Here is a 54328-nt window from a genome sequence, read left to right on the forward strand (position 1 = left end):
CGGACTGCCAGAAGCTGAAGTTCAGCGACTACCGCATCCCGCCGTCGGTGCCGCAGCAGAAGGAGACGTCGTTCACCGGCCCCGGTTTCGAGCCGCCGCTGCGGACGTTCTTCACCGTGCCGGGCGACCACGATTTCGACGGTGGATGCGGCCACCTGTGCTGGCCGACGATCGCCCCGTCGAGCGTCGACTACTACGCCTCGGAGGCGATCCCGCAGTGGCGCGGATCGATTCTCATCCCGTCGCTGAAGAACGGCGCGGTCTACCGGGTGGACGGCGCCGGCGGGACGCAGACCCTGTGGCGCACCGTGAACCGCTACCGCGACCTGGCCATCGGCGCCGACGGGCGGACGTTCTTCGTCGCCACCGACTCGGCCGGCGCCACCAACGACCTGGGCGGGAAGCCGACCGAGAAGCTGGCCGACCCGGGGGCCATCCTGGAGTTCCGCGCCGGCTGACCTCTTCCTTCCGCGAGCTGGCGGGTCTACGCCACACTTGGCCCCATGATTAGCGAGGATGTGGTGTCGGTCGCGGTCGTCACGAGCCGGTCGGAGGCGGAGATCATCGCGGGCCTGTTGCGCAGCTACGGGCTGCAGGTCGGCGTCTCGGCGGACGATGCGGGCCAGCAGGAACCGCAGTTACAGCTCAACGGCGTGCATGTGTACGTCGCCCCCGGGGACGAGGCCGAGGCGCGCGAGATCCTCTCGGCGTCGGGTCAGTAGGTCTCAGTAGCTCCAGCGGTCCACGAGCGCCTCGTGAGCTTCGAGGCGCTCCTGGGTCCGCCCCGGGTCGGTGGCGGCGATCGCGTCGAGCAGGCTGATCGCCAGCACCACCACCGCGGCGTGCGAGTCGAAGACCAGACCGGTGCCGACCGGGGCCACCAGGAGCACGTCGGCGTCGTCGGCGAACGGGGCCAGCGCCGTGTCGGCCACGACGACCGTGGTCATCCCCAGGCTGCGCGCGAGCCGCAGGGCCGAGACCGTGCCGGCCGGGTAGCGCGGCATGGCGAAGAAGAGCGCGGCCGACGCGCCTTCCTGACGCAGCTGCAGCACGAAGTCGTCGACCCGGCCGGCGTCGGTGCACACGCTCACGGCCGGCAGCGCGCGCTGGGCGAAGTAGCCGAAGTAGTCGGCGAGGGCGGCCGAGGCGCGCAGGCCGACGACACCGAGCGGGGTGGTGGCGGCCAGGGCGCGTACGGCCGGTGGCATCTTGGTGGTGGCCCGTTTGAGGCCGGCCACGTTCGAGATCTCCTGGTCGATGGCGCCTAGTGGAGAAGACGGGCGGGGCGCGGTGGGGGAGAGCACCGCCTCACGCAGCGCGGCCCGGAACTCCGGATAGCCGGCGAAGCCGAGCGCGGTCGCGAGCCGGGTGACGGTCGGCTGGCTCACCCCGGCCCGCTTGGAGATCTCGACGGTCGACAGGAACGCCACGTCCGGGAACATCCCCAGCATGCGCTGCACGATCTGCCGCTGGGAGGGCGAGAGCCGGTGCCGCCGGGCGAGGTCGAGCAGCCAATCCTCAGCCTGTCCGATGTCCATCCCGCCCCCGATCTACGCTGAATAGCCTAAAACACGATCGGACAAGGGTGCATTCGATGATTCAGCTGCGGTTCCTCTCCGGCCCCGACATCGACGAGCTGGCGATCGGGCCCGAGGACGCGATCGCCGCCGTCGAGCAGGTCGTCGCCGCCCACGGCCGGGGCGAGACCGTCTTCGAGCCGCGCACCCACCTCGTGCCCGACAACGGCGGCGCAGGCCACTTCAACGTCCTGCGCGGCCACGTCAAGCCGCTGGGCGTGGCCGGCGTGAAGGTGGTCGGCGACTTCGTGCCCAACTACGAGCGTGGCCTGCCCAGCGAGCTGGCCATGCTGACGCTGTTCGACCCGCAGACCGGCGTGCCGCTGTCCATCATGGACGCCACCTGGATCACCGAGATGCGCACCGGCGCGATGACCGCGGTCGGCGCAAAACACCTGGCCCGCCCCGACTCGCGGATCCTCGGCCACGTCGGCGCCCGCGGCACCGCCTTCGCCAACATCACCCTGCTCGACCGGATGTTCCCCCTCGACGAGATCCGGGTCACCAGCCGCCGCGCCGAGTCGAGAGAGGCCTTCGCCGTACGCCTGCGCGAGGTCACCGACACCCCCGTCCGCGTGGTCGCGACCGCCGACGAGGTCTTCGACGGCGCCGACATCCTCGTCGAGGCGTCCCGCCTGACCGAGCCGTCCCCACTGCTCCGCACCTCCCTGGTCAAACCAGGGGCCTTCGTGGTGCCGTACGGAACGGTGAGCGCCGTCGAGCTCGACCTGCTCGACGTCATGGACAAGGTGGTCGTCGACGACTGGCGCGAGTCCCGATCCGGCCGCTTCGGCGCGCTGCGCGCCCACGTGGACACCGGCCGGCTGAGCGAACAGACCCTGTACGCCCAGCTCGGCGAGATCGTCAGCGGCCGGAAGCCGGGCCGCGAGTCACCGGACGAGCGGATCCTGCTCTGGCACCGCGGCCTGTCGATCCTCGACGTCGCCCTCGGCCACCTGATCCTGACCCGCGCCGAAGCCGCCGGCGCCGGCACGATGCTGCGCTACCGATGAAAATCACCCACCCGGCCGACCTGGACCGCTCCGCCATCGCCGACATCGCCCGTGGCGCCACCCCCGAGCTCTCCAGCGAGCTGCTGGACCAGCTCGCCGCCTCCCGCGCCGCCACCCTGGCCGACCTGGCCGGCGACGCCCCCGTCTACGGCGTCAACACCGGCATGGGCGCCCTCTCCGGCGTACGCCTGGACGCGGCCGCGCAGAGACAGCACCAGAACACCCTGATGGCCGGCCGCGCGGCCGGCTCCGCCCCTTGGCTGCGCCCCACCGAGGCGCGAGCCGTGATCGCCACCCGCCTGAGAACGCTGCTGGACCCGGCCGCGGGGATCTCCCCGGAGCTTTGCTCGCACCTCGCCGAACTGCTCATCCCTGCTGCTGCGGCGCAGCCTGCCTCCGTCGCCGCCGGGCGGCTCGCTTCCCGCGTCGAGGTGCGGATTCCTCTCCGGGGAGGTGCGGCCGGGGAGATCATTCCGCTTGCGCATCTCGGTCTGACGCTGCTCGACGGGGGCTATTCGTTCGGGCCCAAGGAGGGCATCGCGTTCCTGGAGGGCGTGCCGGGGCTGACCGGGTTGAGCGTGTTGGCGTGCGAGTCGGCGCGAACGCTCATCGAGCAGGTCCTGGCCGTCGCGGGTGACGAGATGGCGCTGATCGGGGCCAACCGCGACCCGCTGCACCCCGCGACCGCGCGGGGCGACGAAACGCTCGCGAACATCCTCGAGGCGCTGAGCGATCGGCGTGGCGACACGCCGGACCGGGCGCTCCAGGCGCCGGTGTCGTTCCGGGTGACCGCCCAGGCCCTGGCCGTGGCGACGAGAGCGGTCGCCGGCCTCGAAGCCGCCGTCGACCGCGCGCTCACCGCGGTGACCGACTCGCCGGCCCACCTGGAGGGGCGTTTCGTCGGCACAGCCGGTTTCGCCGGGACCGACCTGGCCGCCGCCGTGAGTACTCTGACCACCGCGCTCGTCCACCTGGCCGAGCTCGGCGCGGCCCGCCTCCACCGGCTGCTCGACCCGCAGGTCACCGGCCTGCCCCGGCAGCTCTCGGACTCGCCGGGCTTGCATGCGGGCATGGTGTCCGTGCACAAACGCGCAGTCGGCACTGTTCACCGGCTGCGGCGCTTCGCCCTGCCCGCCCTGATCGGCCCGATCGAGACGTCGACCGGCCAGGAGGATGTGCAGAGCTTCGGCTTCGAGGCCTACGAGTGCTTCCGCGAAGCGGCCGAGGGCCTGCGCGAGGTCGTCGCCTGCGAGCTCCTCGCCGTCCAACAGGGCCGCCGACTCCAAGCCGGCGACGCCGGCACCGCCGACCGTCCCTACGGGCCCGAGATCGACCGGTTCGTCGCGCGGCTCGAGGCCGGCTGGTCGGACCCGACGTGACCGGCCCCGGGCGGGGCGTTCTGCTGCTGGCGGGTGGCTGCTCGTGCCAAGGAGGGCCGGCGTCTGGCCCGGTGGTCGCGCTGTCGGAAGCGCCGCCGGGTGGACTCGCCCGGCTGGGAGGCGGCCGGCCGGGGCTCAGGCAGAACCGGCGGGCCGGTTCGTCGTGCTGAAGGCGGGGGCTGGCGCGCATCAGGGCGTCAGGCTGCTGGGGGGCGGCTGGTCGAGCCCCGCAGCACCAGCGTCGGGCGGAACGGGGGCGGGGCGGGGGACCGGTCGATGAGCTGGGAGACGGCTGAGTCGACGATGGCGTCCTCGTCCCAGGCCATGGTGGTCAGGCCGGGGCTGACCAGGGCGGCCAGCTGGTGATCGTCGTAGCCGATCACCGAGATGTCGGTGGGGACGCGCAGGCCGGCCGTGCGGGCCGCGTGATAGGCGGCGAAGGCCAGCGAGTCGCTCAGGCAGAACAGCGCCGTCGGGCGGCCCGGGTCGGCCAGCAGGGCCGACACCACGGTCACGGCCTCGGTGGTAGCGGCCGGGGCGAACACGACGTCCAGCGAAAGGCTCAGCGAGGCGGCCACGCGCGGGGCGAGCACCTCGGACGGGCGGCCGGGGGTGGACGGCAGGGACGGCGCGAGCATGCCGACCCGGCGGTGGCCCAGCTCTTGCAGATGACTCAGGGCGAGCGTCACCCCGTGCTCGTTGTCGAAGAGCACGCACCCGGACGCCGGCCGCGAGGTCAGGGCGTCGCCGATGGAGACGACCGCGACCTCCGGTTCGAGCAGGCGCCAGTAGGAGGCCGACGGGTCGACCGGGGAGACGATCGCGCCGTCCACCCGCTGGGCCGCGAACTGCTCGACGATCAGCCGTTCCTGGGCGGGGTCGGCGTCGGCGTCGGCGATCGTCGCGTACCGGCCGCGGCTGCGCAGGGCCCGGGTCAGCAGCACCGAGAGATCCTGCTGCCAGAGGTCCCGCAGGGACCCGGCGACCCCGACCGAGCCGGTACGCCCGCTGGCCAGCGCCCGCGCGATCGGGTCGGGCGTGTAGCCGAGCTCGTCGGCCAGCTCCCGCACCCGGCGGATGGTCTCGGGGGAGCCGCGCACGCCGCGCAGCGCGTACGACGTAGCGGCCAGGGACAGCCCGGCGGCGGTCGCCAGATCCTGGAGGGTCCGTCGCGGTTGCTGCCGTGACACCGACTGAGGGTAACACCCGTTCCGGAGGGTGAGATCACGTTGCGGATCAGGGAGGGAAGCGCTTCACTTCATGGAACGAGTGAAGCGCTTCCCTGCTGCGGAGAGTGAGGCCCGGCCATGCTGATCGACTGCCACCAGCATCTGTGGCCGGAGCAGCTGGTGGAGGCCCTGAGGCGTCGCAGCACCTACCCTTACCTGCGCGAGTGGACCCTGTACCTGGCGGGCGAGCCGCCCTACGAGGTCGACCCGCACGCCCACGACGTGGAGCGACGTCGCCAACGGGAGATCGCGGAGGGTAAGGAGTTGGTGATCCTCTCCATCTCCAGTCCGCTCGGTATGGAATATCTGGATTCGGCGGAGCTGCTCGACGTCTGGCACGAGAGCGGGCTCGCCCTTGACGACCCGTACCGCATCTGGGCCTCCGCCCATGTCGCCCAGCCCGACCCCTCGGCCCTGGCCAAGATCCTCAGCGAGGATCGCGTCGTCGGCGTGCAGTTGCCCGCGACGGCGCTGGGTGACCCGGCCGGCATCGAGCGGATGGGCCCGCTGCTGGAGGAGGCGGAGCGGGCGAACAAGCCGGTGCTCGTGCACCCCGGCCCGGCCCCCGCGTGCGACCCCGGCGTGCCGTCCTGGTGGCCGGCCATGGTGCCCTACGTGGCGCAGATGCACGGCGCCTGGCTCGCCTGGCACGTGGCCGGCCGCCGGCAGCACCCGCGCCTGCGGATCGCGTTCGCCGCCCTGGCCGGGCTGGCCCCGCTGCACCACGAGCGGCTGGCGGCCCGCGGCGGCGCCCTCGGCCCGCTCGACCCGTACGTCTACTACGAGACCAGCTCGTACGGCACCCGCGCGATCGACGCCCTCACCCGGGTGGTCGGCGTCGACCCGCTCGTGCACGGCTCCGACCGCCCGTACGCCGAGCCCGTCGACCCCGGCCTGGGCGACGCGTTCCGGCACGCGCTCTTCACCGCCAACCCGCGTCACCTGCTAACTGGGCAACCGAGATGACGCTGACAGGAGGACCGAGATGACGACCGACACGGTCGCGGTCACCGACCCGGCCGAGCTGCCCGCCCTGCCCGGCCGCACGCTGAGCCCGAAGGAGCTGCAGCTCTGGGTGACCGAGCTGGCGGCGCGGACCGAGCTGTGGGAGCCGCTCGTGCGGCACGACACGGGCAAGCGGCACTACGCCTCGCTCTACCGCGACAGCGACATCGACGTCTGGGTGCTGTGCTGGAACACCGAGGACGACACCGGCTGGCACGACCACGACATCTCCTCGGGCGCGGTCGTGGTCACCAAGGGCGCGGTCAACGAGGCCAACCCGCGGATGGGCGGCGACCCGGTGACCCGCGTGGTGGGGGAGGGCCGCGCGTTCGCGTTCGGGCCCGACCACATTCACCGCATGTCGGGCGCGGTCGACGGCTCGGTGTCGATCCACGCGTACTCGCCGCCGCTCTGGCGCATGGGCCAGTACTCGATCAGCGCCAGCGGCGTCATGCGCCGCAAGGCCGTCAGTTACGCCGACGAGCTGCGCCCATTGGGCGAGGCGTAAGGCGCCAGCAGCGGCAACACCTCGGCCGCAGCCGTCAGGTCGATGCCGATCGGCCGGTCACCGGCTTCCGGGTCCAGGACCTTGGAGACCATGTCGTACGCGTCGTGAGCCGGCCCGTCCGGCAACCGGCCGGGCGCCATCCGCAGCGCCCGCACGGCGGCGACCAATTCGGCCGCGAGCAGAGTCGGGGCCAGGTCGGCCATCGCCCGCAACGCCCGCGCGCCCTGGGTGGCGAAACTGGCGTGCTCCTCCAGGCCGAGCGAGATGGTCAGCGTGCCGGCCGAGATCGGCTGCATGCCCACGCGGATCTCGGTCAGCACGTCCTGCACCACGTACTCGCTGATCATCAGGCCGGAGCTGCCGGCCGGGCCCTCGGCCAGGAACGCCCGCAGCCCGGTCATGTCCGGCCGCATCAGCAGGCCGAGCCGGGCCGACGAGAGCGCCAGCACCGGCAGGAACGAGCCGCGCAGCGTGTCCAGGCTGGTGGCGATCGTGGCGGTGTGGAACTGGCCGTGGTGCAGCACGTCGTCCGCGGTGACCAGCGGGTTCTCCACCGCGGCGTTGATCTCCTCGGTCAGGGCGCGGCGCAGTTGCCGGGCGGCGTGCGCGGCCGGGGCGGTCACCTGCGGCAGCACCCGCAGGCCGAACGGGTCCTGGATGCGTACGGGCTCGCCGGCGCCGGCCACCAGCCGGCTCAGCGTCCGGGCCACCTCGGCCTGGCACGGGTGGGCCCGGGCCGCGTGGACGGCCGGGTGGTACGCCTCGGGGTTGCCCCGTAACGCCAGGAACGACAACGCGGCGACCACGGTGGACGCCTCGATCAGGTGCTCCACGCGGCTCAGCGCCAGGGCCGCGGTGGCCACGGTCAGCGCGCTCGAGCTGATCATCGGCAGCGCGTCGGTGGCGTTGATCACGGTCGGCTCGACCCGGCCCGACCGCCACGGGCGCTCGCCGGCCAGGGTCAGCGCGAGCTCGGCCAGCGAGGCCAGGTCGCCGGTCCCGATGGCGCCCCACGAGTGCAGGACCGGCACGGCGCCCACGCTCAGCGCCTCGGCCAGCGACTCGGCCACCCGGCGGGAGATGCCGCTGCCGCCGGCCAGGATCTGATTCAGGCGTACGGCCATGGTTGCCCGGGCCGTGACGTCGTCGACCTCCGGGCCCACCGCGGCGCAATGGCTGCGCAGCAGCCGAAGGCCATGACCCTCCGAGGTCCGCTCGTGCCGGTTGGCGCCCACGCCCGTGTTGGCGCCGTAGACCGCGCCGTGCTCGCGCGCGAGTTGCAGCAGCTCGTGCCGCTCGTCGATCAGCCGCAGGGCCGCCTCGTCCACGGTGACACCGGCCGTGCCGGAGGCGATGGCGACCAGGCCGTCGATCGTCAAGGTGCGGCCGTTGACTGACACCTCCATGATGATCTCCAGCTCGAAGGTTTCCGGACCGTAACGGGGCCGGGCCTTCCGTTGACAGCCTATTCACTACACGGCAAGTATGAATAGCGCCATTCAGACGACCGCCCAGGAGAACCATGATCACTTTCGAGGACGTCGTCAAGATCTATCCCGGCGGCGGTACCGCGGTCGACCACCTCTCGATGGAGTTGCCGACCGGAAAGATGACGGTTCTGGTCGGTCCGTCCGGCTGCGGCAAGACCACCTCGCTGCGCATGATCAACCGAATGGTCGAGCCGACCTCGGGCCGGGTCCTGATCGACGGGCAGGACGTCTCCGGCCAGGACGAGGCGCTGCTGCGCCGCGGCATCGGCTACGTCATCCAGCACGCCGGGCTGTTCCCGCACCGCACGGTGCTCGACAACGTCGCGACCGTGCCCATGCTGCTCGGCAAGACCCGGCGCGAGGCGCGTACGGCCTCCCTGGAACTGCTGGAGCGGGTCGGGCTCCCGGCCGAGTTCGCCCAACGCTACCCGGCCCAGCTCTCCGGCGGGCAGCAGCAGCGCGTGGGCGTGGCCCGGGCCCTGGCCGCCGACCCGCCGGTGATGCTGATGGACGAGCCGTTCAGCGCCGTCGACCCGGTCGTGCGGGCCCAGCTGCACACCGAGTTCCTGCGCCTGCAGCAGGACCTCGGCAAGACGATCGCGATGGTCACGCACGACATCGACGAGGCCATCAAGCTCGGTGACTACGTCGCCGTGCTGCGCCAGGGCGGCATCCTGGCCCAGTTCGGCACGCCGCAGGAGCTGCTCGACAAGCCGGCCGACGACTTCGTCGCGTCCTTCGTCGGGCGCGACCGGGGCCTGCGCAGCCTCTCGTTCGACTCCGCGGCCGACGTGCCGGTCTCGCCGCCCGCCACGGCCGAGCAACTCGTGCTCGACAACGGCCGCCCGGTCGTGTGGCGCACCCTGTCCGGCGACCGCGCGATCGCCGGCACCTTCACCAAGGACGACTCGCTGCGCATCGTCACCGACCTGGCGATCAGCTCGCCGGTCGGGATCGCCGTCCGGGTCGACGCCGACGGTGTCTGCGACGGCGTGGTCAAGCACCACGACCTGGTCGACTACCTGCTCACCCGGCGGTCCGCGTGATCCAGTACCTGCAGAACAACTCGGACACGGTGCTGGCCGCGCTGCGCCAGCACCTCTACCTCGCGCTCGTGCCGGTGCTGCTCGGCTTCGTCATCGCGCTGCCGATCGGCTACCTCGGCGTCCGCTTCGAGTGGCTCTACCACCCGCTGGTCAACGTGTGCGGCGTGCTCTACTCGATCCCGTCGCTGGCGCTGTTCGTCTTCCTGCCGGTCGTGCTCGGCACGAAGATCCTGTCGCCGCTCAACATCGTGGTGGCGCTGACCATCTACACGGTGGCGCTGCTGGCCCGTACGGTCGCGGACGGTCTCCGGTCGGTCGACAAACTGGTCAACGAGGCCGCGACCGCGATGGGCTACCGCCGTACCCGCCGGCTGATCGACGTCGAGCTGCCGGTGGCGCTGCCCGTCATCCTGGCCGGCCTGCGGGTGGCCACGGTGGCCAACATCAGCCTGGTCAGCGTCGGCGCCCTGATCGGCATCGGCGGGCTCGGCCAGCTGTTCACCCGCGGCTTCCAGCTGTTCTACGTCGAGCCGATCATCGTCGGCATCGTGCTGTCGGTGCTGCTGGCCGCCGTCGCCGACCTCGTCATCGTGCTGATCCAGCGCGCCGTCACCCCCTGGGCCCGGGCATGAACCTCTCCTACCTCTTCGACCCGGCCAACTGGGCTCTCACGGCCGACGGCGGCTTCCCGCAACTGCTGCTGTCCCACCTGTGGTACGTACTGCTGGCCCTGGCCATCGGCACGGTCATCGCCCTGCCGATCGGCCTCTACATCGGCCACACCGGCCGGGGCTCGTTCATCGCCATCAACGCCGGCAACGCCGGGCGCTCGCTGCCCACCCTCGGCCTGCTCATGCTGATGGTCACGCTGCTCGGCCTGGGCCTGCTGCCCGTGCTGATCGCCCTGACCGTGCTGGTCGTTCCCCCGATCCTCACGTCGGCGTACGCGGGCATGCGCACCCTCGACCGTCGCGTCGTCGACGCCGCCAAGGGCATGGGCATGCGCCCCTGGCAGGTGCTCACCCGCGTCGAGCTGCCGATGGCCCTGCCCGTCCTGATGGGCGGCTTCCGCAGCGCCGCCCTGCAGGTGGTGGCGACCGCGACGGTGGCCGCCGCGGTCGGCCTGGGCGGCCTGGGCCGGCTCCTGATCGACGGCCTGGCCGTCAACGACTACTCCCGTGTGCTGGCCGGCGCCATCGTCGTCGCGGTGCTGGCGGTCGTGCTCGACCTTTTCCTGGCGCTCGTGCAGCGCTGGGTCGTGTCGCCCGGGGTCTCCGGGCGTTTCTGAAGGGGATTTGATGTTCCGTATGCGCACGATCGGCGCTGTTGCCGCCGCCTTCTCTCTTGCTTTCTCGGTGGCCGCCTGCGGCGCCGACGAGGACCCGCTGGCCAACGACAAGGGCTCCAACGCCTCCGGCGGCACCTCGGCCGTCACGGTCGGCTCGGCCAACTTCGCCGAGAGCGAGCTGCTCGCCGAGATCTACTCGCAGGCCCTCGAGGCCAAGGGCGTGCAGGTCAAGCGGCAGTTCAACATCGGCGCCCGCGAGCTCTACCTGAAGGCCCTGCAGGACGGCTCGATCGACCTGCTGCCCGAGTACAACGGCGCGCTGCTCTCGGCGCTGCACACCGGCGGCGCCCCGCAGGGCGTGTCCAAGCCGGACGACGTGCTGGCCGAGCTGAAAAAGGTCCTCCCGGCCGGCACCGAGGTGCTGGAGCAGTCGGCCGCCGAGGACAAGGACACCCTGACCGTCACCCAGGAGACGGCGACCAAGCACAACCTGAAGACCATCGACGACCTCAAGCCGGTCGCCGGCCAGCTCACCATCGGCGCCGGTCCGGAATGGCAGGAGCGCTACCAGGGCCTCAAGGGCCTCGACGAGCTGTACGGGGTCAAGTTCAAGAAGTTCCAGCCCCTCGACGCCGGCGGCCCGCTCACCCTGAACGCCCTGCTCGACGGCAAAATCGACGTCGCCAACATCTTCTCCACCGACTCCGCCATCGCCACCAAGAAACTGGTCGTCCTGGAGGACCCGAAGAACCTCTACCTGGCCGAGAACATCATCCCCCTGATCCGCACGTCGGCCAACAACCCCACGGTCTCCGGCGCCCTCAACGCCGTCTCGGCCAAGCTCACCACCGAGAACCTGACCACCTACTTGGCCCAGGTCCAGGTCGACAAGAAGGACACGGCCACCGTGGCCAAGGCCTTCATCAGCGAGAACGGCCTCGCCTGAGGTAGTCGCGCGCTTTGCCGGGCCGCCCACCGTGTGATCGCCGATCAGCGGTGGGCGGCCCAGGGTGCCGTGGCACCGGACCTTCCCCGGCGGGCCCGGCCGTCTATCGTGCTGACCATGGTGGATGCACGGGGGCTGATCGAGCGCTTCAACGCCGCTTGGGAACTCGGCGACCTGGCGGCGGTGTCGGCGCTGCTCGCCGACGACGTGATGTACTGCCCGAACGCCTGGGACGGGCCGGCCCGTGCCATTCGCGGCAGAGACGAAGTCAGTAAGGTGCTCGCCGAGCAGCTCGGTCCCGGCGCGGGCCCGGTCCTCGGGCCGGTCTGGGCGGCCGGAGACCGTGTGCTTTGCGAGTGGCGGTGGCCTCCGGCCGACGACGGCACGGTTCTGCGCGGGCTGGACGTCTATCGAGTACGTGATGGCCGGATCGCCGCGAAGGACGTGTACGGCAAGATCACCGTGGGTCAGGACGAAGCCGGCTGACTTCGGTCCTGCGCCGACTGTGATGTCCAGCCAGGTTGGTCAACCGGGTGATGGGCGGTCATCCGCCCGAAGCGGGATGGAGATGATGACGCAGGAAGGTCAGGATCTCGCGTCGCGCCGGCCGGGCCGCCGGCACCAGACCCGGGATGCTCAGGAAGGTGTGAGTGGCCCTCGGATAGCAGATCAAGTGAGCGTCGGTGCCGTCCTCACGCAGCCGTTCGGCGTAGCGGCGCCCATGGTCAGCGAGCGGATCCAGGCCTGCCGTGACGACCAGTGCCGGTGGCAAGCCGGCGAGGCTGTCGAATTTGACGGGCGACACTCCGCGATCGTCCAGGCCCGGGGGGACGCTCAGCTTGCGGGCTGTCCGCAACCGGGACATCGATAGGGTGGGATTGTCGGCGTTCGCCTCGATCGATGCGTACTCGGTCATGGTGCCGGTCCAGTCGGTGGCGGGGTAGTTCAGCACCTGGGCACGGATCAGCGGGCCGTCCTTGCGGGCCCGCAAGGCGAGGAGTGCGGCGATCGTGCCACCGGCGCTTTCGCCCATGACGGTGACGGCATCAGGATCGACGCCCCAACCGGCGGCGTCCTCGACGAGCCGGGCGACCGTGTCGTAGCCGTCCTCGATCGGCTGAGGCAGCGGGTGCTCCGGGGCGAGGCGGTACTCCACCGATACGACCACCGCCGGGCACCAGGCCGCGAGGTGGCTGTTGAGCCAATCGTTCTGCGCCGCGGTCCCCGCGAAGAATCCTCCACCGTGGAACGACACGATCAGCGGCAGTTTCCGCCTTGCGTCCTTGGGGCGGTGTACGCGCAGCAGCAGGCGGCGGCCCGCAAGATCGATGGTGGTTTCCTCGATGTAGGCGCGGCGGTCGGGCCGACCGGTGACAAGCCGGGCGGCACGCGATGATGCTGCCCGGTTGGCCCTGTCCCGCGCGGTGATCACCTGAGCGTCGGTCAGGGTCTCCCAATTCAGGGTGTCCCGGACGATGCGGGTACCGAGGGGAGCCTTGCTTCGCATGTTTCCTCCGGGGTGCAGCGGCGTCATGACCCGACTGTCACAGCCGGCACCCGCCGGTGGATTGGACGAATGTTCCCGGGGCCGTCAGCCACCGACCACGGTCGAGTGCTGCTTCACGGACGGACAGGCCAGGCGACATCGTCGACGGCGAGGAACGGCGCGCCCGCCACCGTCGCAGGCGTCACCCCGGTGAAGGTCCTGACATCGCGATGCAGGTGGGACTGGTCGGTGTAGCCGGTGTCCGCCGCCACTACGGCGGCGGTGTGACCAGCGGCGAGGCGATGGGCTGCGTGATCGAACCGAATGAGCTGGGCGGCACGCTTGGGGGTGATGCCGATCTGCGACCGGAACCGGGACCACAACCGTTTGCGGCTCCATCCGACTTCCGCCGCCAACCACTCGACACGTGCCTGCCCCCGGCCGGCCATCATCCGCTCCCAGCAGAACGCCACTTCCGGATCGACCGCACGGCCTGCCTCGTGATGCCGGGCCAGCGCGAGCTCCATGATCTCGAACCGATCGTCCCACGATTCGGCGGCGCGCAAACGCTCCTGGGTTCGCACCGCGTCGCCACCCCAGAGGTCATCGAGGTCCAGTACCGTCCCGCTCAGCTCCGGCGCAGCGCCTAGGACCACGTGCGCGGCCACCGGCGACAGCCGTACCTGGAGGCAGGTGAAGCTGCCGGCCCGACCCTGCCCTCGAGCGCGGTCCGGCGCGAGTCCGGCAACGACGCGCCCTCGCTGGTGGCGTCCCTTGCCGTCATCGACCACCAGAGCCTGGTCGCCGAGGTCGAAGACCATCATGACAGCCGGATGCGGCACCACCTCGACATCTACGAGGCTGTTGGCCCGGTCGCTGAACCCCGCCATGGTGACGCCCGCCAGCCGATTCGGCCGCGGGGGCACCGTGATGGCCCAGGCAGGTACGCCGACGCGGACCGGCTTGCTCGAGGCGGTGCGCGGCTTGAAGCAGCCGATGAGCTCGTCGTCCTGCGGCCGCGGCGCGGACGCGGCGATGATCGCCGCGTCCCCGCCGCATTGCTGTGCCGCTGCCGACATGGGAGCCATTCTGGAACACGTACAACAGCTTTCGGGGCCCGACCGCGGCAGTGGAGATCGATATCCACCATGTGCACAGCGGCACCCGAAGCGGAGGTGATGGAGAGCTAGGCGCGCGACCACCAGTCGTACGGGCGGGGGCCCGGCCTGAAGCCGTACGCGTCGGCCATCGCCACCGCGTCGGTGAAGCCGCGGGCGAGCTCGTCAGGGTTGTGAGCGTCGCTGCCGAAGGTGACCGCCTGGCCGCCCTCGTCGCGCCACCAGCCGAGGATGACGGGGCTCAGGGGGACGGTCGTGTTGATTTCGAGGGCGCGGCCGCTGGCGGAGAGGGAGCGCAGCGCGAGGCGGAACTCGTCCTCGAAGGCGTACGGGTCGAAGGGGCCCTCGGAGGCCGGCCATTTGCGGGCGGTGTAGTCGATGTGGGTCAGGACCTCGAAGGCGTCGGAGCCGGCGACGAGGTTCGGGATCTCGAGGAGGTAGTCGCGGACGACCTCGGCGGCGGGGCGGCGGGCGAAGGCCGGGCCGGTCTCGGCCAGACCGCCGGGGACGGGGACGGTGTGCAGGGAGCCGACGACGCGTTCGAAGTCGCCGCCGGCCAGGAGCTTGGCCACGGCGTCGGTGTGCCAGTGGGGCTCGCCGAGCTCGAGGCCGGTGAGGATGCGCAGGGTGGGGAAGCGGGTGCGGCAACGGTCGACGGCGGCCAGGTAGCCGTCGACGTCGAGGGGCGGGGCGGTGAAGTCGACCCAGGCGGTGAGGTCGAGGTGTTCGGTGAAGGCGAGCGCGGGCAGGCCGATCTCGACGGCCCGGGCGCAGGTCTGCACCATGTCGGCGCCTCGCCGGCCCGCGTCCCAGGACCATTCGCTGTGGACGTGGTTGTCGGCGGGGAGTTGCAGGGTCATTGCTGTCCTCTCAAGCGACGGCGAGCACGACCACCCCCAGGATGATCAACGCCGCGGACGTGATGCGCTGCAGCTGATCTTGCCGCAGGCGCAGGGCGAGCCGCGCGCCGACCACGACCCCGGCCGCGGCGATCACACCGATGAGCGTTCCCTGGAGGAGAACGACCAACCCCTGGGAGGCGTACGCCGCTGTGGCGAACCCGACGAGCGGCAGCTGGATCACCTGCCCGGCCGCCACGGCCGTCACCGCCGGAACGCGCAGGGCCAGCAGCACCGGGATCAGGAACACCGGCCCGCCGGTGCCGGCCGCGGTGTGCGGGTCGAAGCCGGCGAACCAGGTCAGGGCCGGCGGCAACCCGACCCCGCCGACTCCGACCGCCCCGATGAGCAGGCTGACCAGCAGGGCGATCGGCGCTATGACCGACATCTCGCCACCTTGGCGGCGGGGCTACCTGGCCGGCCCCAGCAGGCCGCTGATCAGATCGGAGAGCGGCGCGAGCAGCTCCTCCTCGGTGGCGGTGGCGAGCGGCTGGACCCGCAGCGACGAGCGCATCATCGTGATGCCGAGCATCGCCGACAGCACGATCTCGGCCCGGAGCAGGGCCGTCGGGTCACCGGTGGCCCGGGCCAGGCGCTCGCTGACCGCCCGCAGGACATCGCGGCGCATCTCGTCGACGCGTTCGTCGCCCGAGGTGCGCAGCAGCAGGAGCAGCCCCTCCTGGCGGCGGGGCGAGTCCTCGGCGCCGATCAGCTTGCGGGCCATCACGGCCGCGATGTTGCCCGGCGTGACCTGGTCGGCGTCCTTGCGGATCTCGGTGAAGGCGGTGTCGAGGCAGGCCTTGAACAGCCCCTCCTTCGACTCGAAGTAGCGGCTGATCAGCGCCACGTTCACCCCGGCGTCGTCGGCGATGTCGCGGACGGTCGTCGTCGCGTACCCCTGGCGGGCGAAGCGGCAGCGAGCCACCTCGAGCAACTGCAGCCGGGTCTTCGCCGCGTCCCGCCGCCGCGGTGCCGTCTCTTGCCCAGCCGTCACGGACCTGCTCCTTCGCTCGTCATAGGAGCGTAACGCGCCCGCCGGGGCAGGGTAAACGAGCGATGACAAAGCCGATCTCTGTGATCCATGGCTCACTGACTGTTTCGTCGCGCCGCGGGAGGTCTAGGTTCAAGTCAATGCACGTTTACTACTGCTTTTAGCTCGGAGGATGCCATGGCTCACGCGTTCGAGGAGTGGGCCAACCTTCCCTCTCCGGACACCGACCTCGCCGTCCCGCCGCTGTCCGTTCTGTACGCGGCGACCGTGGCCCTGGCGGCGTCGGTGGCGATGGCCGCGGCGGCGACCCACTACTGGCGCGCCCGCCGCGCGGCCCGCCCACCGGCCTCGCCGGTCCGCTTCCGATGAAGGTGCGCGTCCGGCCGACGAGGCAACGCCGCCGGCCGAGCGCGCGGGCCTGCGTCGCCTCAGCGCGCCATCACCGCCGGTCCCCACGCGCTCGCCGGCGCACCGCGGAGCCGGCGCCCCGCAGCGCCGCCCGATGGTGGCCGCTGTTTCGCGTTCTGCTGTGGGTGGTCGCCGCGGCGGCGGTGGTGATCGCGCTCCGCGGCCGGATCCCCGACCCGGCTTCGGTGGTCACCGTGCTGGCCCACGCCGACCCGCGCTGGCTCGCGGCTGCCGTCGGCGCCCAGCTCCTGTCGCAGGCCGCATTCGGTCTGCAGCAGCGGACCCTGCTGTCCGCGCTCGGGACTCGGCTCACCCTGGGCGACACGCTTGCGGTCACCTTCAGCCGTACGGCGATGGGGTCGGTGCTTCCGGCGGGGTCGGCGATGTCCGCGGCCTTCGCCCTTCAGCAGTTCCGCCGGCGCGGGGCTTCGGCCAGTGCGGCCGCCACCGCCGTGGTCCTTTCCGGCGTGGCCTCCGTGGCCGGCCTTGTACTGCTGTATCTGGGCACCACAGGCGTTCCGGCGCTGCTGAGTCTCGCTCCCGCGTATACGGCCGAGCTCGGCGGCGGATTGGTCGCCCTTGCGGCCGTCGTTGCTCTGGTCGTCCGCGTACGTCAGCCCGCCGCCTCGGCGCAGGTCATTGTGGCGCCCGGTCCCGGCATCCGGTTGCGTGGCGTTCCGGCGACCGGCGCTCTCGTGATCGGTGAGGTGGGTTCGCGATCGCCCCTTGCCGGCTCGGGGGTCCGGTCGCATCGCCTCTCGTACCTGCGCCGCCTCGGCCGCAATACGATTGACACGGCTCGCCGCATGCTGCGCGAGGCGCGCGCCGTGCAAGCAAGGCACTGGGCCGCCGCCCTCGGCTTCGCCGTGCTCAACTGGTCGCTCGACCTCGCCTGCCTCATCGCCGTCGCGCAGGCGTGCGGTTTCCTGCTGAGCGCGCTGCAGCTGACCGCCGTCTACATGGCGGTGCAGATCGTCCGCCAGATCCCGATCACCCCGGGCGGCATCGGTCTCATCGAGGCGAGCCTGCTGGCCGGCTTCCTGGCCGCCGGCGCTCCGGAGGCCGCGGCGGCCGCCGTGGTCCTCGGCTACCGCATCATCTCGTTCTGGCTGATGCTCCCCATCGGCCTCGGCGCCTACCTGAAGATCAGCCGCCGTCGGCCCGCCGCGCCGCTCCGGTCGCCGATAAGTCTCCCCGCCGCCTCCTGATCCCACGCGGGCGCGCCGCATCGTGCCCATCTCCCCACTCCACGCAGTGTGACGTAAGCAATTGTTGACTTAGTGGCCTCGAGGGCCATAATGAGTTAAGTCAGCATCCGTTTACATCTCCGTACGGGGTCCCCATGTCGCAAATCATCGAGGAGCCGCTCCCGCCGCCGGGTGGTCGAGCCGGCACCATGCTCGTGCTCTACCTGTCGCTGGGCGGCCTGGCCTTCGCCGTGCTGCAGTCACTGGTCGCGCCCGCGCTCTCCACCATCGGCCGTGATCTGGGCGCCGACACCAGCGACGTCAGCTGGGTCATCACCGCGTACCTCCTGTCGGCCTCCGTGCTGACGCCCGTGCTGGGCCGCCTCGGCGACATGGCCGGCAAGCGCAAGGTCCTCATCGGCGTCCTGGCCGCCCTCGCCGCCGGCACGCTGCTGGCCGCGCTCGCGCCCAACCTGGCCGTCCTGATCGTCGCCCGCGCCCTGCAGGGCGCCGCCGGCGCGATCCTGCCGCTCTCCATCGGCATCGTCCGCGACGAGCTCCCGCGCGAGAAGGTCAGCGTCATCGTCGGCCTGCTCTCAGCCATCTTCGGTGTCGGCGCCGGTGTCGGCATCGTCGGCGCCGGCCCGATCGTCGAGCACCTGTCGTGGCACTGGCTGTTCTGGCTGCCGCTAGTGCTCGTGGTCATCGCGCTGCTGGGCGCCGTCTTCGGCATGAAGGAGTCCCCGGTCCGTACGCCCGGCAAGCTGGACGTGGTCGGCACGGTGATCCTGTCGGTCTCCCTGGTGTCACTGCTGCTGGCGATCAGCAAGGGCCAGTCGTGGGGCTGGGGCGACGGCAAGACCGTCGGTCTGCTCATCCTCGGCGTCGTCACGCTGATCGCGTTCGTGCTGGTCGAGCTCCGGGTCAAGGAGCCGCTGGTCGACATGCGCCTGATGCGCCTGCGCGGCGTCTGGGCCACCGACCTGGTCGCCCTGATCCTCGGTTTCGCCATGTTCGGGACGTTCCTGCTCGTGCCCACCCTGCTGCAACTGCCCGCGGCCACCGGCTACGGCTTCGGCAAGTCGGTCGCGCAGTCCGGCCTGTTCCTGCTGCCGACGGTCGTCATGATGGTCTTCTTCGGCCCGCTGGCCGGCCTGCTCAACCGCAAGTTCGGCCCGAAGCTCCCGATGTTCCTGGGCGCCTGCTCGGTCGTCGCCGCGTTCGCCCTGCCGGCCTTCGCCCACGGCCAGCTCTGGCAGGTCGTCGCGTCCGGCGTGCTGACCGGCGCCGGCATCGGCCTGGCCTTCTCGGCCATGTCGAACGCCATCATCGAGAGCGTCCCGGCCGCCCAGACCGGCGAGGCGTCCAGCGTCAACACGATCGCCCGCACCATCGGCAGCAGCATCGGCACGGCGGTCGTCGCCGCCGTCATCTCCTCCCACACCACCGCCCAGGGCCTGCCCACGGACAAGGCCTTCACCATGGGCTTCGCCGTCTGCGCGGGAGTGGCCGTCCTCGCCGTCGCCGCCGCGCTCGCCCTCCCCGCGGCCCACCGCCGCCACGAGCAGGCCGTCGAGGCCGGCGTCCAGGACCTCCCGCCCGAGCCCGAGGAACTCCACCTCACCCACCGCCACTGACGCTTCCTGCGAAGGCCGCGGCGTCTCGTCGCGTCGCGGCTTTCGGCGGTACGCGTCCCCTCTCACCCAGAAGCAAGCACACTCCACCCGCCCCTCCACCGCGACCTGCGTGCACGGCCCGGCCGCAGCGCGCCTTTCGCGCCGCTGCCCACTCACCCTCCGGACCGCCCCCACCCCTCCATCCGTCGAACGGGTTCAATGCAAGCCCCCCGCCGCGGTAGAGTCTCGCCACCACAGATCCACCGAGGAGGCGACGTGCCCCAGCACCGCACCTACCTCGTCGTAGCTCTGGTAGCCGCCACCCTGGCCCTCACCGCGGCCGTGGCCATCACCCGCGCCGTCCGCACCCACCGGAAGCGCGCCACCCCACCGGGCCCGTTCCCACCCCGAGGCCCCTACCCCGGCCCCTTCCTCCCGGCCGACCAGTACCCGCCGGGCCCGTTCTCCGCGACACCCGCCCCAAATCCCGAGCCGCCCAACGCCCCAGCCCGTGACACGCAAGCCGCAGGGCATGACATGCAGGCCGCAGCCCGCGACACGCGAGCCTTAGCCCGCGACACGCAAGCCGCAAAGCATGACATGCAGGCCGCAGCCCGCGATACGCGAGCCTTAGCCCGCGACACGCAAGCCGCAGGGCACGACATGCAGGCCGCTGGGCATGACACCCGAATCGCCGTGCCTCACGTCCCGATCGCGGGGCCTGACCTGCGCTCGGGCGCGCGCGAGTAGGCGGCGTGGACGCGCGCCATCGCCGCCCCGCCCCGGATCCCGCCGACGATCATGCCGCTGGTGACGCCTGGATCGAGCAATGGCGCACCGACCTGCGCCGAGACATGGCAGCGCTGCTGAGCGTTTTCCGCCGCGTCACGGGTTTCCGCCCGGCGAGCACGAAGTGAGCGGCCCCGCCACCGCCGCGGAACTGGCCGCCCTGATCGAGTTCCACGGCGACGCCCTGCCGGCCGACCTGCTGTCCTTCCACCGCATCGTGGCCGAGGTGCGGCTGCCGGACATCGGCCCCGGCTACTGGATCCACCGACCGCCGCTGCCGGGTGAGGACCAGGGCCATCCCCGTCGACTGACCGACGGCCGCGCCATAGCCGTGTTCGGCAGCGACGGCAGCGGAGCCCTTTTCGCTTTGGCGGACGGACAAGGCGTGCCTTCAGCAAGTCCAGAGCGCGCGGCCTTGGTGGGTGGCGAGGATGCGCCTTCGGCGGGCATGGGGGACGGGGTTCCGGCGGGCATGGGGGACGGGGTTCCGGCGGGCATGGGGGACGGGGTTCCGGCGGGCATGGGGGACGGGGTTCCGGCGGGCAGGGGGGACGCGGCTTCGTCGGGCCGAGGAGGTGCGGTGGTTCTGCGGCTCTCGGGCGGCGCCCAACTTGGCGATGCGTACGACGTGGAGGGCGTGACGCAGGTGGCCGGAAACCTGCTGGAGTTTCTGGCTTTCTTGCGTCGTGAGGTCGCTGACGGCGTGGGCTGAGGGCCGTTTGAGGCGGTTGCGGGGATGCTCCGGCGGATCGGCGGCCACCCGCTCGCGGCGTGGACGGAAGACCGCTGCAAGGGCAGGGTCGTGCCGGCCAGTGGCGGCCCGCCGAGGACAGGGGCGGCGGTACGGGACGAGGCCCTTGGAACCAGCCGTCGCCGGGACGTGGGGAGAAGCTCGCCGCCGAGACAGGTGGCGACCACGTCGCCACTGACGTGGGAACTGCCAGCCAGCGCGCCTTCCGCGCCACCGGCTGGCCGGCCGACGCTGCCGCCGGCCGGCCGATGGGTTGCCTGGCTCACTGGGATGATTTAGCCGACGGCCAGAGCGGTGTCGTCGCCGGCGAATTCGTGGCGGAGCCGGCTGCGCTCGGATTCGGTGGGCCGCGATGGGTGAGTCCGCCGCAGGGGGATTGGGCGGGCGTCAGGCCGTGACTTCGGTCGGGGCCGGCGCCGGCTGTGGGGAGCTGCGGAACATCAGGGCCGGCCCGAGCGCCAAGGCCGATGCGCCGGCCGCCCACCAGAAGGTGTGGCCGAAGGCGGGGGCGTTGCGTTGCCACGACGAGGCCAGGACGGCGACGCCGAGCGAGCCGCCCACCTGCTGGAAGACGCGGACCGCGGTGGTGGCGTGCGGCACCGACGCGCGGGGCAGGCCGCCGTAGACGCGGGACTGGGCGGTCACCAGGACGGCGCCGAAGCCCAGGCCGCTGAGGGCGACGAGCGCGCCGAGGGTCCATGGGCTGGTGGCGGCGGTGAGCTGGGTGAAGGCGACGGCGACGGCCGTCAGCAGTAGGGCGCCGGTGACGGCGACGGGGCGTACGCCGAAGTGGGTGATGAGACGCCCGGCGTAGGTGAGCGACAGGGCCGAGCCGATCCCGCTCGGCGCCAGCAGGAGGCCCGCGTGCAGCGGGGTGAAGCCGTGGACCTGCTGGTAGTAGAGGGGGATCAGCAGGATCGTGCCGAGCAGCGCGACCATCGCGAGCAGCATCAGCAGGGACGCCGCGGTGAAGTCGCGGCTGCGGAACAACCGCAGGTCGACCGCGGGGGCGGGTGCTCGCAGCGCGTGCGCGATGAATAGGGCGAGCAGCAGGCCGCCGAGGAGTGTGGAGAACGGCCGGCCCCAGACCAGGCCGACCAGGGCGGGGCAGAGCAGCGCGAGGCCGAGCATGTCCGGGCGGGGTGGCTGCGCGGCGGATGAGGCGGGCAGGGCGCGGGCGGCCGCCCACGCCGCCACGGCGCAGATCGGCAGGTTGACCAGGAAGATGGCCCGCCAGCCGGGGCCGTCGACCAGCGCGCCGCCGAGCACGGGGCCCAGCACCGGGCCGAGCAGCAGGGGCACGCCGATGACGGCCATGACCCGGCCCAGTGGCCGGCCGCCGGCGCGGCGGGCGACGATGGTCTGGAACAGCGGCATCATCAGGCCGCCGCCGAGGCCCTGCACGACGCGGGCCGCGATGAGGCTCGGCGCCGACCAGGCGAGGCCGCACAGCAGCGAGCCGAGGGTGAACAGGGCCAGCGAGCTCAGCCACGCCGCCCGGTCGCCGAAGCGGTCGACGGCCCAGCCCGCGACCGGGATCATCGCCGCCATGGCCAGCAGGTACGACGTGCTGACCCACTGGATGGTCGCCAGGTCGGCGTGGAAGGCGCCGATCAGGGTTTCCAGCGCGATGTTGACCATCGTCGAGTCCATCTGGACCAGGAACACGCCCAGCAGAAGCGCGAGCAGACCTCGGTACATCCATGCCCCCCGAAGACGAAACGATACGGTGTACGCGAGACGATACACCGTATCGCGGGCCGTACACCGTTACGATCGGGCGGTGACTGGACCGATCTGGACCCGGCAGGCCGCCTCCAAGCCGGAACGCCTCACCCTGGAGACGGTGGTGAGCCGCGCGGTCGAGCTCGCCGACCGGGAGGGGCTCGACGCCGTCTCGGTGCGGCGGCTCGCGGCCGAGCTGTCGGCGCGGCCGATGAGCCTCTACTCGTTCTTCGGGCGCAAGGACGACCTGGTCGACCTGATGGTCGATCACGTGCTGGGCGAGATGCTGGTCGATCGGATTCCGGGCGACGACTGGCGGTCGGCGCTCAAGGCCGTCCTGTACCGCCAGATCGAGGTCGGCCGGCGCCACCGGTGGGTGATGAGCGTGTTCGGCACCCGGGCGCCGATCGGGCCGAACGCGGCCCGCCACGCCGAGCAGTCGTTCGAGGCGATCGCCGGGCTCGGTCTGCCGCCGGAGCGCGCGACGCGGCTGCTGCGCGCCGTCGACACGTACCTCTGGGGTTATGTCACCCGGGCCGGGCAGGAGGCGGCGGCGCGCCGGCGGGACCAGCTGTCCGAACAGGAGTGGCGGGAATCGACCGACGCCTACCTGGCCGATCTGACCGGGAAGGGCGACCTGCCGCACGTGGCCGCGGCGGGCCGGTCGGCGCTGTTACCCGGCGACGACGGCTTCGATGAGGGGCTGGATTGGCTGCTGGACGGGTTCGAGCGCAGCCGTTAGAGCTCGACCGGCGGTGCGTTGAACGGTGTGATCACCTGGATGGCCGACGGGGTGGTCCAGGGTGTGCCGGGCAGCTCCTTGCGGGCGCGCAGGATGGCCCGGCACGCCGCGCGCAGGTCCCGGCGCAGGTCGTGGTGCAGCACCGCGGAGATGCGGCGCTGGCGCAGCAGCGGGGTGTTGTCGGCGTCGAGGTCGTGGGCGATAAAGGCGGCGTACGAGCGTCCCTCGTCGCGAAAGGCGTTGATGACCGCGGTCGTGCCGCCCGCTCCCGCGTACATCGAATAGACCGCGACCAGGCCGGGATGCGCGGCCAGGGCGGCCCTCGTGGCCGAGTGCACGGCCGAGGGGCTGTCCTCCTCGTCGATCACCTCGACCACCCGGCGGTCGCCGCAGCGCAGCTCGGCCCGGAAACCGGCGTCGCGTTCGTCCTCGCCGCGGTACGAGCCGTGACCGCGCACCACCAGCACCTCGCCCGGCGCCGGGCCCAGCCACTGCGCGATGAGATAGGCCGCGGTCGCGCCGGCGGCGCGGTTGTCCACCCCGACGTACGCGACGCGGCGGCTGGCCGGCAGGTCGGTGACGAGCGTGACCACCGGGACGCCCTGCCGGTCCAGGCGGTTGGCGGCCGTGATGACGCCGGGCACGTTGGGCGCCTTGAGGATCACCCCGTGCGAGCCGCGCAGCCGGTCCAGCACCCGCAGCAGCTCCGGCACGCCCGGGCTGGTCAGCAGGTGGAAACGGGCCCGCACGACGGCCGGCCGCAGGTCGGGCAGCGCCGCCTCCAGGGCCGCCCGCACGGCCGCGGAGAAGCGGGCCGGCGCCTGCACGACCAGGTCGATCAGGAAGGTACGGCCGCCCACCGCGAGCTGCGAGCGCTGCCGGTCCAGGTCGTCGATGGCCCGGCGCACCTCGAGGACGGTGCTCTCGCGCACCCCGCCCCGCTCGTGCAGGACCCGGTCGACGGTGGCCGCGCTCAGGCCGCACTGCGCCGCGATCTCCCGGATCCGGTAGCGGTGCCGCATGCCGTCCAGCCTGAGGCGCTTTTGAGGCGTTCACAACCCCGGGGCGACCCCGAAAAAACCTAGCGTGAGGTCATGACTACATGGACGGACGTCAGCCTGGAGGACTTCCGGGCGGTCGTCGAGCAGACCACCGACCCCGCCGACTACCCGCTCGCCGACGCCGTCGAGCGCAACGTGCTGATCTACGGAACGAAATTGCTGGACCAGGATCGCCGGGCCGCCCGCGCCGAATTGGCGAAAGCGTTGATGGACGGGCCCGGCATCGTGGTGTTCAAGGGCGCCTTCGAGCCCGCCGTGGTCGACCGGGCCACCGCCGTCTTCGCCGCGATGATCGCCGAGCAGAAGGCGGCCGGGGTGGCCGGCGGGGACCACTTCGCGAAGCCGGGCGCCAACGACCGGGTGTGGGGCGCCCTGGACAAGTTCGCCGTCCGCGACCCGGGGGCGTTCGCCGCCTACTACGACAACGACCTGCTGGCCCTGGTCTGTGACGCCTGGCTGGGCTCCGGCTATCAGGTCACCTCGCAGGTCAACGTGGTCAACCCGGGCGGCCGGGCCCAGGTGGCGCACCGCGATTACCACCTCGGGTTCATGTCGCGCGAGCAGGCGGAACGCTTTCCCCTCCACGTACATCTGCTGTCGCCGGTGTTGACCCTGCAGGGCGCGGTCGCCCACGTCGACATGCCGGTCGAGACCGGCCCGACCCTCTACCTGCCCCACTCGCAGAAGTACCCGGCCGGTTATCTGGCCTTCCACCGCCCCGACTTCACCGAGTACTTCGACGCCAACTACGTGCAGCTGCCGCTGAGCAAGGGCGACGCCGCCTTCTTCAACCCGGCGCTGTTCCACGGGGCCGGGACCAACCACACCGCGGACGTACGCCGGATGGCGAACCTGCTGCAGATCTCGTCGGCCTTCGGCCGGGCCATGGAGACCGTCGACCGGGTCGCGATGTGCCTCGCCCTCTATCCGGCGCTGCGGAGGCTGGCCGACCCGGGCAACGTGGTGGCCGCCTCGGCCGAGGGCTATGCGTTCCCCACCAACCTCGACCGCGACCAGCCCGTCGGCGGCCTGGCGCCACAGACCCAGGCCGAACTCGTGCGGCAGGCGCTGGCCGAAGGCTGGCCCGAGGACCGGTTCGCGGCCGGGTTGCGGGCGCATCACGAGCGGCGGCGGGCGAAGGAAGATCCGGCCCTGTCGGCGGGATCCCGGCGGCGGGTGTGATGATTCTCGGGTGACGGTTCTCGACCCGGTGGTGCGATGCCTCGTGGAGGCGTCGGCCGGCCCGCCGTTCCTGCACGAGATCGGGCCGCAGGACGGGCGCCAGGCGCTGCTGGAGTCGCAGGGCCCGCCGCAGCCCGATCCGGCCGTGTCGGCCGAGTACCGGGTGGCCCAGACGGGCCCGTCCGGTCTCGTCGGCTACTGGGTCTTCGAGCCGGAACACAAGAGCACCGGTGTGGTCGTCTACGCGCACGGCGGCAAATGGATGCTCGGCGACGCGCGGACCCACTGGCAGCTGATCAGCGACCTCACGCGGCTCAGCGGGAAGACCTTCGTCGTCCCCGAGTACACCCGGACGCCCGAGGCCCGCTACCCGGTGGCCGTCGAGGAGATCTACGCGCTGCTGGTGTGGGTCGGCGAGACGATGGGCGGCGACCTCATGGTCGCCGGGGACTGCGCCGGGGCGACGATGGCGGCCGCCCTGACCTTCATGGCCAAGCGGCGCGGCGGTCCGCGCATCCGGGCCCAGCTGTTGTTCTACCCGCTGCTCGACATCGGCTGCGAGCAGCCGTCGCACCGCGAGTTCGGCTCCGGCTACCTGCTTACCCACGAGGCCGTACGCTGGTACTGGGAGCAGTACGGCGACGACCGGGCGCACCATGTCGAGCCGACCCTGTCGCCGTCGCGAGCGACGGACGAGGACCTGGCCGGCCTGCCGCCGGCGCTGATCATCGGCGCCGAGGCGGATCCCGTGCGGGACGAGGGCGAGGCGTACGCCGCGCGGCTGCGCGACGCGGGCGTGGACGCCACCGCGGTCCGGGTGCTGGGCATGGTGCACGACTTCGCGTCGCTGACCCCGCTGCGGGACCGGCCGGCGACGCGGGCCGCCGTCGAGCAGGGAGCGGCCTTCCTGCGCGACGCCTAGCGGGGGATGCGGACGGCGAGCATCGCCACGTCGTCGGCGCGGTCGGTGGTCATCTCCTTGGCCACCCGGGCCAGCAGGTCGCGCGGCGGCCCCGCGTTGCGGATCCGCAGCTTGCCGTAGAGCCGTTCGAACCCCTCGTCGATGACCCGCTCCCGGCTCTCGACCAGCCCGTCGGTGTGCAGCAGGACGATCGACCCGCGCTCCAGCGGCGCCGTGTACGTGTGCCGCGGCGCGCCCCGCCGCGCTCCCAGCAGCAGGTCGTTGCCGGTCAGCGGCCGCACCTGGCCGGCCGGGGAGATCAGCACCGGCGGCGGGTGGCCCGCGTTGGACCAGCGCAGCCGGAACCCGCCGCCGGGGGCCCGGTCGAGGAAGGCCACCACGGCGGTGGCCATGGCCGGCTCGCCGAGCGCGAAGTTGGCCGCGTCCAGCCGGCGAAGCAGCGCCGACGGGGGTTCCCGGCGGTCGACCAGGTAGGCCCGCAGCATGTTGCGCAGCTCGCCCATCCGGGCCGTGGCCGCCGTGTCGTGCCCCACCACGTCGCCGATGACCAGGGCCAGCCGCCCGTTGGCGCCCGGGATCACGTCGTACCAGTCGCCGCCGACCTGGCGGTGCGAATCGGCCGCCCGGTAGTAGGCGGCCAGCTCGAAGTCGTCGACGTGCGGCAGCCGCGACTCGATCGCCCGCTGCAGCGTGTCGGTGATCGCGGTGCGCGAGTCGTGCCGGCCGGCCCGCTCCAGCGCCTGGGCCACGTAGAGGGCCAGGGTGGCGATGACCGCCCGGTCGGCCACGTAGAAGGTCTGCGGCTCGTTCCAGGCCAGCAGCAGCGCGCCCAGGGCGTCCGGCAGGGGCGCGCAGACCGCGGCCTGCCAGCCGTCGCGCTCGAGGTCCTCGGCCAGCGTGGGGTGCTCGAGCGTCACGTCCATGAAGCTCTCGTAGTAGCGGGCGCGGCGATCGCGCATCGCGGTCGCCGCCAACCGGTCGGACACGGCGCCCCGGCGCGGGCCGCCGGGCAGCAGGACCTCAGCGTGCGTGGCCCCCAGCGCCGCCTTGAGCAGCTCGGGCACGATGAGCAGGACGTCGTCGGTGGTGGCGGTGACCGACAGCGACTCGCTCGCCCGCAGCAGCATCCGGCTGCGGCGCAGCGCGGCGTCGTCCGGCGCGATCGGTGGCGCTACGGCCAGAATGTTCTCAGTCATGGCAACTCCCCCCGGAGAAGAATCCTCGTGACAGCCGGTCATGAGGATGAATAGAAGAGTGCCGAGGTGGCGCTCCCAAGGCATCCGCCAAATGACTGTCCGGCTCGCCGGGTGCAAGTCCGTCGCGTACGGCATGAGTCGAACGACCGATGCGGGGTAGCCCCCCGCGGCCGATGATGTCGGTAGATCTCGGAGGTGTGTCCATGGGGGAACGATCCCGCCGCTGGGCCTGGCTGGCCGTCCTGGCCGTCGGCCTGGGCCTGTATTTCCTGGTTCTGCGCACTTTGGTGCACACCCAGAACCCCAACTTCGTGCCCGCGCTGATCCTGCTCGGCGCCAGCGTCGTGCCCGCGTCGTTCCTGACGTTCGCCCAGGCCCGCACCGGCCGATGGGAGGTGCCGACCGCTGTGTTGCTGGTCACGGCCTTCTTCGGCGGCGTCATCGGCGTCGTGGTGGCGGGCACTCTGGAGTACGACGCGCTGCGCGACCTCGGCGCGCTGCCGATGGTCGTGGTGGCCGTGGTCGAGGAGTCGGCCAAGCTGATCGTGCCGGTCGTCCTGCTGTTCACGGTGCTGGTCCGGCACACCCGCCGGCTGCCCTCGGACGGCCTGGTCATCGGCATCGCCAGCGGCATGGGCTTCGCCGCCCTGGAGACCATGGGGTACGCCTTCACGGCGCTGCTGCAGTCCAACGGCAACGTCGGCGCGGTCGAGGAGACGCTGTTCGTCCGCGGCCTGACCTCGCCGGCCGGGCACACCGCGTGGACCGGCCTGACCTGCGGCGCCCTCTGGATGCTGCTGAGCGCGCCCGGCCTGCGGCACCTGCTGCAGTTCGTGGCCACCTTCATCGGCGCGGTCGCCCTGCACACCGCGTGGGACACCTTCGGCGGCACCTGGGCCTACGTGATCCTGGGCGTGCTCAGCCTGGGCTGGCTCACCCTGATGCTGCGGCACTACCGGGCGTTCCACCCGGCCGACAGCCTCATTCCCGCGGGAATGCGTCCCGCAGTTGGTGGCGGCCGCTGATGCCCAGCTTGGGGTAGACGCTGTGCAGGTGGGCGCCGACCGTGCGGACCGAGATGAACAGCTGCTCGGCGATCTCGCGGTTGCGCAGCCCGCGCGCGGCCAGCTCGGCCACCTGCCGTTCCTGCGGGGTGAGCACGGCCAGCCGGGCGCTCCCGGCCGGCCCGTCGTGCCGGCCGCTGGCCCGCAGCTCGCGGGCGGCCAGCCCGGCCGCGTGGGCCGCGCCGAGCGAGGTGAACGCCGTCTCGGCCGCGGCCAGCACGGCCCGGGCGTCGCGCGGGCGCCGGGCCCGGCGCAGCCACTCGCCGTAGTGCAGCCGGGCCAGGGCCCGCTCGTACGGCCACTCGTGCCCGGCCGGGTCGACAGTGGACAGCCGGAAGTGGTGCTCGGCCCGGTCGCCGTCGCTGAGCAGCGCCTCGGCCAGGTGCAGCAGCAGCCGCATCCGGGTGCTCGGGCCGGCGCCGGCGTCCGCGCGCACGTGGTCGACCACGGCCCGGGCGTCGTCGCGGCGGCCGCCGCGGGCCGCGGCCGCCGCCAGCTCGGCCACGTGACGCCCGGCCAGCAGCCCGTGCCGGGGCCGCCCCTCGCGGTCGAACATGGTCCGCAGGTAGCGGTAGGCGCTCTCGTAGTCGCCGTCGACGGTGGCGGCCAGCCCGGCCGCGCGCAGCACCCGGATGTGCACCGACCGATGCTGTTGCAGGTCGACCCGGGCCACGGCCCGCCGGACGAGCTCCTGGGCCGGGGCCGCCTCGCCGGCCAGCGCGAGCAGCTGCGCCCGCAGCGCGTCCATCTGGGCCGCGAAGACCGGCAGCCCGCCCGGCCCGACGGCGTCCGCGAAACGCCGGGCGGCCACCCACTGCCCGGTGTCGATCAGGGCACTGACCAGATGCGGGATCATCTCCAGGCCGGACATCGAGGCCCGCGGGTTGTGCTCGTCGGCCATGGTCGCCCGGAGCAGGCCGACGGCCAGCCGCGAGCGGTCCTCGTAGCCGGCCATCGTGCCGATCACGTTGAGCCGGTGCCGCTCGGGCGCGCTCAGCCGGCTCCCGGCCGGCGGGACGGCCGTGGCGTCGCACAGCTCGCGGCCGGGGTGCGAGGCCGGATCCAGGACCAGCCGTACGAAGGCGGCGGTGGCCTTGTCGGCCGCCGGCCCGGCCGCCGCGAGCAGCTCGGCCAGGCCGCGCCGGTGCTCCTCGTCGCCCGAGGTGGAGGCGACGACCGAGGCCAGGCCGGCGATGGCGGAGGCGATCCGCGGGTCGGCGGGCGTCCCGGCCCGCCGGACGGCCGAGATCATGGCGTACGCCTCGTGCTGCCGCCCGGCGCGGGTCAGGGCGGTCGCGGCCGCGTGCCCGGCCATGTTGACCAGGGCCGGGTCGGTGGTGAGCCGCCGCACCAGGGAGTAGAGCTCGCCCGGCCACTGCGTCTCGCCGAGGTTGCGGGCGTCCATCGCGGCCTGGGCGTAGCGCCGGGCCGCGGCCGGCGGCTCGGGTGAGCGCTCGGCCGCCTGCTCCATCGCCCGGGCCGCCTCGAACAGGTCCTCCCGCTCGCGGAAGACCGCGGCCGCGGCCTCGAGGCCGGCGGCGATCCGCTCGTCGGGACCGCCGGCCAGCTCGGCCAGGTGCAGCGCCCGCCGCTCGGCGCCGGGCGGCAGCGCCGTGGCCAGGTTCCGGTGGGCCTGCCGGCGCTGGTGGGCCGGGGCGTTCGCGTAGGCGGCGTCGGCCGCCAGCGGGTGCACGAAGTCGGCCGAGTCGTCGGCGCACACCACGAGGCCGGCCCGCTCGGCGAGAGTCCACCACCGGTCACCGGGCAGGCCCGCGGCCCGGCTGACGTCGGCCCGGACCGCCGGTGGAGTTGCCGCGGCCAGATGCAGCAGCAGGCGCCGGGCGGGCTCGGGCAGCGCCGCGAGGTCGGCCGCGAACGCCGACCGGAGCCGGCCGCCCGTGTCCAGCTCGAGCACCGCGGCCGGGTTGCCGGCGGCACGGTGCAGCACCACGGCCCGTTGCCGGCCCACCGGCGGATCCGGTTGCGACTCCAGCAGGCGTACGGCGTCGTCGCGGTCCAGCGGGCGAAGCTCGACGGTGGGCAACCCGCGCAGCCGACCCGGAATCCGGTCGGGGAGCCCGGCCAGCAGCAGCGCCGGCACGGTCCCGGCCAACTCGGCCAGCACGGCCGCCGCGGCCTCGGTGACCCGGTGCACGTCGTCGACCGCGAGCAGCAGGGGCGAGCCGATCCGCTTGAGCACCCGGCACAGCGCGGCCGGGTCGGACCGGCCGAGGTCGACCGGGCCCGGCACGTCGTGGCGCAGGGCCAGCAGCAGCCGGCGGATCAGGGCCGGCGCGTCCAGCGGCGGGCCCGGCGGCGCGTCCACGGTGACGACCCGGTGCCGGCCCTCGGCCCGGGCGCGCTGGGCGGCCACGGCCAGCAACCGCGACTTGCCGAGGCCGCGGCCACCCGTAAGCACCAGCGCGTGCTGTCCGGCGCCGAGACAGCCGGTGATCCGGGCCAGCTCGCCGGCCCGGCCGATCAGTCCGGCTCCGGGGTCGATGAGGGTGCTGTCCGGCATGGTTCAGCCCTCCCGGCCCGTCGCGCCGGAGCCGAGCAGCTCGCGCAGCTGGTGCCGGTTGCCGACGCCGAGCTGGGGATAGATGTCGTAGAGGTGCGAGCCGACCGTGCGCGGCGACAGGACCAGCCGTTCGGCGATCTCCCGGTTGGTCATGCCGTCGGCGGCCAGCCGGGCGATCATCTGCTTCTGCGCGGTCAGCCCGCCGAAGGCGTCGGCCGTCCCGTTGCCCGGCAGGTACCTGCGGGCCTGGTCGGCGTGGGCCCGCGCGCCGAGCCGGGTGAACGTGTCGAGCGCGGCCAGGATCTGCGGCCGGGACTCCGGCCCCCGGCGCTGCCGGCGCAGCCAGAGCCCGTAGTTGAGCTGCGCCTCGGCCCGCTCCAGGGGCCAGTGCAGGGCCCGGTCCTGGTCGGCCAGCGCGTCGCGGAAGTGCCGGTCGGCCTCGTCGGTGTCGCTGAGCAGGGCCTCGGCGTGTGCGAAGAGCATGGCCATCCGCGGCGTGGGGGCCGACCCGGCCCGCAGGCGGGCGCCGCCCAGGATCTGCCGGGCCTGGGCCTTGGCCCGCGCACGGCGGCTGGAGCCGGCGGCGGCCACCGCCAGCTGCGGCAGCGACCGGGGCCCGAGGACGTAGTGCACCGGCTCGCCGGTGGCGTCGAACATCGCCCGGAAGTGCGCCCACGCGGTGTCGTAGTCGCCGGCCGACAGTGCCGCCATCCCGGCCGCGCGCCGGCGCAGGCTCTCGCTGAACGGGTCGCCCGCCGGTCGTGCGGGCAGCAGCACCGGGTGGGTGCCGTCGTAGCGTACGGCCTGAAGAAAGCCGCGCAGCGCCGGCAGCGACCGCTGCAGCAGGGTCAGGTTGCCCACCTCGGCCAGGGTCGCCGACTCCTCGATGGCCTCGTCGGCGTCCGCCCACCGGCCACAGTCGATCATGGCGAGGATCATCAGCGGGATCCGCCCGGCCAGCGCGCCCGGCGCCCCGTAGGCCCGCTGGGCCTGCCACAGCGAGGACAGCTCGGCCGCGGCCCGGACGGAGTCGTCGGTCAGCCAGGCGATCGTGCTGGTGGCCAGCAGCCGGGTGATCTCGGCCAGCCCGCTCAGCGGCGCCCGGCCCGAGTCGGGCGGGACCGGCCCCGCCGGGTCGGCCACCGCCAGCACCGCCGCCCGCGTCGCCGGGTTGGCCGCGCCCGGGACGATGGCCTCGCCGAGCTCGCCACCTGTTCCGTCGGCCACCAGGTCCAGCAGCGCGGGCAGTCCGGCGCGGTGCCCGGCCGAGCCGGAGAGGACCGCCGCGTTCGCGGCCACGGCCACGTTGGTCAGGGCGACCTGCCCGTCGGCCGGCCGTCGCTCCACCGCCTCCCGGGCCAGGTCGTAGGCCTCGGCGAAGCGGGCCTGGTGCACGAGCGCGAGGCCGGCCCCGGCCGCGGCCACGCCGAGCACGTCGGGATCGGTGGTCAGCCCGGCCACCCGGCGGTGCAGGGCGATCGCGCACGCCGGCTCGCCCGCCCGGTAGGCGGCCAGCGCGGCCTTGGCCAGGCGGCGGGCGGCGGCGGCCGGCTCGGGGCTGCGCTCGGCGGCCAGCCGCAGCGCCCGGCCCTCGGCCAGGAAGTCGGCCCGGCGCCCGACCGCGGCGGCGCTCTCCTCGAGCGCGGCCGCGATGATCTCGTCGGCCCGGTGGGCGGCGAGCGCGGCGTGCAGGGCCCGGGCGTACGGCTCGTCGGTGCAGGCGGCCAGCGCGGCGTGCGCGTCGCGGGCCGGCCCCGCGGCCGCCGCCAGCCGGATCAGCGGGTGCTCGAAGCGGACCCGCCCGCCGGTCACCGTGACCAGCCCCGCCTCCTCCGCCGGGGCCCAGTCGCGCAGGTCGGCGTGGCCGTCGCCGGCCCGGGTGAGGGTGCCGACCGGCTCGGCCGCGTCGGCCACGGCGGCCACCCGCAGCAGCCGGCGGGTCGCGGCGGGCAGGCCGTCGAGCCGGTCGCGGAACTCGCGCGGCGGCACGTCCGAGGTGAGCGCGAGCGGGTTGTTGCCGGCCCGGCGCAGGATCAGCCGGCGCGGCACCTCGGGCGCGCTCGGCGGGCGGGTGTTCAGCAGCCGGGCCGCCGCCCGGTCGGTCAGCGGCCCGACCCGGTAACGGGCGATCTCGCCGCCCAGCCCGGCCGGCGGCTCCGATCCGCGGGCGGCCAGCAGCAGGCCCACCCGCTCGGTGCAGGCGTGCCGGACGACCAGCGTCAGCAGCTCCAGCAGGGCCGGATCGGCCCGGTCGGCGTGGTCCAGGATCACCAGTGCCGGCGAGCTCGCGGTCAGCCGGTCGATCCCGGTCAGAACGGCCGTCAGCAGGGCCGGCTCATCGGTGCTCTCGCCGCGCAGCCAGGACCGGAGCGCCGGGTCGAGCCGGGGCGCGGCCAGGGCCCGCAGCAGGGGACCGTCGAGCGGCAGCACCCGGAAGCCGCGCTCACGGGCGAGACCGGCCGCGGCCCGCAGCAGAGCGGTCTTGCCGATCCCGGCCTCGCCGAGCAGCACCATGGACATCGGCCGGGTGGCGGCCGCCTCGACGAAGGCCGTGAGGTCGGCCCGTTCCCGGGCGCGCCCGTACAACGTCGTCGAGCTCACCGCCCACAACCCCCTTGATTACCTGAAATAGGTACGAAAGACCGCCGGGACGACCGCCCTGGCACCGTATTCGATCATCGGAGGTGAGCCGTGCACCACGAAGAAAGGACGAAGAACGACCTGCGTGCAAGGCTGTGACCGGAAATGACCTGGGGGGATGCACACCATGACGGACGACGACGTCCCGTTCGGCGCTCTGCTGCGCCGCCTGCGGATCGCCGCCGACCTCACCCTGGAACAGCTGGCCGAGGCCTCCGGCGTCAGCGACCGGGGGATCAGCGACATGGAACGGGGGGTCAGCCGCAGCCCACGGGCGCGCACCCTGGAGGCCATCGCCGACGGGCTCGGGCTCGACCGGGCCGGGCGGGAGCGGCTGCTCGGCGCGGCCCGGGCCGGCCGGGTGGCCGCGGCGCCGGTGGCCGGGCTGCCCCTGCCGCGGCGGGTCAGCGACTTCACCGGCCGCGAGGCCGAGCTGGCCCGCATCCGCCGGTGGACGGCCGGGGCGAGCGCCACCGGCCCGGCCCCGGTCGTGGTCGTCAGCGGCCCGCCCGGTGTCGGCAAGACCTCGCTCGCGGCCCAGGCGGCCCAGGCCTGGCCCGCCGACCAGCACCTCTTCGTCGACCTGCGCGGCCTCGACGACAAACCGCTGACCCCGGCCGCCGTGCTCGGCAAGCTGATCCGCGCGGTCAGCCCCGAGCAGCATGTGGTGCCCCGCGAGCTGGACGACGCGGCCGCGCTGTGGCAGACCCTGGTCCGCGACCGGCCGCTGTTCGTCGTGCTCGACAACGCGATCAGCGAGGGCCAGGTGCGCCCGGTCCTGCCGCCGTACGGCCCGGCGGTGGTCCTGGTCACCAGCCGCCGCGCCCTCAGCGGCCTGGAGGGCGTGCGCCGCCTGCGGCTCGACGCGCTCAGCGGGACCGACGCCGTCGCGCTGCTCGGGGCGATCCTGGACGATCCGGCGGCCTCGCCGGAGAGCCTGCGCCGCATCGCCGAGCTCTGCGTCAACGTGCCCCTGGCCCTGCGCATCGCCGGCAACCGGCTGCTCAGCCGGCCCGGCTGGACCGTGGACGACCTGATCGCCCGGCTGGCCGCCCAGGAGCGCCGCCTGGACGCCCTGGCCGCCGGCGACCTGCAGGTCAAGGCCGCCTTCAACCTGTCCTACCAGCAGCTGTCCGGGGTGGCCCGGCGGTTGTTCCGCCGCCTCGCCCTGGTGCCCGGCCCGTCGGCCGGCGTCGAGCTGGCCAGTGTGCTGGCCGAGGAGCCGGTCCCGGCCACCGAGGACGCGCTGGACGAGCTCGTCGAGTTGAGCCTGCTCCAGCAGCGGCCCGACGGCCGCCTGGAGTTCCATGACCTGTTGCGCCTCTACGCCCAGGGTGAGCTCGAGCGCGAGGAGGGCACGGCCGACCGCGCCGCCGCCCAGCGCCGCCGCGACGACTGGTTGCTGACCACCGCGATCCGGGCCGGGCTGTTCTTCGAGCCCGGGTCCGGCCCGCCACCGGCCGGTGAGGGCCCGCACCTGACGACCGGGGTCCAGGCCGGCGACTGGCTGCGCGGCGAGTCCGAGAACTGGCTGCCCGCCCTGCACGCGGCGGCCGCGGCCGGCGACGACCGGCGCGTGGTCGAGGTGGCCGAGTCGCTGCACTGGTTCTCCGACGGCTGGGCCAACTGGCCGCACTGGCTCGACGTCTTCGGGCTCTCGGTCGCCGCCGCCCGGCGTCTCGGCGACGACCGGCTCACCTCGGTCCACCTCGGCTACCTGGCCTGGGTCCACATCGTCTGCCTGGGCCAGCCCGAGATCGCCCTGGAACGGGCCCGGGAGGCGCTCGATCACGCGGTCCGCTCCGGCGACCGCCGGCAGATCGCCTGGGCCAACTACTACATCGGCTGGGCGCTGAGCCGCCGGCAGCGCTGGGACGAGGTCCTCGAGCACGGGCGGGCCGCGGTCACCGACTTCCGGGCCGTCAACGACCGCGAGGGGCTGCCCAACGGGCTCACGCTGTGCGCGCTGGCCGTGCAGGGCCGGGGGCCGGCGGACGACGCGATCCCGCTCTACGAGGAGGTCATCGCGGCGGTGACCGACCCGGCGACCGCGCCGCCGGAGCACATCGCGCTGTTCATCGAGACGGTGTCCCGCTCGTTCCTGGCCGGCATCGAGATCGCGGCCGGGCGGTGGCCGGAGGCGCTGCGCCGGGTCGACGAGTCGATCGCGGCGGCCGAGCGCCTCGAGCACTCCTCGGAACGGCTGATGACCGCGCGGTCGCAGCGGGCCCAGGTCTTCGCCCGGCTCGGGCGGATGGAGGCGGCCCGGGAGGAGCTTGAGGCCGTACGGATGCTGCTGGAGCGCAACGGGAACACCGACCCGCGCCCGGGCGCCCTGCGCGACCGGATGACCGAGGTCGAGGGGTTGCTGGCCGCCTACGACGCGGCGAACTCGAGCAAGTAGCGGTTGACCGGCCCGGGGGAGGACCGGCCCAGATCGTGGCGGCCGCCCGGGATCACCTCGTAGCGCAGGTCGGCCACCAGGTCGGGCAGGCGGTGGGCGGTCGCGTCGATGGGCAGCAGCTCGTCGTCGTCGCCGTGCAGCAACAGCACCGGGACGTCGATCCGGGCCAGGTCGGCGCGGAAATCCGTACGGCCGCTGTCGCCGAAGGTCCCGGCCCGGGCCTCGATGTCCGCGAGGTCGGCCGGGCCGACCCCGTCCGGGTTGTCGTCCGTGCGCATCAGGAAAGGCGTGGGCGCGGCCATCAGCACCACCTTGCGCACCCGGCCGGAACCGTGGGCGGCCAGACAGCGCACCACGTCGCCGGCCGCCGCCGAGGAACCGGCCAGCACGCAACCGGTCAGGGCCAGATCGTCCAGCAGGAGGCCGAGATCGGCGGCCAGCGCGTCCACCCCGTACCCCGCCGGAAGCTGGGACCGGCGGTCGAAGCCGATGACCCGGTGACCCGCGGCGCGCAGCGCCCGCGACTGCTCCTCCCAGCCCGAGCCGACCAGGACGACCGGACCACCGAGGCCCTCGTCGCTGTAGTAGAGCCGGTTCCGCACGTGGGGCACCGGTCCATTGGACGGGTTGCCCGCCGGGGGCGCCAGGAAGTTTGCACGAAGTTCGGCCCTGGTCGCATGTCATCCGCCGGCCGACGGACCGGTTCGCACAGACAGTCATCTGACCGATGGCGGTGCCGCCGCCGCGCAGAAGCCTGATAACCGGAACACGCAACGATCTGCCGAGCGAAGGAACCTCCATGCCCTACATCACCACCACCGACGGCACCGAGATCTTCTACAAGGACTGGGGCACCGGGCAGCCGATCATCTTCAGCCACGGCTGGCCGCTCAACGGCGACGCGTGGGACGTCGAGATGAAAATGGCCGCCGACCACGGTTTCCGGGCCATCGCGCACGACCGGCGCGGCCACGGCCGGTCCTCGCAGACCTGGCTCGGCAACGACATGGACACCTACGCGGCCGACCTGGCCGAGCTGGTCGACGCGCTCGACCTCAAGGACATCATCCTGGTCGGGCACTCCACCGGCGGCGGCGAGGCCGTACGCTTCGCGGCCCAGCACGGCGCGGGCCGGGTCGCCAAGATCGCCACGGCCGGCGCGGTGCCGCCCGTCATGGTGAAGTCCGAGACCAACCCCGAGGGCACGCCGATCGAGGTCTTCGACGGTCTGCGGGCGAGCGTGCAGGCCGACCGCTCGCAGTTCTTCCAGGACCTGTCCGAGTCGTTCTTCGGCATCAACCAGGGCACCGGCGTCTCGCAGGGCCAGCGCGACCAGTTCTGGCGCCTGGGCATGCAGATGAGCCTCAAGGGCGCCTACGACTGCATCAAGGCGTTCTCCGAGACCGACTTCACCGAGGACCTGAAGGCCCTCGACGTCCCGGTCTTCATCGCCCACGGCAGCGCCGACCAGATCGTCCCGATCGAGGCCGCCGCCCTCAAGTCGGCCAAGATCGTCAAGAACGCCACCCTGAAGGTCTACGAGGGCGCGCCGCACGGCATCGCCGGCGCGTACCAGCAGGAGCTCGACAAGGACCTGCTGGAGTTCTGGCAGAGCTGACCGGTGCAACGGGGGTGAGCGGCCCGCCCACCGGGCGGGCCGCATGGCATGCTCGGACGCGATCATGCAGACCATCGCCCAGGCTGTAGGCCTCTTCGCCGTCACCAACATCGACGACATCCTCATCCTCGCCCTGTTCTTCGGGCGGGGCGGCACGGTCCGGGCCGTCGGGCTCGGTCAGTACCTCGGCTTCATCGGCATCCTGGCCGTGGCCGTGGCGGCCGCGTTCGGCGCGAGCTTCCTGCCCGAGGCGGCGCTGCCTTATCTGGGTCTGCTGCCGTTGGCCCTCGGGGTGAAGGCCGCCATCTCGGCGTGGCGGCACCGCCACGACACGGACGAGGACGAAGCAGTCGGCCGCCCTCGGATGCTCGAAGTCGCCGCCGTGACTTTCGCCAACGGCGGCGACAACATCGGCGTCTACGTCCCGGTCTTCGCCACAACAGGCGCGAGCACGGCCGTCTACGTGATCGTCTTCCTCGTGCTGGTCGCGGTCTGGGTCGCGGCGGGCCGGTTCTTCGCCACCCGGCCGCTGATCGCCAAGGCGCTCAGCCGCTGGGGGCACGTCCTGCTGCCGGTCGTGCTGATCGGGCTCGGGTTGCTCATCCTCTCCGAAGCGCTGTAGGCGAGGCTCAGCGGCGGAACGGGCCGGTCACGCAGTAGGTGATGCCGCCCGAGGAGGCGCCCGTCGTGCCGCGCTGGGACGAGAAGTAGAGGCGGTCGCCGGCCGGGGTGAAGGCCGGGCCGGTGATCTCGGAGCTGCCCTGCCCGGTGATGCGCAGGAACGGGGAGATCCTGTCGTCCGGGGTGATCAGGCAGATCTCCATGCTGCCGCCGTCCTCGGCCACGTACAGGTCGCCGGAGGTCGAGCCGGTGACGTTGTCCACGCCGGTCAGCGGGGCCGAGCCGGGGCTGACCAGATTGTCGTCGTACGCCAGCTCGTAGGTGTTGGCGGTCAGGTTGACCTGCCAGACCCGGTTGTCGCCCTTGGTGGTGAACCAGACGGTGTCGTCGGCGTAGTGGCAGCCCTCGCCGCCGTTGAAGGTCTTGGCCCCGGACACCTGCGAGCGGGTCACCGTCGGCGAGCCGTCCGGGTCGGGCACGGTCGCCCACGAGAAGGAGCCCGACGTGCCGCTGCCGGCCACGAAGACCTGCAGCACACCGGCCGACAGGTCGCCCCACACGGTCGGCACGAAACGGTAGAACTTGCCGTTCGTCTCGTCCTCGGTCAGGTAGATGACCTTCCGGACGGGGTCGGCCGCGGCCGCCTCGTGCTTGAAGCGCCCCATGGCCGGTCGCACAACAGCGGTTCCACCCAGGGGGTACGTCTCGTAGACGCGCCCCAGGGACACTTCCTCGCACGACAACCACGTGTTCCAGGGCGTCTTGCCGCCCGCGCAGTTCTGGTCGGTGCCCGCCAGGATCCGCGAGGCCCCGGTGACGTTTCCGGCCGAGTCGAAGACGATGCGCGACGCGCCGCCGCCGGCCGACGAGCCGACCTCGGAGTTGGAGACGTAGACCCAGCCGCTGCCGTTCGGGATGACCGCGCCGCCGTCGGGGGCGTCGTGCCAGACGTACGACGTTCCGGGCACCGTCTGCCGGGACCGGGCCACCACGGAGCTGGTGAAGCCCGCCGGGAGTTGGATTCCGCGGGCGTCCGCGGCCTGCAGCGGCCCGTAGGGCCCGGTCGCGTTCTGCGCCGGCGCCCCGTACGCCGCCGACCACGCCGTGAAGGGCAGCGCCACCGCACCCGCGCCGACCACCGTCGCTCGCAACATCGCTCGTCGATCCATGGCCCACATTCAGCCGTACGCGGCTGACCGAGACCCAAGAATTAGATGAACGTCAATCGCTAACTGAGTGGACGCGACACCCGCGGACCGGTAGACCCGTCCCATGATCGGTCGACTGCCCCTGGACGAACAGCTCACCGCCGTGAAGTCGGCGTTGAGTCGCAACGAGGTGCTGATGGAGGTGCTGGAGCGCACCGCCCGGCTCGGCCTGCCCGGCTGGTACGTGACGGCCGGCTGCCTCGTCCAGACCGTGTGGAACGTGGTCACGGGCCAGCCGCCGACCGCCGGCATCAAGGACTACGACGTGTTCTACTTCGACGCCGCCGACCTGTCCTGGGAAGCCGAGGACCGCGTCATCCAGCTTTTCGCGGGGGCGCCCGCCGACATCGAGGTCCGCAATCAGGCCCGGGTCCACCTCTGGTACGAGCAGAAGTTCGGCACCCCCTGCCCACCGCACACCTCCAGCGAGGCCGCCATCGACTCCTTCGCCGCCACCACCTGCTGCCTCGGCGTCCGCCTGGAGCCCGGCGGCCGCTGGCGCGTCTACGCCCCGCACGGCCTGGCCGACGTCTTCAACCTGGTCGTGCGCCCCAACCCGGTCCTGGCCCCGCGCGAGGTCTACGAGACCAAGGCCGCCCGCTGGCGCGCTCAGTGGCCCACCCTGACCGTCTTGGACTGGCCTTAGACGGCGTCTCGTCAGGGACGCTTGTATTGCAAGGTCATTCGTTAGATGGCTGTGCCCGGGATGCGCTGCCGGCCTCGTTCCGGATTTCCACGCCGTCGGCGCACCGCCGCTACCGCTAGGTCATCGAACGCTGCCTGCAGTGGATCGGCCGGTTCCGGCGCCTGGCCCGCCGCTACGAAGTCAAGAGTTCCCACTTCACGTCTTAGACGCGACCGACCAGGACGAAGCGCTGGGTGAGGACGGGGGTGTCGTCGCTGAGGTCGGGGGTGTGGCCGAGGAAGCCGGTGACGAAGTCGCTGCGGAAGAAGTCCTCGTGGGCGGCGCGCCAGGCGGCGGCGTCAGGGTAGCCGCGGCCTTCCGCGTGGGCGTAGGCGTCGGTGATGGCGCCGAGGGGTTCGAGGGCCACCCGGGTCATCTCGATGACGGCGGCGGGGTGGCCGTCCGAGTCGAGCACGCGGAAGCGGTCGCCGGCCGTGGGCAGGGGCTCGCCGGCCTTCTCGTGGAGGGCGGCCAGGCCGGTCATGGCCGTCTTGGTGCCGTCGAGGACGGCGGCGAGGCCGGCGTCGCGCAGCGGGCCGGGGGCGGCCAGCTCGAGGGTGGGGAGGTCGTCGGCGCTCGTAAGAGTGGGAGCGAACAGCTTCCAGTGGCCCTCGGAGATGACGTCGACGGCGCCGTCGACGACGCGGATGGCGGTGTCGTCGTCGATGGCGTAGGCCGGGTTGGGGAGGGCGGCGGCCCAGCGCTCGGCGGCGGCCATCGTGTTCTCCGACAGGTCGGGATGGTCGACGTGCGGGAAGATCGAGAAGTCGACGACGCCCAGGGCCCGGTCGGCGCCGTCGGCCGGTTTCCAGCCGATGAAGTCGTCGCCGATGCGCGGGGTCATGGCCATGCTGCCGCCGCTGAAGCTGAGCCAGAGCTTGTCGCCCAGGCCGGGCAGCAGGTCGGCCAGGCCGGACTCGCGCATCCAGTGGGCCATGTAGAGGGCGTCGCCGCCGCTGGCCAGCAGCACGTCGGCCGCCTCGACCCAGGACACCCAGCGGTCACGGTCGATGCTGGGCAGGGCGGTCAGCTCGAGCACACCCACCGATTTCCAGCCCAGCTCGGTCATCGGCTGCTCCGACTTGCCGGCGATGAACTCCCACGTGCGCCGCGGCTCGACCCACGGATGCCCGTACATGCCGGTGGGTATGCACAGGGCGGTGGCCTCGGCGATCTGTTTGCCCAGCAGGCCCAGCAGCGCCTCGTGGATGCTCGGGTTCTTGACACCGGCCGACGTGAGAAGAAGTTTCATAGATCCTCCAACCGATTGCAAACTGCAAGTGGTCTGCGGAGGCTATCACTCCATCTCGGCCAGGCGCAGCCCCAGCTCGAGCCGGCTCATCGTGGCGGGGGAGAGGCGGCAGACGTACGAGGTCAGGTCCTCCCGGGTCAGCGACAGCCGCCAGGTGCAGAAGATGTGGCCCTGGTGGGGCAGCGCCAGGCGGACGACGCCGGGCCGGGGCAGGCCGTCGAGCGGCACCTCGATGCCGGCCAGGCCGGTGGGCCGCGCCTCCACCGCCTCCTCGGGGGCCAGCAGGACGTAGCCGCGCCGCTGCTCGGGCGTCGCGGCTGCGACGATCTGCACGGCGTCCCGCTCGGAGAGCACGACCACCGGGAACTCGTCGTCGTAAGTCGACCACCACACGTCTCCGCGTTGCACGGGACCTCCGGTTAGATGGGCTGATGGAACTGTCTATGGGGGACGGACGCGTCCTACGCTATTGCTTCTACGGCCCGGAGGGCGGCCGGCCGGCGGTGTTCGAGAACGGGTCGCCGAGCAGCCGGTTCAAGCGGCCCAGCCTGGCCGAGGTGATGGAGCGGAGCCGGCTGCGCGTCCTGGTCTACGACCGGCCGGGGTACGGCGGTTCGACGCGCCGGCCGGGGCGCCGCGTGGCTGATGCGGCCGAGGACGTGCGGGCGCTCGCCGACGCGTACGGCTGGGACAGGTTCGCCCTCTTCGGTGGCTCCGGAGGCGGGCCCCACGCGCTGGCGAGCGCGGCGCTGCTGGGAGAGCGGGTCACGCGGTGCGCGGTGCTGTCCGGCATCAAGCCCCGCGAGTCGTCGGCGGACGAGGCGACCCTGCGGGCCCGGCAGGCGGCGGGCGCGGCCGAGATCATGCGCAGCGTCGAGAACGGTGGGCCCGAGGTGCCGTCGGAGCCGGACAAGGTGGCCCGCGACGACCCGGCGGCGATGGCCCGGGTCCGGGCGACGTTCGTCGACAGCATGGACGGCTGGGTGGACGACAGCCTGGCCTTCGCGAAGCCGTGGGGCTTCGACCCGGCCGGCATCAAGGCGCCGGTGGGCGTCTGGCGAGGCGACGCCGATCCGATCGTCCCGGCCGAGGAGGCGGAGTGGATGCTGGCCCGCATCCCGGGCGCCGAGGAGCACGTGTACGAGGGCGGGCACCTGCCCGGCCCGGACGTCTACCGCGACATCTACGAGTGGATGGCGATCGACTAGGGTCGGGGCATGCGCGTCCCCACCGCCGCGATCACCGCGGCCTCCCTGATCGGCGGGTGGCAGGTCGCCCGCAGCACCGGTGTCCGCCCGCTCGGCGGCGCCGTCCTGGCCGCCGGCGGGGTGCTGGCCGGGCGCGAGTGGGCCCGGCGGACCAGCCCGGCCGTGACCGGGGCGCTCGTGGCCACGTACCTCGGGGCCTTCGGTCTTTCGCACCCGCTGGCCAAGAGGATCGGCGCCTGGCCCTCGGTGCTGGCCGTCTCGGCGGTCACGGCCGCCACGTCGTACGTCCTGTCGGACCGCCGCTGAGAACCTCGGCCAGCGTGGCCGCGGCGGCGCTCGGCAACACCAGATCCGCCGAAGCGAAACGGCCCGAGTCCACGTACGGATTGGGAATCGCCACGCAGCGCAAGCCCGCCGCCTGAGCCGCGGCGACGCCGTGCGGGGTGTCCTCGAAGGCGAGGGCCTGTTCCGGGCCGAGCCCGAGCCGCTCGAGCGCGAGCCGGTAGACGGCCGGGTCGGGCTTGTGCGCGGCGACCTCGTTCCCGCAGGCCAGCACCTCGACGGCGGCCGCCAGCCCGGCCCGCTCGAGCAGCCCGCGCACGTGGTCCTCGTGCGAGCTGCTCGCCACGGCGAGCCGGAGGCCTTCGGCCTCGCGGAACCACTCCCGGATTCCCGGCGCCGGCTCGAGCTTCCGGTTCAGTTCCAGGCGGTACGCGGCGCGGCGCGCATGACTGGCCACCCGGTCGTACCCGGCGCCGACCGCGGCCGCGAGCGCGGCGTACCTCTCCTCGTTGACGTCCCCGCCGTGGTCGGCGAAGAACCCGTGCTCGGCCAGCTCGAGCCCGTGCTGGCGCCACTCGTAGCGCCAGCTCTCCAGCAGCGTCGTCTCGGTGTCCATGATCAGGCCGTCGAAGTCGAAGATCAGCGCGTCGATCGTCACGCCCTGAACCGTACGTGGCCTAGAGCGCGGCCAGAATCTCCGCGAGCTCGACCGGGCGGGTGAACATCGGCCAGTGGCCGGAGTCGATGTCGACGTAGTCGAGGTGCTTCACCGGGGCGAGCTCGGGCACGTCGCCCGCCGCGATCCACTCGCGGGCCTGGTCGGGGGTGAACTCGGGGCAGACGAGGACGACCGGCACGTCGAAGCGGCGCTCGTCGGCCAGCCGGACGACGCCGCGGGCGACCGCCTCGGGCACCGGGACCGCCGCCGCCTCGAACGAGCGGCGGGCCTCGGCGTCGAGATCCTGGGCGTCCGGCCCCTCGAACGGCTCCCAGCCCGGGAACGCCATCACCCCGCCCTTGATCTCGAAGAAGTCGGCGTACAGCTGGCCGTCGCCGTTGGGGAAGCCGCCGATCAGCGCCACCTTGGCCACCTTGTCCGGCCGGCGGTCGGCGGCGATCCAGGCCAGCGAGACGGCGGCCGAGTGGCCCACCACCACAGCGCCGTCGGGCGAGGCGTCGACGGCGGCGAGGACGGCGTCGATCTGGTCGTCGAGGGTGAGGGCCGGGGGTACGGCGACGGCGTCGCGGCCGCGTTTGGCCAACTCGGCCACCACGCCGTCCCACGCCGAACCGTCCAGCCACACGCCACCCAGAAGAACGATTGTCATGCCGGGCACCGTACGGCCTATTCCGGACGAACGGCTTCCGCTAGCGTGCGGGTTGTGCCGAACGGATCGAGCCCCACCGCCCGGGCCCTGCGCACCCTGGAGCTGCTGCAGGCGCGCCCCGGCACCACGGCCGAGCAGCTCGCGGCCCACCTCGGGGTGACCGAGCGGGCGGCCCGGCGCTACGTCGGCATCCTGCGCGAGGCCGGCATTCCCGTCCACGCCGTCCGCGGCCCGTACGGCGGATACCGTCTCGGCCGCGGCACCCGGCTGCCCCCGGTCGTGTTCACCGAGGAGCAGGCCCTCGGCCTGGTCATGGCCGTCCTCGACGGGCAGCCGGCCGCCATCGACGCCGACGACCTGGTCGGGGCCGCCCTCAGCAAGGTGATCCGGGCCCTGCCGGAGGGCATCGGCCGCCAGGCGGCGAACCTGCGGGAGTACGCGTCGGCAGCCCCCGACCGGCACGCGTCCCGGCCCGACCCGGCCACCACCAGCGCCCTCGTGGCCGCCTCGGCCGACCGCCGGCGCGTCCAGGTCTCGTACCGCTCCGAACGCGGCGACGCCTGGGACGTGGAGGTCGACCCGTGGGCGGTCGTCGTCCGCTTCGGCCGGTGGTACCTGCTGTGCCACTCCCACCGGGCCGGCGCCATCCGCACGTACCGAATCGACCGGATCCGCGCCGTGCAGCGGCTCCCGCAGACCTTCCTCCCCCCGGACGACCTCGACCCGGTCGCCTCCCTCGAACAGAACCTCGGCGCCGGCTGGAAATACGCCACCCGCGTGGTGTTCCACGCCCCGCTGGAGAAGGTCGCCCCCTACGTCCGCTCCCCGATGGGCCGCCTGGAAGCGGCGGGGGAGGGCTGCGTGCTCGTGGGAAGCACGACCAACACCGAGATGTACGCCGCGGAGTGGCTGGCCACCATCCCGTTCGACTTCACGGTCGAAGGCTGCCCCGAGCTGCGCGACGCCGTCGCGGTCGTCGCCGCCCGCTTCACCGCGGCCCTGCGCTAGCCTCGTCCTCTGAGACGGCCCTCGACGGCCAGTCATTCGACTGAACACGGCGGGCGGGCGGCGGGTGAAGCTGGTGGTGGCATTGACCACCGAGGGAAGGACCACGATGCCGCTCAACCTCTTCGGGATCGCCTTCGGGCTGGCTGGGCTGGCCGGCACCTGGACGGCGTCGGCCGCGGCCGGGCTTGTTCCGAGTCTCGTGGGCGACGTGCTTTGGTTCGCCGTGCTCGTGGTGTGGTCGGGGTTGCTGTTCCGGTACGTGCGGACGGCCGCCCGGGACGACGTGCGGCATCCGGTCCTCGGGCCGTTCGCGGCGCTGGTGCCGACGACCGGGCTGCTCATGGGTGGCCGGCTGGCCGGCGAGTGGCTGCTCGGGGGCCGCATCGTGATCGCGGTGATGCTCGTCGCGGCCACCGTCTTCGCCGGGTGGTTCGTGGCGCACCTGCTCAGCGGCGGCCTCGACATCGACACCCTGCACGCGGGCTACCTGCTGCCGACCGTGGCCGCCTCGCTCATCGGCGCCCAGTCGGCAGCGCTGGCTGGCTGGCCCGCGATCGCCGTCGGGGCGTTCGGCGTGGGCATCCTGTTCTGGTTCCTGATCGGGGCCATCCTGCTGGGCCGCCTCGCGTTGCGCCCGGCCCTGCCCGGACCCCTGCTGCCCACCATGGCCATCTTCTCGGCCCCACCGGCCGTGGCGGGCAACGCCTGGTACACCATCAACGGCGGCACCCTCGACATGATCGACCTGCTGCTGCTCGGTACGATGGTTCCGCTGCTGCTGGTCCAGCTGTTCCTCACCCCGAACTACCTGCGGCAGCCCTTCGCCCACGGCTTCTGGGCGCTGACCTTCACGATCGCCGCCAGCGGCACCTACACCATCCACTGGCTCGCCGGTGAACACGCCACCGCCTGGCGCCCCTGGTCCTGGCTCGTCCTGGCCGTCGTCACCATCCTGATCGGCCTGATCGCGGTGAAGTCCTCCGCCCTGGCCCTGCGCAAACAGTCCCCCCAGCGCACGGTGACGCCCGCAACGGTGTAGGCCGGACTACTCGTAGGCCGCGATGTTGATGGCGATCAGGGCGGCGCCGAACAGGACCGGCCACAGCACGACACCGGTGAAGGCGCCGACCGCGGTGTCCGCCCGGCGCCGCCGCTTGTGCCACGTGCCGAGCGTCAGAGCCCCCAGCAGCCCGACAACCAGGGCCGTCCAGGCCGCGGCCGCAGTCGGGACGAGCAGTACGACCGCCACCACGACGGCCCAGACGGCCAAGGTCTGGGTCAGGCCGCTGGCCACTGTGCCGGTAGCCCCGGCACTCGTCGTCCGCACGGGGTCACCGTAGAGCAGGCTGCCCGGTGTCAGCCGGGCAGCCCTGGACGGAACCAGCCGTCGTCGGCTGGGCCCTCGTCGAGCCAGCGACGGTACATCGGTTCGGTGAACGGCAGGACGAAGGTCTGGTCGGCGACGTGCACGATCGCCGGCTGCGCGGCGGCCCGCCACTCGCACGCCCAGACCCGGCCGAGCACGTGCACTGCCGGGTGAGTGCCGTCGTCGAGCACGACGGTGACGACCTCACCGTCGGCGGGCAGCTCACCGTAGGCGAGCCACCAGGTGGGTGCCCCATCCCAGTCGCCGCCGCGCGCCCGGGGCTGCGGGTCTCCGGTCCAGGCCGCCCAATCATCATCCGCCGGTGCGTACAGGCCGGCGGCCTCGTCACGGTGCTGAGCGTCGTTGAGGTCACGCCAGGAACCGTCCCGTCGCCACTGCAGCCACCAGCCGGTGCCGGGCAGCTCGATCTCGCTCACGTGGCCGGCGTCGCTCATGACGGTTCCCCTCCCGATACCCAGCGGTTCTCCATAACTCTGCTGTCCGAGGCCGGCACGCGTGCGCACTACGCCGGAACCGTCATGTCAACGGCGGGTGGCCAGGACGATGACGGCGGCGGCGGTCAGCAGGGCGGCGCACGCGGGCAGGCCGGCGGTGGCTACGAGGAGGCCGCACGTGATGCTGCCGACATAGCTGGTCTGGGCGAGAAGCGAGTGCACGGTGGCGCGTACGGCACTGGGGGTTGCGCTGTTGACCCAGAGCGTTGCGAAAGCGCGCGTCAACGGGAAAGCGCCGGCCGCCAGGAGGACGGCGAGGCTGGCGGTGACCGGGTCGGGCGCGACGGTGAGGCCGGCGGCACCGGCCACGGCGACGAGGCAGGCGGTGACATAGCCTCGCCGAACCGTTGCCGGGCCGGCGATCCGGGGCTGGACCAGGCGCAGGGCGGCCGCGCCGACCAGGCACATGACGATGCCGAGGGCGGTGAACCACAGGACCGGGTCGGCGGCCGGGGCCAGGCCGAGCAGGCGCAGGGGATACAACCGGCCGAAGGCGTCGCCGGCGCCGTTGACCAGCATCGTGGCGGCGAAGACGGGCAGGAGCGTACGGCTGTGGCGCAGCCCCTGGCGAAGGATGCTCCGGCGCCGGGCGGGGACGAAACGGTGCTCCTGGAAGCGGACGGCGACGTACAGGCCGAGCAGGGTCATCGCCGCCCCGGCCAGGACCATGGCCGGCCCGCGGCCGATCAGCCAGGCCAGGCCGCCGAGCCCGGCCAGACCGGCGACGGTGCCGGTGAGCTGGGCCCGCTCGGCCCGCAGCAGCACCGGCGGCACCGAGGCCGGGTCGTGGAGCTCGTCGCTGATCCAGGCCACGTCGGCGCCGCTGGCGAAGGTCCACGACAGGCCCCACAGCATCTGGGTCGCCACCAACGACAGAAAGCCTGTCACCAGACCGGTGGTGAGCATCGCGGCACCCATGAGCACATGCGAGACGACCAGGGACCACCGGCGGCTGTACGCGTCGGCCACCACCCCGGCGGGCACCTCGAAGACCAGCGCCACCACGGATTGCCCGACGCCGATCAGCACGAGCTGGGCGGCGCTCAGATGCGCGTCGGCCACCAGATAGACACTGGTGACGAGCCACCAGCCGCGATGCAGCAGCGCCCGGCACCAGACCCACCGCACATAGACCAGATCCACCGCTAGAGTCTGCCCGTGCTCGACGAACACGAATTCCGCCGTCCGTGGCTGACCGCCGTGGTGGCCGGGCTGGGCGGTCTTGTGCTGGCGCCCGCGGCTCTCACGCTGGCCAGCCCGGCCATCGCGATCGGGCTGCTGCCCGACTGGTTCGTCGACCCGGCCGCTGCCCGCGTGACGATGCGGATCGCCGGCGGCGTGGTCGTCGCGGTAGTGGTGCTTTGTCTGGTGGCCGCCCTGCGGTGGGCGGCTCCGCGGCTGGCGGGCAGGGCGCCCGCGCCGGCGACGGTGGCAAAGGCGCTCGCCGGGTCGGCCGTCGTGGCGTTCTGGCTGTTGTGCCTGGCGACTCCAGCCGTTGCCGACGGCGACCCCGCGCTGCTGGCCCGCGCCGCACCCTCGGTCTTCGGCGCCTCCGCGTCCATCGACAACGCCATGATGCTCAGCGGCGTGCTGGCGCTCGGTCTCCCGCTGGTGGCCGCGCTCGTGGCCGTGCGCCTCCGGGTCCGCTGGGCGGTGGGGGTGCTCGTCCTGCTCGCTGTCGTCCTGGTCGTACCCGTGGCGTCAATGGTCCGCGACGGCGCCAACCATCTGCAGGCCGAGCGCCGCGACCATCGCACCGAATGTGTTTACTTCGTCGGCGGTTACGACTGTCCGGGCGACTGAGGTCCGATGTCCACCAAAGAATGGCATGAATTCGGGTTTAGTGATCGGGGCCTTCGTATTCGATCTGCTCTTTGCGGACAGGGGCGGTAATCGTTTCCTCGTCCCTCACCGTCTGTTTACTGAGGCGGACCCGCTCGACCGGGACCTTCTCGGTCGTGACGACGGGTCGCTCGGCGTACAGGGTGGTCGGGTCGCCGGAGTCGTCCGGGAGGTCGGGCGCGTCGACGGGCACGCGTTCCAGCCGTACCTCCTCGCGGGTGACCGGGACGGTCACCTGACGCTCCTCGGTCACCAGGTGCTTGCGCAGGCGGACCTTGGTCACCGGCTCCCGGCGTACGCCCGTGAACAGCCGTTCCTCCGAGCGCGTCATGGCGTCGTCGGTGGTTGGGGCGCCGTAGTGGGCCTGGAGGCGGTCGGCGTCCTCGTACTCCAGGGGCCCGTCGGTGTCCACCATGGGGGCCGTTCGCACCAGGGAGGCGTCGACCGCGAGGGTGACCCGGCCGGCGTCGAGGCGCGCGCCGTCCAGGGGCGCGACCGACTCCTGGAAAGACATCGAACCGGTCCGCACAGTCACCCACTGTGGCCGGCCGGAGTCCGGCTCGACGTAGATCTGGCCGACCGTGCCGATCTTTGCCCCCGCATTGTCGTACACGTCGGCGCCGTTCAGGTTACCAAGATCGTCCTGTGAGATCGCCATTTGGGTGACCTACCCGGTAATCCGCGGAAAACACTTCCGAATTGGAGGCATGGGGGCATGGGCGACGGGTACGGATTGGGTCATACCCGCACTCCTTGGAGGACCCCCTGATGATTACTCTGGACCAGGTCCGCGCTCTCAGCGGACGCGACGCGTACGGCCCCGACGGCGACAAGATCGGCAGTGTCGGGCAGGTGTGGGAGGACGGCGCCGGCGCCCCCACGTGGGCCAGCGTGAGGACCGGGTTGTTCGGGCTGCACGAGTCGCTCGTGCCCCTGCAGGGCGCCGATGTGGAGGGCGACCGCCTGGTGCTGCCGTTCGACAAGGCCAAGGTGAAGGACGCCCCCAACGTCGACGCCTCGCACGACGAGCCGCTGACCCAGGACGACGTCGAGCGGCTGTACGAGTACTACGGTCTGAGCTGGCAGGACAGCTCCCGGGCGTACGAGGCCGGCGCCGCCGCCGGAAACGCCAACTACACCGGTACGCGTGAGGACGACAACTACACGGCCCGGGAGAACTACACGAGCCGCGAGCGCGACGCCGACTTCAGCGACCGCGCCACCGACTACAGCGACCGCAGCCGCCGTGACGACGACGGCGCGATGACCCGCTCCGAGGAGCGGCTCCAGGCCGGCACGCAGCGCGAGGAGGCCGGCCGGGCCCGCCTGCGCAAGTACGTGGTGACCGAGAACGAGCAGGTCACCGTCCCGGTGGAGCGCGAGGAGGTACGCCTCGAGCGCGAGCCGATCACCGACGCCAACCGCGGCGCGGCCTTCAACGGCCCGGACATCACCGAGTCGGAACACGAGGTCACCCTGCACGCCGACCGCCCGGTCGTCGACACCGAGGCTGTGCCGGTCGAGCGGGTCCGCCTGGGCAAGGAGACCGTCACCGACGAGGAGACCGTCTCGGGCGAGGTGCGCAAGGAGCGCATCGAGGCCGACCTGCCCGACGAGGACGGCCGCCGCAAGCTCAGCTGAGCTTCGACGCCACGACGCAGACCGCGAGCAGGTGCAGGGAAGGCCACGAAGCGCCCTCCCACCCGCTCGCGGTCTCGTCGGCTGTCCAGCCCTTGGCCGTGACCGCGTCGGCCACCCCGTCGGCGTAGGCGGCGAGCGCCTCCGGCCGGGCGAGGCCGATCGCCTCGCGGATCTGCATGACGTGCTGGTCGACGGCGGCGGCCAGACCGGGCCGGGTCCGCATGGCGGCCATGCCGTCGTCGCCGAGCCGCTGCGACCACTGCCCGAGCGCGAGCCAGGCCGCCGCGGTCACGTGCTGCTTCAGTTCCATGACCAGCGACCGTACGGACCGGAAGATCCCCCGACAAGCATCAAAACCGACATTCGGTCCGTTCGGCCCAGGCCCGGTCGTCCGCCCGACCTACGGCGTCCGTGGCCGCCTCATCGCTACGGCGTGAGCGATCGGAGCAGGTCGGCGACCGGTCCGGGCCGGGCCGCGGCGAACCCCGTACCCGCCCAGAGGTTGAGCGCCGAAGCGTCCCCGGCGGCCGCCGCGGCGGCCCGGATCGGCGCCGTGAGGTGGTGGATCGCCGGGTAGCCGACCGGCGCCGCCGCCGAGTGCTCGTCGAGGAACCGGTTCCGCAGCCCGCGCGCCGGCTGTCCGGTGAACGCCCTGGTCACAGCCGTTTCCCGATAGTCGCCGGAGAGCATGGCCGCGCGCTGGGCCGGCTTGGTCCCGGCCTCGTCGGCGAGCAGGAGGAACGTCCCCACCTGGACCGCGGTCGCCCCGGCGCCGAGCAGCGCGGCGACGTCGGCGGCCGAGGCCGTCCCGCCGGCCGCGATCACCGGCCGGTCGGTCACCGCCAGCACCGCGGCCAGGACCTCCGGCGCCGTGCTGGTCCCCTCGTACCGGGCCGGGTCGGTGGTCGAGGCATGACCACCGGCCGTTCCGGCCTGCGCCACCAGGGCGTCCGGCCCCGCCATCAGCGCCCGCAGCGCCTCGACCCGGTTGGTCACGGTGATCAGCACCCGGGCCCCTCCGCCGCGGAGCCGCGCGACCACCGGCGCCGGGGGCACGCCGAACGTGAAGCTGACGAACGGAACCTCGTACTCGGCGGCCAGCGCGACCTTGGCGTCGAAGTGATCGTCGTCGGACAGCCGCAGCCGGGGCAGCTCCACCCCGTACCGCTCGGCCTCGAACTTCAGTCTCTCCCGGTATCGCGAGACCTCTTCCCCGTCCGCGGGCGCCGCCGTCGGCACGAAGATGTTCAGGCCGTACGCCACTCCGGCGTCACCCACCGCCCGCAGCTCCGCCTCGACCGCCGCCGGGGTCTTGTAGCCCGCGGCCAGGAAACCGAGCGCCCCGGCCCGGCCGGCCGCGACGACCAGCTCCGGTGTGGTGGGACCGCCCGCCATCGGGGCGACGACGACGGGCCCGGGCAGTTCCAGCATCAGCCGGCCTCCTTGACGGGTGGCGCCACGGCCCGCCGACCGTACCGGAAGCGCTGCTGGTAGGCGCGCGGCGAGATCCCGATCCGGCCGATGACGGCCCGCCGCAACGTCTCCGGGCTGCCGATGCCCGTGCGGGCGGCGGCCGTCGTGACCGAATGCCCCTCGGTGAGCAGGCGCAGGGCGGCGTCGACCCGCACCGACTCGACGTACTTGGCCGGGCTGGTGCCGAGCTCGTCGCGGAACAGCCGGGACAGGTGCCGCGGGCTGACGTTCACCGCGGCCGCCAGCGCCGGGATGGCATGGTCGCGCGCCGGTTCGGCCGCGATGGCGTCGGTCAGCGCGCGCAGCTTCGGGGTGGTCGGGCGGGGCAGCGTCAGCGACGGCGAGAACTGCGACTGCCCACCCGGCCGCTGCAGGAAGACCACCAGCTCCTGCGCCACCTCGCGGGCGGCCGGCTCGCCGCGGTCCCGCTCGACCAGCGCCAGGGCGAGGTCGATGCCGGCCGAGACCCCGGCCGACGTGTAGAGGTCACCGTCCTCGACGAACAGGGCGTCCGGCTCGACCGTGATCCCCGGGTACGCCGCGGCGAGCAGCCGGGCGTGCCGCCAGTGGGTCGTGGCCCGGCGGCCGTCGAGCAGCCCGGCCGCCGCCAGGATGAACGCGCCCGTACAGATCGAGGCCGTTCGCCGGGCTTTTCCCGCCAGGCTGACGGCCGCCTCGAGGAGGGCAGCCGGGATCGGCCGTACCGGCAGGTCGTCCCCGCCGACGATCAGCGCGGTGCCGACGTCACGCGCCTCGCCGATCGGCCCGTCGACCGGCACGCGCACGCCGGTCGAGCTGACCACGTCCCGCCCGTCGGCCGAGCGGACCTCCAGCTCGTACGGCCCGGCCTGGGCGAAGACCTCGAGCGGCCCGGCCAGGTCGAGCATCTTCATGCCGTCGAAGACGAGCGCGGTGACCCGGTGCATCCTTCTCGCCTCCATGTCCCGATCCGAGGCAAGCATGGCAGAGAGGACAGGGCGCCCGGCCGGGCCGGCGGGTGAGGCTGGGCACATGAACATCGCCGGCATCGACATTCCCGACTCGCCCCTGGCCCGCGCGGCCGCCACCCTGGTCCGCGAGGCCACCGACGACCTGCTCTTCCACCACTCCCACCGGGTCTTCCTGTTCGGCTCGCTGCAGGGGCGCCGGCTCGGCCTCGAGGCCGACCCCGAGATGCTGTACGTGGGCGCACTGTTCCACGACCTCGGCCTGACCCCCCGCTACCGCCGCGACGACCAGCGCTTCGAGCTCGACGGCGCCGACGAGGCCCGCCGCTTCCTGCTCGCCCACGGCATCGGCCCGGCCCCGGCCCGCGTGGTGTGGGAGGCGATCGCCCTGCACACGACACCCGAGGTCCCGTACCGCCTGGAACCGGAAGTCGCCCTGCTCACCGCCGGCGTCGAAACCGACGTCCTGGGCATCGGCTACGCCGACCTGGACCCCGCCGCCGTCCAGGCGGTGACTGAGGCCCACCCGCGCCCCGGCTTCAAGAAGGCCATCGTCGACGCCTTCGCCGACGGCTTCCGCCGCCGCCCCGACACCACCTTCGGCACCGTCAACGCCGACGTCCTGGAACACCGCGTCCCCGGCTACCACCACATCGACTTCGTCGACGTCATCGAGAACTCCGCCTGGCCCGAGTGACGGCGCTCTACCAGTCGCGGAGCTCGAGGAAGCGGCTGTCGTCGGCGGCCTCCGAGCGCATCTCGGCCTCGGCCTGGCGCGCCAGCGCCTCGTAGAACGACCGCTCCACCGATCCCTCGGGCAGCGTGGCGGCCACCGCGCGGCTGCGGTCACGCTGCTCGATGTCTTCGGGGAGAGGTTCGCCGACGGTGCCGCCGCGCACACCCTCGCGAACCGACTCGAAAAGGCCGCCCCAGGCCGCCTGGCGACACTGCTCACCGTGTCGTTCGGCGGCGCGGAGCAGCCGTACGGCGATGGGCGCATGGTCCCAGACGAAGGTCCGCTCCGCCTGAGCGACCACAGCGCTCAGCGCCCGGACGCGGTGCGCCGAATCGTCGTCGAGCGCCCGCTGCAGAAGGTCGGGGACCTCGCGACCGAAGCCGGCCGCCACGGCCGCGAAGACCTCGGCCCGGTC

58 protein-coding genes (2 of these 58 cut by a window edge) are annotated in these 54328 nt (G+C 72.8%); 31 read left to right on the forward strand and 27 right to left on the reverse strand.

Annotated elements, in window-relative coordinates; translation table 11 throughout:
• Both AB0J66_RS01180 and AB0J66_RS01185 read left to right on the forward strand, forming a co-directional pair.
• Positions 1-458 carry the final stretch of a glucose/sorbosone family PQQ-dependent dehydrogenase gene (locus AB0J66_RS01180; RefSeq protein ID WP_364654624.1) on the forward strand. The gene continues 817 nt to the left of window position 1, outside the view, so the window shows 458 of its 1275 coding nt (coding positions 818-1275); its start codon lies beyond the left edge, outside the window; the stop codon is at positions 456-458.
• Positions 459-503: 45 nt separating this feature from the next.
• A complete protein-coding gene (locus AB0J66_RS01185) occupies positions 504-722 on the forward strand; it encodes a hypothetical protein (RefSeq protein ID WP_364654626.1) in 219 nt (72 codons plus the stop codon).
• A gap of 3 nt (positions 723-725) precedes the next feature.
• Here AB0J66_RS01185 and AB0J66_RS01190 read toward each other — a convergent pair whose 3' ends face one another.
• Positions 726-1538 (reverse strand): MurR/RpiR family transcriptional regulator, encoded by an 813-nt coding sequence (locus AB0J66_RS01190; protein ID WP_364654628.1) that lies wholly within the window; start codon positions 1536-1538, stop codon positions 726-728.
• 56 nt (positions 1539-1594) lie between these two features.
• Between AB0J66_RS01190 and AB0J66_RS01195 the strand changes: the two genes are divergently transcribed.
• Both AB0J66_RS01195 and AB0J66_RS01200 read left to right on the forward strand, forming a co-directional pair.
• Positions 1595-2590: an ornithine cyclodeaminase family protein gene (locus AB0J66_RS01195; protein WP_364654629.1), complete on the forward strand. Its 996-nt coding sequence runs from the start codon at positions 1595-1597 to the stop codon at positions 2588-2590.
• Complete coding sequence (locus AB0J66_RS01200; protein ID WP_364654630.1) at positions 2587-3969, forward strand: aromatic amino acid lyase; 1383 nt, start codon at positions 2587-2589, stop codon at positions 3967-3969. Before AB0J66_RS01195 ends, AB0J66_RS01200 begins: the two co-directional genes overlap by 4 nt.
• A 197-nt stretch (positions 3970-4166) precedes the next feature.
• Here the strand turns inward: AB0J66_RS01200 and AB0J66_RS01205 are convergent, their stop codons facing one another.
• Complete coding sequence (locus AB0J66_RS01205) at positions 4167-5159, reverse strand: LacI family DNA-binding transcriptional regulator (RefSeq protein WP_364654632.1); 993 nt, start codon at positions 5157-5159, stop codon at positions 4167-4169.
• A gap of 117 nt (positions 5160-5276) precedes the next feature.
• Here AB0J66_RS01205 and AB0J66_RS01210 point away from each other — a divergent pair, with 117 nt between their 5' ends.
• Both AB0J66_RS01210 and AB0J66_RS01215 read left to right on the forward strand, forming a co-directional pair.
• Complete coding sequence (locus tag AB0J66_RS01210; protein ID WP_364654633.1) at positions 5277-6164, forward strand: amidohydrolase; 888 nt, start codon at positions 5277-5279, stop codon at positions 6162-6164.
• A gap of 19 nt (positions 6165-6183) precedes the next feature.
• On the forward strand, positions 6184-6711 hold the full coding sequence (locus AB0J66_RS01215) for a cysteine dioxygenase family protein (protein ID WP_364654635.1): 528 nt from the start codon (positions 6184-6186) through the stop codon (positions 6709-6711).
• On the opposite strand, the gene AB0J66_RS01220 is transcribed toward AB0J66_RS01215, so the two are convergent.
• A complete protein-coding gene (locus AB0J66_RS01220) occupies positions 6675-8117 on the reverse strand; it encodes an aromatic amino acid ammonia-lyase (protein ID WP_364654637.1) in 1443 nt (480 codons plus the stop codon). The two genes, AB0J66_RS01215 and AB0J66_RS01220, sit on opposite strands and share 37 nt — an antisense overlap.
• A 116-nt stretch (positions 8118-8233) precedes the next feature.
• On the opposite strand from AB0J66_RS01220, the gene AB0J66_RS01225 reads away from it, so the two are divergent.
• The 5 genes from AB0J66_RS01225 to AB0J66_RS01245 all read left to right on the forward strand — a co-directional run bounded on the left by AB0J66_RS01225 (position 8234) and on the right by AB0J66_RS01245 (position 11967).
• Positions 8234-9247: an ATP-binding cassette domain-containing protein gene (locus AB0J66_RS01225; protein WP_364654638.1), complete on the forward strand. Its 1014-nt coding sequence runs from the start codon at positions 8234-8236 to the stop codon at positions 9245-9247.
• Positions 9244-9879 carry an ABC transporter permease gene (locus tag AB0J66_RS01230; RefSeq protein WP_364654639.1) on the forward strand — a complete coding sequence of 212 codons (636 nt, stop codon included), beginning with the start codon at positions 9244-9246 and terminating at the stop codon, positions 9877-9879. The genes AB0J66_RS01225 and AB0J66_RS01230 overlap by 4 nt, the downstream gene beginning before the upstream one ends.
• Positions 9876-10535 carry an ABC transporter permease subunit gene (locus tag AB0J66_RS01235; protein ID WP_364654640.1) on the forward strand — a complete coding sequence of 220 codons (660 nt, stop codon included), beginning with the start codon at positions 9876-9878 and terminating at the stop codon, positions 10533-10535. Before AB0J66_RS01230 ends, AB0J66_RS01235 begins: the two co-directional genes overlap by 4 nt.
• A gap of 10 nt (positions 10536-10545) precedes the next feature.
• Positions 10546-11481 carry an ABC transporter substrate-binding protein gene (locus AB0J66_RS01240; protein ID WP_364654642.1) on the forward strand — a complete coding sequence of 312 codons (936 nt, stop codon included), beginning with the start codon at positions 10546-10548 and terminating at the stop codon, positions 11479-11481.
• A gap of 117 nt (positions 11482-11598) precedes the next feature.
• The gene (locus AB0J66_RS01245) at positions 11599-11967 is read left to right on the forward strand and encodes a nuclear transport factor 2 family protein (RefSeq protein WP_364654644.1); all 369 of its coding nucleotides are present in this window, start codon (positions 11599-11601) and stop codon (positions 11965-11967) included.
• 58 nt (positions 11968-12025) lie between these two features.
• On the opposite strand, the gene AB0J66_RS01250 is transcribed toward AB0J66_RS01245, so the two are convergent.
• The 5 genes from AB0J66_RS01250 to AB0J66_RS01270 all read right to left on the reverse strand — a co-directional run bounded on the left by AB0J66_RS01250 (position 12026) and on the right by AB0J66_RS01270 (position 15978).
• Entirely contained in the window at positions 12026-12928 is a 903-nt protein-coding gene (locus tag AB0J66_RS01250; RefSeq protein ID WP_364656021.1) for an alpha/beta hydrolase, read from the reverse strand.
• A gap of 173 nt (positions 12929-13101) precedes the next feature.
• Positions 13102-14046 carry a helix-turn-helix domain-containing protein gene (locus tag AB0J66_RS01255; RefSeq protein ID WP_364654646.1) on the reverse strand — a complete coding sequence of 315 codons (945 nt, stop codon included), beginning with the start codon at positions 14044-14046 and terminating at the stop codon, positions 13102-13104.
• 107 nt (positions 14047-14153) lie between these two features.
• Complete coding sequence (locus AB0J66_RS01260; RefSeq protein WP_364654647.1) at positions 14154-14945, reverse strand: PHP domain-containing protein; 792 nt, start codon at positions 14943-14945, stop codon at positions 14154-14156.
• Between the two features lie 10 nt (positions 14946-14955).
• Positions 14956-15372, reverse strand: a complete 417-nt coding sequence (locus AB0J66_RS01265) for a TSUP family transporter (RefSeq protein WP_364654648.1) — start codon at positions 15370-15372, stop codon at positions 14956-14958.
• 21 nt (positions 15373-15393) lie between these two features.
• The gene (locus tag AB0J66_RS01270; RefSeq protein WP_364654649.1) at positions 15394-15978 is read right to left on the reverse strand and encodes a TetR family transcriptional regulator; all 585 of its coding nucleotides are present in this window, start codon (positions 15976-15978) and stop codon (positions 15394-15396) included.
• Between the two features lie 174 nt (positions 15979-16152).
• Between AB0J66_RS01270 and AB0J66_RS01275 the strand changes: the two genes are divergently transcribed.
• From AB0J66_RS01275 to AB0J66_RS01295, 5 genes are all read left to right on the forward strand, one after another.
• The gene (locus AB0J66_RS01275) at positions 16153-16344 is read left to right on the forward strand and encodes a hypothetical protein (RefSeq protein WP_364654651.1); all 192 of its coding nucleotides are present in this window, start codon (positions 16153-16155) and stop codon (positions 16342-16344) included.
• 164 nt (positions 16345-16508) lie between these two features.
• Positions 16509-17591, forward strand: a complete 1083-nt coding sequence (locus AB0J66_RS01280; protein ID WP_364654653.1) for a lysylphosphatidylglycerol synthase transmembrane domain-containing protein — start codon at positions 16509-16511, stop codon at positions 17589-17591.
• Positions 17592-17725: 134 nt separating this feature from the next.
• Complete coding sequence (locus AB0J66_RS01285) at positions 17726-19207, forward strand: MFS transporter (protein ID WP_364654655.1); 1482 nt, start codon at positions 17726-17728, stop codon at positions 19205-19207.
• A gap of 734 nt (positions 19208-19941) precedes the next feature.
• Entirely contained in the window at positions 19942-20103 is a 162-nt protein-coding gene (locus tag AB0J66_RS01290; protein ID WP_364654657.1) for a hypothetical protein, read from the forward strand.
• Positions 20100-20687 carry a hypothetical protein gene (locus tag AB0J66_RS01295; protein WP_364654658.1) on the forward strand — a complete coding sequence of 196 codons (588 nt, stop codon included), beginning with the start codon at positions 20100-20102 and terminating at the stop codon, positions 20685-20687. The genes AB0J66_RS01290 and AB0J66_RS01295 overlap by 4 nt, the downstream gene beginning before the upstream one ends.
• 426 nt (positions 20688-21113) lie before the next feature.
• Here the strand turns inward: AB0J66_RS01295 and AB0J66_RS01300 are convergent, their stop codons facing one another.
• Positions 21114-22427, reverse strand: coding sequence for an MDR family MFS transporter (locus AB0J66_RS01300; protein WP_364654659.1), 1314 nt, complete (start codon positions 22425-22427; stop codon positions 21114-21116).
• Positions 22428-22509: 82 nt separating this feature from the next.
• Between AB0J66_RS01300 and AB0J66_RS01305 the strand changes: the two genes are divergently transcribed.
• Positions 22510-23193, forward strand: a complete 684-nt coding sequence (locus AB0J66_RS01305) for a TetR/AcrR family transcriptional regulator C-terminal domain-containing protein (protein ID WP_364654660.1) — start codon at positions 22510-22512, stop codon at positions 23191-23193.
• On the opposite strand, the gene AB0J66_RS01310 is transcribed toward AB0J66_RS01305, so the two are convergent.
• On the reverse strand, positions 23190-24215 hold the full coding sequence (locus AB0J66_RS01310) for a LacI family DNA-binding transcriptional regulator (RefSeq protein WP_364654662.1): 1026 nt from the start codon (positions 24213-24215) through the stop codon (positions 23190-23192). The two genes, AB0J66_RS01305 and AB0J66_RS01310, sit on opposite strands and share 4 nt — an antisense overlap.
• Before the next feature lie 72 nt (positions 24216-24287).
• Between AB0J66_RS01310 and AB0J66_RS01315 the strand changes: the two genes are divergently transcribed.
• Positions 24288-25436, forward strand: a complete 1149-nt coding sequence (locus tag AB0J66_RS01315; protein ID WP_364654664.1) for a phytanoyl-CoA dioxygenase family protein — start codon at positions 24288-24290, stop codon at positions 25434-25436.
• Positions 25437-25446: 10 nt separating this feature from the next.
• On the forward strand, positions 25447-26358 hold the full coding sequence (locus AB0J66_RS01320; protein WP_364654665.1) for an alpha/beta hydrolase: 912 nt from the start codon (positions 25447-25449) through the stop codon (positions 26356-26358).
• Here the strand turns inward: AB0J66_RS01320 and AB0J66_RS01325 are convergent.
• Positions 26355-27554, reverse strand: coding sequence for a PP2C family protein-serine/threonine phosphatase (locus AB0J66_RS01325; protein WP_364654667.1), 1200 nt, complete (start codon positions 27552-27554; stop codon positions 26355-26357). The two genes, AB0J66_RS01320 and AB0J66_RS01325, sit on opposite strands and share 4 nt — an antisense overlap.
• Before the next feature lie 203 nt (positions 27555-27757).
• Between AB0J66_RS01325 and AB0J66_RS01330 the strand changes: the two genes are divergently transcribed.
• Complete coding sequence (locus AB0J66_RS01330; RefSeq protein ID WP_364654669.1) at positions 27758-28579, forward strand: PrsW family intramembrane metalloprotease; 822 nt, start codon at positions 27758-27760, stop codon at positions 28577-28579.
• On the opposite strand, the gene AB0J66_RS01335 is transcribed toward AB0J66_RS01330, so the two are convergent.
• Positions 28536-31139 (reverse strand): helix-turn-helix transcriptional regulator, encoded by a 2604-nt coding sequence (locus AB0J66_RS01335; protein WP_364654670.1) that lies wholly within the window; start codon positions 31137-31139, stop codon positions 28536-28538. The genes AB0J66_RS01330 and AB0J66_RS01335 overlap by 44 nt on opposite strands.
• Before the next feature lie 3 nt (positions 31140-31142).
• Positions 31143-33740 carry an AAA family ATPase gene (locus AB0J66_RS01340; protein ID WP_364654672.1) on the reverse strand — a complete coding sequence of 866 codons (2598 nt, stop codon included), beginning with the start codon at positions 33738-33740 and terminating at the stop codon, positions 31143-31145.
• Positions 33741-33906: 166 nt separating this feature from the next.
• Here AB0J66_RS01340 and AB0J66_RS01345 point away from each other — a divergent pair, with 166 nt between their 5' ends.
• Positions 33907-36183, forward strand: coding sequence for a helix-turn-helix domain-containing protein (locus AB0J66_RS01345; protein WP_364654673.1), 2277 nt, complete (start codon positions 33907-33909; stop codon positions 36181-36183).
• Here AB0J66_RS01345 and AB0J66_RS01350 read toward each other — a convergent pair.
• Positions 36156-36794 (reverse strand): alpha/beta hydrolase, encoded by a 639-nt coding sequence (locus tag AB0J66_RS01350; protein WP_364654675.1) that lies wholly within the window; start codon positions 36792-36794, stop codon positions 36156-36158. The genes AB0J66_RS01345 and AB0J66_RS01350 overlap by 28 nt on opposite strands.
• A gap of 188 nt (positions 36795-36982) precedes the next feature.
• Here AB0J66_RS01350 and AB0J66_RS01355 point away from each other — a divergent pair, with 188 nt between their 5' ends.
• Both AB0J66_RS01355 and AB0J66_RS01360 read left to right on the forward strand, forming a co-directional pair.
• On the forward strand, positions 36983-37801 hold the full coding sequence (locus AB0J66_RS01355) for an alpha/beta hydrolase (RefSeq protein ID WP_364654677.1): 819 nt from the start codon (positions 36983-36985) through the stop codon (positions 37799-37801).
• A 64-nt stretch (positions 37802-37865) separates the two neighbouring features.
• Positions 37866-38423 carry a cadmium resistance transporter gene (locus AB0J66_RS01360; RefSeq protein WP_364654678.1) on the forward strand — a complete coding sequence of 186 codons (558 nt, stop codon included), beginning with the start codon at positions 37866-37868 and terminating at the stop codon, positions 38421-38423.
• Between the two features lie 7 nt (positions 38424-38430).
• Here the strand turns inward: AB0J66_RS01360 and AB0J66_RS01365 are convergent, their stop codons facing one another.
• Positions 38431-39591: an alkaline phosphatase PhoX gene (locus AB0J66_RS01365; protein WP_364654680.1), complete on the reverse strand. Its 1161-nt coding sequence runs from the start codon at positions 39589-39591 to the stop codon at positions 38431-38433.
• Between the two features lie 103 nt (positions 39592-39694).
• On the opposite strand from AB0J66_RS01365, the gene AB0J66_RS01370 reads away from it, so the two are divergent.
• Entirely contained in the window at positions 39695-40276 is a 582-nt protein-coding gene (locus tag AB0J66_RS01370) for a nucleotidyltransferase family protein (protein WP_364654682.1), read from the forward strand.
• A 202-nt stretch (positions 40277-40478) separates the two neighbouring features.
• Here AB0J66_RS01370 and AB0J66_RS01375 read toward each other — a convergent pair whose 3' ends face one another.
• Together AB0J66_RS01375 and AB0J66_RS01380 are read right to left on the reverse strand one after the other, a co-directional pair.
• Entirely contained in the window at positions 40479-41567 is a 1089-nt protein-coding gene (locus AB0J66_RS01375; RefSeq protein WP_364654684.1) for a Type 1 glutamine amidotransferase-like domain-containing protein, read from the reverse strand.
• Between the two features lie 45 nt (positions 41568-41612).
• Entirely contained in the window at positions 41613-41975 is a 363-nt protein-coding gene (locus AB0J66_RS01380; protein WP_364654686.1) for a hypothetical protein, read from the reverse strand.
• A gap of 35 nt (positions 41976-42010) precedes the next feature.
• On the opposite strand from AB0J66_RS01380, the gene AB0J66_RS01385 reads away from it, so the two are divergent.
• Both AB0J66_RS01385 and AB0J66_RS01390 read left to right on the forward strand, forming a co-directional pair.
• The gene (locus AB0J66_RS01385; protein WP_364654688.1) at positions 42011-42775 is read left to right on the forward strand and encodes an alpha/beta hydrolase; all 765 of its coding nucleotides are present in this window, start codon (positions 42011-42013) and stop codon (positions 42773-42775) included.
• 9 nt (positions 42776-42784) lie between these two features.
• On the forward strand, positions 42785-43081 hold the full coding sequence (locus AB0J66_RS01390) for a hypothetical protein (RefSeq protein WP_364654689.1): 297 nt from the start codon (positions 42785-42787) through the stop codon (positions 43079-43081).
• Here the strand turns inward: AB0J66_RS01390 and AB0J66_RS01395 are convergent.
• Together AB0J66_RS01395 and AB0J66_RS01400 are read right to left on the reverse strand one after the other, a co-directional pair.
• A complete protein-coding gene (locus tag AB0J66_RS01395) occupies positions 43041-43715 on the reverse strand; it encodes an HAD-IA family hydrolase (RefSeq protein ID WP_364654691.1) in 675 nt (224 codons plus the stop codon). The genes AB0J66_RS01390 and AB0J66_RS01395 overlap by 41 nt on opposite strands.
• Positions 43716-43734: 19 nt before the next feature.
• Positions 43735-44385 carry an alpha/beta hydrolase gene (locus AB0J66_RS01400; RefSeq protein WP_364654693.1) on the reverse strand — a complete coding sequence of 217 codons (651 nt, stop codon included), beginning with the start codon at positions 44383-44385 and terminating at the stop codon, positions 43735-43737.
• Positions 44386-44439: 54 nt separating this feature from the next.
• Here AB0J66_RS01400 and AB0J66_RS01405 point away from each other — a divergent pair, with 54 nt between their 5' ends.
• Both AB0J66_RS01405 and AB0J66_RS01410 read left to right on the forward strand, forming a co-directional pair.
• Positions 44440-45393 (forward strand): WYL domain-containing protein, encoded by a 954-nt coding sequence (locus AB0J66_RS01405; RefSeq protein WP_364654695.1) that lies wholly within the window; start codon positions 44440-44442, stop codon positions 45391-45393.
• A gap of 73 nt (positions 45394-45466) precedes the next feature.
• A complete protein-coding gene (locus AB0J66_RS01410) occupies positions 45467-46432 on the forward strand; it encodes a hypothetical protein (protein ID WP_364654697.1) in 966 nt (321 codons plus the stop codon).
• A gap of 6 nt (positions 46433-46438) precedes the next feature.
• Here the strand turns inward: AB0J66_RS01410 and AB0J66_RS01415 are convergent, their stop codons facing one another.
• The 3 genes from AB0J66_RS01415 to AB0J66_RS01425 all read right to left on the reverse strand — a co-directional run bounded on the left by AB0J66_RS01415 (position 46439) and on the right by AB0J66_RS01425 (position 48417).
• A complete protein-coding gene (locus tag AB0J66_RS01415; protein ID WP_364654699.1) occupies positions 46439-46720 on the reverse strand; it encodes a hypothetical protein in 282 nt (93 codons plus the stop codon).
• 29 nt (positions 46721-46749) lie between these two features.
• Positions 46750-47214 (reverse strand): hypothetical protein, encoded by a 465-nt coding sequence (locus tag AB0J66_RS01420; RefSeq protein ID WP_364654700.1) that lies wholly within the window; start codon positions 47212-47214, stop codon positions 46750-46752.
• 87 nt (positions 47215-47301) lie between these two features.
• A complete protein-coding gene (locus tag AB0J66_RS01425; RefSeq protein ID WP_364654702.1) occupies positions 47302-48417 on the reverse strand; it encodes an MFS transporter in 1116 nt (371 codons plus the stop codon).
• Between the two features lie 15 nt (positions 48418-48432).
• Between AB0J66_RS01425 and AB0J66_RS01430 the strand changes: the two genes are divergently transcribed.
• A complete protein-coding gene (locus AB0J66_RS01430; RefSeq protein ID WP_364654704.1) occupies positions 48433-49077 on the forward strand; it encodes a hypothetical protein in 645 nt (214 codons plus the stop codon).
• Positions 49078-49114: 37 nt separating this feature from the next.
• On the opposite strand, the gene AB0J66_RS01435 is transcribed toward AB0J66_RS01430, so the two are convergent.
• The gene (locus tag AB0J66_RS01435; RefSeq protein ID WP_364654706.1) at positions 49115-49774 is read right to left on the reverse strand and encodes a PRC and DUF2382 domain-containing protein; all 660 of its coding nucleotides are present in this window, start codon (positions 49772-49774) and stop codon (positions 49115-49117) included.
• 110 nt (positions 49775-49884) lie between these two features.
• On the opposite strand from AB0J66_RS01435, the gene AB0J66_RS01440 reads away from it, so the two are divergent.
• Positions 49885-50757: a YsnF/AvaK domain-containing protein gene (locus tag AB0J66_RS01440; RefSeq protein WP_364654707.1), complete on the forward strand. Its 873-nt coding sequence runs from the start codon at positions 49885-49887 to the stop codon at positions 50755-50757.
• Here the strand turns inward: AB0J66_RS01440 and AB0J66_RS01445 are convergent.
• From AB0J66_RS01445 to AB0J66_RS01455, 3 genes are all read right to left on the reverse strand, one after another.
• A complete protein-coding gene (locus tag AB0J66_RS01445; RefSeq protein ID WP_364654708.1) occupies positions 50750-51067 on the reverse strand; it encodes a DUF6401 family natural product biosynthesis protein in 318 nt (105 codons plus the stop codon). The genes AB0J66_RS01440 and AB0J66_RS01445 overlap by 8 nt on opposite strands.
• A 116-nt stretch (positions 51068-51183) precedes the next feature.
• Positions 51184-52188: a nitronate monooxygenase gene (locus tag AB0J66_RS01450; protein ID WP_364654709.1), complete on the reverse strand. Its 1005-nt coding sequence runs from the start codon at positions 52186-52188 to the stop codon at positions 51184-51186.
• Positions 52188-53192 (reverse strand): DJ-1/PfpI family protein, encoded by a 1005-nt coding sequence (locus AB0J66_RS01455; RefSeq protein WP_364654710.1) that lies wholly within the window; start codon positions 53190-53192, stop codon positions 52188-52190. The genes AB0J66_RS01450 and AB0J66_RS01455 overlap by 1 nt, the downstream gene beginning before the upstream one ends.
• A gap of 49 nt (positions 53193-53241) precedes the next feature.
• Between AB0J66_RS01455 and AB0J66_RS01460 the strand changes: the two genes are divergently transcribed.
• Positions 53242-53874, forward strand: coding sequence for an HD domain-containing protein (locus tag AB0J66_RS01460; protein ID WP_364654711.1), 633 nt, complete (start codon positions 53242-53244; stop codon positions 53872-53874).
• Positions 53875-53881: 7 nt separating this feature from the next.
• Here the strand turns inward: AB0J66_RS01460 and AB0J66_RS01465 are convergent, their stop codons facing one another.
• Positions 53882-54328 carry the final stretch of a hypothetical protein gene (locus AB0J66_RS01465; protein WP_364654712.1) on the reverse strand. The gene runs 2925 nt beyond the window's last position, so the window shows 447 of its 3372 coding nt (coding positions 2926-3372); its start codon lies beyond the right edge, outside the window; its stop codon occupies positions 53882-53884.

The sequence above is a fragment of the Actinoplanes sp. NPDC049598 genome, assembly GCF_040675435.1.
Lineage (GTDB): Bacteria > Actinomycetota > Actinomycetes > Mycobacteriales > Micromonosporaceae > Actinoplanes.

Coding starts and splice junctions, on each gene's coding strand:
- AB0J66_RS01185 (WP_364654626.1), top strand. CDS start 504: ATGATTAGCGAGGATGTGGTGTCGGTCGCGGTCGTCACGAGCCGGTCG.
- AB0J66_RS01190 (WP_364654628.1), bottom strand. CDS start 1,538: ATGGACATCGGACAGGCTGAGGATTGGCTGCTCGACCTCGCCCGGCGG.
- AB0J66_RS01195 (WP_364654629.1), top strand. CDS start 1,595: ATGATTCAGCTGCGGTTCCTCTCCGGCCCCGACATCGACGAGCTGGCG.
- AB0J66_RS01200 (WP_364654630.1), top strand. CDS start 2,587: ATGAAAATCACCCACCCGGCCGACCTGGACCGCTCCGCCATCGCCGAC.
- AB0J66_RS01210 (WP_364654633.1), top strand. CDS start 5,277: ATGCTGATCGACTGCCACCAGCATCTGTGGCCGGAGCAGCTGGTGGAG.
- AB0J66_RS01215 (WP_364654635.1), top strand. CDS start 6,184: ATGACGACCGACACGGTCGCGGTCACCGACCCGGCCGAGCTGCCCGCC.
- AB0J66_RS01220 (WP_364654637.1), bottom strand. CDS start 8,117: ATGGAGGTGTCAGTCAACGGCCGCACCTTGACGATCGACGGCCTGGTC.
- AB0J66_RS01225 (WP_364654638.1), top strand. CDS start 8,234: ATGATCACTTTCGAGGACGTCGTCAAGATCTATCCCGGCGGCGGTACC.
- AB0J66_RS01235 (WP_364654640.1), top strand. CDS start 9,876: ATGAACCTCTCCTACCTCTTCGACCCGGCCAACTGGGCTCTCACGGCC.
- AB0J66_RS01240 (WP_364654642.1), top strand. CDS start 10,546: ATGTTCCGTATGCGCACGATCGGCGCTGTTGCCGCCGCCTTCTCTCTT.
- AB0J66_RS01245 (WP_364654644.1), top strand. CDS start 11,599: ATGGTGGATGCACGGGGGCTGATCGAGCGCTTCAACGCCGCTTGGGAA.
- AB0J66_RS01255 (WP_364654646.1), bottom strand. CDS start 14,046: ATGTCGGCAGCGGCACAGCAATGCGGCGGGGACGCGGCGATCATCGCC.
- AB0J66_RS01260 (WP_364654647.1), bottom strand. CDS start 14,945: ATGACCCTGCAACTCCCCGCCGACAACCACGTCCACAGCGAATGGTCC.
- AB0J66_RS01265 (WP_364654648.1), bottom strand. CDS start 15,372: ATGTCGGTCATAGCGCCGATCGCCCTGCTGGTCAGCCTGCTCATCGGG.
- AB0J66_RS01275 (WP_364654651.1), top strand. CDS start 16,153: ATGGCTCACGCGTTCGAGGAGTGGGCCAACCTTCCCTCTCCGGACACC.
- AB0J66_RS01285 (WP_364654655.1), top strand. CDS start 17,726: ATGTCGCAAATCATCGAGGAGCCGCTCCCGCCGCCGGGTGGTCGAGCC.
- AB0J66_RS01300 (WP_364654659.1), bottom strand. CDS start 22,427: ATGTACCGAGGTCTGCTCGCGCTTCTGCTGGGCGTGTTCCTGGTCCAG.
- AB0J66_RS01310 (WP_364654662.1), bottom strand. CDS start 24,215: ATGCGGCACCGCTACCGGATCCGGGAGATCGCGGCGCAGTGCGGCCTG.
- AB0J66_RS01315 (WP_364654664.1), top strand. CDS start 24,288: ATGACTACATGGACGGACGTCAGCCTGGAGGACTTCCGGGCGGTCGTC.
- AB0J66_RS01325 (WP_364654667.1), bottom strand. CDS start 27,554: ATGACTGAGAACATTCTGGCCGTAGCGCCACCGATCGCGCCGGACGAC.
- AB0J66_RS01330 (WP_364654669.1), top strand. CDS start 27,758: ATGGGGGAACGATCCCGCCGCTGGGCCTGGCTGGCCGTCCTGGCCGTC.
- AB0J66_RS01335 (WP_364654670.1), bottom strand. CDS start 31,139: ATGCCGGACAGCACCCTCATCGACCCCGGAGCCGGACTGATCGGCCGG.
- AB0J66_RS01345 (WP_364654673.1), top strand. CDS start 33,907: ATGACGGACGACGACGTCCCGTTCGGCGCTCTGCTGCGCCGCCTGCGG.
- AB0J66_RS01355 (WP_364654677.1), top strand. CDS start 36,983: ATGCCCTACATCACCACCACCGACGGCACCGAGATCTTCTACAAGGAC.
- AB0J66_RS01360 (WP_364654678.1), top strand. CDS start 37,866: ATGCAGACCATCGCCCAGGCTGTAGGCCTCTTCGCCGTCACCAACATC.
- AB0J66_RS01365 (WP_364654680.1), bottom strand. CDS start 39,591: ATGGATCGACGAGCGATGTTGCGAGCGACGGTGGTCGGCGCGGGTGCG.
- AB0J66_RS01370 (WP_364654682.1), top strand. CDS start 39,695: ATGATCGGTCGACTGCCCCTGGACGAACAGCTCACCGCCGTGAAGTCG.
- AB0J66_RS01375 (WP_364654684.1), bottom strand. CDS start 41,567: ATGAAACTTCTTCTCACGTCGGCCGGTGTCAAGAACCCGAGCATCCAC.
- AB0J66_RS01385 (WP_364654688.1), top strand. CDS start 42,011: ATGGGGGACGGACGCGTCCTACGCTATTGCTTCTACGGCCCGGAGGGC.
- AB0J66_RS01390 (WP_364654689.1), top strand. CDS start 42,785: ATGCGCGTCCCCACCGCCGCGATCACCGCGGCCTCCCTGATCGGCGGG.
- AB0J66_RS01400 (WP_364654693.1), bottom strand. CDS start 44,385: ATGACAATCGTTCTTCTGGGTGGCGTGTGGCTGGACGGTTCGGCGTGG.
- AB0J66_RS01420 (WP_364654700.1), bottom strand. CDS start 47,214: ATGAGCGACGCCGGCCACGTGAGCGAGATCGAGCTGCCCGGCACCGGC.
- AB0J66_RS01435 (WP_364654706.1), bottom strand. CDS start 49,774: ATGGCGATCTCACAGGACGATCTTGGTAACCTGAACGGCGCCGACGTG.
- AB0J66_RS01440 (WP_364654707.1), top strand. CDS start 49,885: ATGATTACTCTGGACCAGGTCCGCGCTCTCAGCGGACGCGACGCGTAC.
- AB0J66_RS01445 (WP_364654708.1), bottom strand. CDS start 51,067: ATGGAACTGAAGCAGCACGTGACCGCGGCGGCCTGGCTCGCGCTCGGG.
- AB0J66_RS01450 (WP_364654709.1), bottom strand. CDS start 52,188: ATGCTGGAACTGCCCGGGCCCGTCGTCGTCGCCCCGATGGCGGGCGGT.
- AB0J66_RS01455 (WP_364654710.1), bottom strand. CDS start 53,192: ATGCTTGCCTCGGATCGGGACATGGAGGCGAGAAGGATGCACCGGGTC.
- AB0J66_RS01460 (WP_364654711.1), top strand. CDS start 53,242: ATGAACATCGCCGGCATCGACATTCCCGACTCGCCCCTGGCCCGCGCG.